We start from the raw sequence: 56778 nt of genomic DNA on the forward strand, positions 1-56778 counted from the left end.
TGAAGGTTACCATCGTCTCGCTGCCCGGGTCTGTCTGGGTGGCATGGGCGCCACCACCGGGCCCAGTCGCGGCATGGAAATCGACCGAGTGGACCATGAGGCTGTCGGCCGCATTCTTGAGCTTGACCTCGACGGTATCGCCGACCCGCACCCGCAGAAACGGCCCCGGCACCTTGCCGTTGAAGGTCCAGTAGACATAGCTGGTGCCATCGTCGAGCCGTCCCTTCAGCTCGATTGTCTCGAGTTCAACCTTGACGACCTGCGGAGTACGCTGCCCGATCGGCGCGGGCAGATCACCCGGATCGCGCACGATGTCGGCGCCTTCCGTCGCGGGCGCGGTGCGCTTTCCGGCGATCACCCGGACAAGTCCCTCCATCCCCGCCTCCCGGTGTCCCGGGATCGTGCAGAAGTAGGCAAACTGACCCGGGCTGGTGGCAGTAAAGAAGATCGTCGAAGAGGCATTGCGCCCCACCACCTTCGACGACCTTACATTGTAGTGATCGATAAAGATGTCGTGTTCGGCGCCTTCACCGTTGATCAGGTTGATCTGAACGAGTTCGCCTTCGTACAGGGTGAGTGTCGGATTGACCTGCTTGTCGATCTCCCCACCGACCCCGATGTAGACCATGCGGCCCTCGGCGATACCGGTCCGCAAGGTGAAAATAATGGGATTGTGATAACTGCTGGCCTCAGCCACCGACTGGGCGGGCGCACTTGGGGCCGGAGTGGTTTCCGCCTGGGCGGTCTGGGCGGCGGCGCCGTGATTATGGGTCTGGGCCAGCGCGGCGGTCGGCGCCAGGCACGTGATCCAGAATGCGAAGAGCGTGAATAGACCGACAAAGCCGAAGTGGAGGCGCAAAACGCGGCAAGAGGGAGTCGACCTCAAAATGCCGCCGCTTGACACAGCAAACATCGTTGTAGTCCCCGTTTGGTCGGTACCCCGCCCACCAGTCTTGATGGTACACCCGCCTGACACCCTGTGCCAGCATTAAGAGTATTAGGAGTGGTCGCGTTGGCGACAGGACCTGGTTCGTGGACGATGTGACGGCACGCTGCGCCTGGGGCGCGTCTGCACTGCGCCCTGTTCGGCAGTGAACCTAAAACGCCTCTGCAGCGTCGATCACGCGAAACTGTACGCGCCGGGTTCCCTGCCATTGGTCGGCTGAGACCGAACCCGCCACGTGGAGCGACTGGCCGCGCCGTTGCAGGCAGAACGCGCCAAGCGGCGTATCGGCAGCCCGGAAGGCCATGCCGTCGATCCGGCTGCGGTCCGGGCCTTCCAGCGTCAGTTTCAGATGGTTGACCCCGACCTGCCGAACGTCGGCGAGCCGGTGCGCTGCAAGCGCAAAAATCGGCTGCGGATGCCCCGAGCCGTAGGGGCCGGCCTGCTCGAGCTTGTCGGTCAGCGCCAGCGTGGCGCCGGAGGCGGACAGCGCCCCGTCGATCTTCAACACACGTGTCGCCGTCAGGTCCCTGACCGTCTTTTCCGCCCGCTCCTCGAAGAAGCTGCGCAGGCGGCCGAGATTGGCGCGCTCGACGGTCAGGCCCGCCGCCATGCCGTGCCCGCCACCCTTGACGAGAATGCCCTCGTCCACCGCCGCGCGCACCATCCGGCCGAGGTCGAAGCCGTGGATCGAGCGTCCCGACCCCGTGCCCTTGCCGGACGGGTCGAAGGCGATGGCAAAGGCCGGGCGATGAAAGCGGTCCTTCAGCCGCGAGGCCAGCAGGCCGACGACGCCGGGGTGCCAGCCCTCGCGCGCGGTGACGATCACGGCGGCATTCTCGCCGGTGCCGTACTCCGCAATCGCCTCGGCTTCCGCTTCCGCCAGCATCGCGACTTCCAGCGCCTGCCGCTCGCGGTTCAGGCCGTCCAGTTGCGCCGCGATCGCCTCGGCCTGCGTGGAATCCTCAAGCGTCAGGAGACGACTGCCGAGCGCGGCATCACCGATGCGTCCGCCGGCGTTGATGCGCGGGCCGACCAGAAAGCCGAGATGATAGGGCGTCACCGGTCCGCCGATGCCCGCCTGTTTCAATAGCGCCGCCAGGCCCGGATTGCCGAGATGGCGCGCCGCCACCAGCCCCTTGACCACATAGGCGCGGTTCAGGCCCTTCAGCGGCACCACGTCGCAGACGGTGGCGAGCGCCACAAGGTCGAGCATGGAGAGGAGATCGAGTGTTCCGGCGCGCGGATCGCGGCCCCGCAAGAGCCGCTGCAGCGCCACCAGCACGAGAAAGACGACACCGGCGGCACACAGATGTCCCTGCCCGGAAAGATCGTCCTCGCGGTTCGGGTTGACGAGTGCGGTGCAGGCCGGCAGGTCCTGGCCGACCTGGTGGTGATCGAGCACGACGACGTCGATGCCGCGTTCCCTGGCATGCGCCAGCGAATCGAAGCTGGTCGAGCCGCAGTCGACGGTGACGATCAGCCTGGCGCCACGCTCGATCAGCGTGTTCATCGCCTGCGGATTGGGACCGTAACCCTCAAAAATCCGGTCGGGAATGTAGATCTCGGCATCCGCGCCGAAATGGCTGAGGAAGCGATAGAGGATCGCCGAGGCACAGGCGCCGTCCACGTCGTAGTCGCCGAAGATGGCGACCCGCTCGCGCTTGGCGATCGCCGCAGCGATCCGCTCGGCCGCCGCCTCGCAATCGGTCATCTGGTAGGGATCGGGCATGAGGCGGCGCAAGGTCGGATCGAGGAACTCGAGCGCCTCGTCAAATCCGACGCCGCGACCGGCCAGGACGCGTGCGATCAGGTCGACGATGCCGTGGGTCTGGCTCATCGCCAGCGCCCGGTTCTCGCCCGCCTGGTCCAGCCGCGCGACCCATCGCTGCCCGGCGGCCGACCGCTCGACGCCGAGGAAGGCACGGTGAACGGGGTCAACCTCCTGGTTCATCGATATCCTCGCCGATAGCCGTCGTTCCTCTGGGGTGATGGGTGAAGGGGGACGGAACGCCCCCCGGTAGAATTCAGGCCGACTTCGGCCGCTCGATGCGGATCACCTGCGGCTCGCCGGCAAGGTATCCTTCCTTGCTGATCGACGCCACCGCGCGGCGTACGGCGTCCTCCATCGTCGCATGGGTGACGAGAATGATCGTCTTCGGCTCGGCGGCCTCCGTGAAATGCTTGGAATGCTGCACGATCGATTCCAGCGAGATGCTGTTCTCTGCCATATGCCCGGCGATGTTGGCGAACACCCCTGCCCGGTCCTCGACCGTCATGCGGATGAAGTAGCCGCCGTGGTGCTTGCGGATTTGCGCACGCTTGTAGGGCTCCAGAGTTGCCGCTGGCCGGCCGAAGGCTGGCACGCGCTGGGCTCCGGGTCGGCTCTTGGCGATGTCGGCGATGTCGCCGAGCACCGCAGACGCGGTCGCATTGCCCCCGGCGCCGGGGCCGACCATCAGCAATTCGCCGAGAATGTCGGATTCGATCGCGACCGCGTTGGTGACGCCGTCGACCTGCGCAATTTCCGATTCGATCGGCACCATGGTCGGATGAACGCGCTGCTCGATACCGGTGTCGGTCTTCTGCGCGACGCCGAGCAGTTTGATGCGGTAGCCCAGATCGGCGGCGGCGCGAATGTCCTCGATCGAGATGTTGCTGATGCCTTCCAGGTAGATGTCGTCGGCGGCAATCCTGTTGCCGAAGGCCAGCGTCGCCAGGATCGACAGCTTGTGCGCCGTGTCGTTGCCTTCGATGTCGAAGGCCGGGTCGGCTTCGGCATAGCCGAGCCGCTGCGCTTCCTTCAGGCATTCGGCGAAGCTCAGCCCCTCCTTCTCCATCTTCGTCAGGATGTAGTTGCAGGTGCCGTTCATGATGCCGTAGACGCGCGACACCGTGTTGCCGGTCAGAGATTCGCGCAGCGCCTTGATCACCGGAATACCGCCGGCGACCGCTGCTTCATAGTTGAGCAGGCTGCCCCGCTCCTCGGCAATCGTCGCCAGTTCGACGCCATGTGCAGCGAGTAGCGCCTTGTTCGCGGTTACGACATGGACACCGCGCGCCAGTGCGGTCTTGACGGCCGAGTAGGCCGGATCGCCGGCGCCGCCCATCAGTTCCACGAACACGTCGATCTGCGGATTGTCCGCAAGTGCGACCGGATCGTCGAACCAGGCGACATGCGAAAGATCGACGCCGCGGTCGCGGCTCTTGTCACGCGCGCAAACGGCAACAATCTCGATCGGCCGCCCGCAGGTCGTCGTCAGCATCTCCCGGCGTTCGAGAAGAATGCGTGCGAGCGAGGCCCCAACGGTCCCCAAGCCCGCTATGCCGATCTTAAGGGCATCAGCCATGATCAAAGTCCTATCGATTTGTGATTGTGCCCACCGGCGGACGCCGGCGGGCGAAAGGGATTAACGACGAGCATTGAGCGAGACGACGTTGTGCATCGTCTCGTCGGCAGAAGACAGGAAGCGCTTGATGTTGCGCGCCGCCTGGCGGATCCGGTGTTCGTTCTCGACAAGCGCGAGGCGAACATACTCATCGCCCTGCTCGCCAAAACCGATGCCGGGAGCGACAGCCACATCCGCCTTCTCAACCAACAGCTTGGAAAACTCCAGCGAGCCGAGATGGCGGAATTTTTCGGGAATTTTCGCCCAGGCGAACATTGTCGCCGCCGGCGGCGGCACTTCGAAGCCTGCCTTGCCGAAGGTATCCACCATCACGTCGCGGCGGCGCTTGTAGACGTTGCGCACTTCCGCGATGTCCGAGCCGTCGCCGTTCAGCGCGTGAGTCGCTGCCACCTGGATCGGCGTGAAGGCGCCGTAGTCGAGGTAGGATTTCACCCGCGTCAGCGCGGCGATCAGCCGCTCGTTGCCGACCGCAAAGCCCATGCGCCAGCCGGGCATGGAGAAGGTCTTTGACATCGAGGTGAATTCAACGGTGATGTCGATGGCGCCGGGCACTTCCAACACGGACGGCGGCGGCGTGTCGTCGAAGTAGATTTCCGAATAGGCGAGATCCGACAGCACGATGATGTCGTGCTTCTTCGCGAAGGCGATGACGTCCTTGTAGAAGTCGAGCGTCGCGACCTGCGCCGTCGGGTTCGACGGATAGTTCAGGATCAGCGCCAGCGGCTTCGGAATCGAATGGCGAACGGCGCGCTCGAGCGGCCCGAAGAAACTCTCATCCGGCTCGACCGTGATGGAGCGGATCACCCCGCCTGCCATCAGGAAGCCGAAGGCATGGATCGGATAGGTCGGGTTCGGGCAGAGCACGACGTCGCCGGGTGCGGTGATCGCTTGCGCCATGTTGGCGAAGCCTTCCTTCGAGCCCAGCGTCGCCACGACCTGGGTCTCCGGATTGAGCTTCACGCCGAAGCGGCGCGCGTAATAGGCAGCCTGGGCGCGGCGGAGGCCCGGGATGCCCTTGGAGGAGGAGTAACGGTGCGTGCGCGGGTCCTGGACCACCTCGCACAACTTGTCGACGATCGCCTGCGGCGTCGGCAGGTCCGGGTTGCCCATGCCGAGGTCGATGATGTCGGCCCCGCCCGCTCGCGCGCTTGCTTTCAAACGATTGACCTGTTCGAAAACATATGGCGGCAGGCGCCGGACCTTGTGAAATTCTTCCATCTTCGACCCCGTTGGGCGCGGCCCCGGAAGCGTCCTGCATTCGTGGCGCCTGGATCTCCGCGCAAATCAAGATATCCGGTTAGGCGGAAAAATGTCCGATTTCATGACATTCGGCTTCCGCCGACCGGAGGCCACTTGGACCGCCAATGGATTTGCGGCCATTCGCGGTCAAAGGCAAGCGCTAATTCTCGATGTCCTTGAGCGTGTCCGCACCATGGTTTGCGGCCAGCGACCGCAGTTCCAGCATCTCCCTGTTGTAATCCGCTTCCGAGATCGTCCCGGCGCGCTGTTGCGAGACAAGACCGCTCATGCGGGCACTGATCGAGGCCGCTTCCTCGTTGCTCATCTGGGCCGTCGCGGCATGGACCGGGGCGGTGATGTCGGGAAAGGCGGAAGACCGATCCGCCCCGACATTTACCCCGGATGCCACCTGCGGCGAGGTTGCCGCGCATCCGCAGAGAACCGCCACGCCACCGAGCACGATCGCCGCGCCAAACTGCCTGATATCAAATGCCATTCTGTCCTGCCCCGCAGAGTAACTTCGGCCCGTCGCATCGCCGGTCCGGCGCCCGCCGCTGAACGCGGCTACGGCAAAAGCTGTATGGCCCTTGTAATCTTTTTCCGGCAGGATGTAAAAACGGAAGTAACAAGAAAATCCGGAGGAAACGGGTTGAGCCAGGACCGACACGGCGACACGCGCGAGGCCACCGGATTTGCCGGTTTCGATCCCAAATCGGTCGAGCCCTACGTCGTGAAAAACCCCGAGGCGCTGGCGGTCAACCTGGCCCGCACGCTCGAACACCTCGGCAAGGCCGCATCCGCCTGGCTCGTCCCGCGCGAGCGAGGCGAAAAGGTCGACACGGTCGCCGAGCCGGTCGTCGACATGGTCAAGACGCTGTCGAAGGTTTCCGAGTACTGGCTCGCCGACCCGCGCCGCACGCTGGAAGCCCAGACCCTCCTGCTCGGCAGCTATTTCGGCATCTGGTCGAAAACCCTGCAGAAGCTTGGCGGCGAACCGGTCGAAGAGAGCGACGACAAGCACGGCAAGGACAAGCGATTCGCCGACGAGGACTGGGTGAAGAATCCCTTCTTCGACTTCCTGCGGCAGGCCTATTTCGTCACCTCCGACTGGGCCGACAAAATGGTCACGGAAGCCGAGGGGCTCGACGAGCATACCCGCCACAAGGCCGCCTTCTACGTCAAGCAGATCACCAGCGCGGTATCACCCACGAATTTCGTCACGACCAACCCGCAGCTTTACCGCGAGACCGTCGCGAGCAACGGCGAGAATCTCGTGCGCGGCATGCGCATGCTTGCCGAGGACATCGCCGCCGGAAAGGGCGACCTGAAGCTGCGGCAGACCGATACGAGCAAATTTGCCGTCGGCGAGAACCTGGCCATGTCCCCCGGCAAGGTGATCGCGCAAAGCGATGTCTGCCAGGTGATCCAGTATGACGCGACGACCGAGGAGGTGCTGAAACGTCCTCTCCTGATCTGCCCGCCCTGGATCAACAAGTTCTACGTCCTGGACCTCAATCCGCAGAAGTCCTTCATCAAGTGGGCTGTCGGCCAGGGGCACACCGTGTTCGTGATCTCCTGGGTCAATCCCGACGAACGCCACGCCCGCAAGGACTGGGAGGCCTATGCCCGGGAAGGGATCGGCTTCGCGCTCGACACGATCAAGCAGGCCTGCGGCGAAGACGAGGTCAACGCCATCGGCTATTGCGTCGGCGGCACGCTGCTGGCCGCCACCCTCGCCCTGCATGCGCGGGAGGGCGACAAGCGAATCCGCTCCGCCACGCTCTTCACCACCCAGGTGGATTTCACCCATGCCGGCGACCTGAAGGTGTTCGCCGACGAGGACCAGATCGCTTCCCTCGAGCAGGGCATGCAGACGGTGGGCTATCTCGAGGGCTCGAAGATGGCCACCGCCTTCAACATGCTGCGCGCCTCCGAACTGATCTGGCCCTATTTCGTCAACAACTACCTGAAGGGCCAGGAGCCGATGCCCTTTGACCTTCTCTACTGGAATTCAGATTCCACTCGAATGCCAGCCGCCAACCATTCATTTTACTTGCGCAATTGTTATTTGAATAACAGTCTCAGCCGTGGCGAGATGGTGCTGGCGGGCGAGAAAATCTCGCTCAAGGACGTCAAGATCCCGATCTACAATCTCGCCACGAAGGAAGACCACATCGCGCCCGCCAAGTCGGTATTCATCGGCAGCGGCGCCTTCGGCGGCAAGGTTACCTACGTGCTGTCCGGCTCCGGCCATATCGCCGGCGTCGTCAATCCGCCGGACAAGACCAAGTACCAGTTCTGGACCGGCGGCCCGCCGCGGGGCGACTACGACGATTGGGTGAGGAAGGCAAAAGAGCATCCGGGTTCCTGGTGGCCACACTGGCACGTCTGGGCCGAGGCGCAGGACAACCGCAAGGTTCCTGCCCGCAAGACCGGAGGACCGCTGAACTCGATCGAGGAAGCGCCCGGTTCTTATGTACGGGTACGGTCTTGAGCCAGGCGAAGGCCCTGCGAACAGGGACGCCACACGCACGTTTCAGCCGTCCGTTGGCATCGCCAGCCGTCTCACCCTATATCGCGCCTGCCTCACAGTTCGCGAACATCTCGACCGACACGTTCTGATCCATGCTTTTCGACCCGCCCCTGGTGCCCGCCACCCTCATCCGGCGCTACAAGCGCTTCCTGTTCGATGCGACACTTTCCGACGGGACGCCCATCACCGGCTCGTGCCCGAACACCGGGTCCATGCTCGGATTGACGGCCCCGGGCTCCAGGATATGGCTGTCCGAGCACGACGGTCCGCGCAAATATCGCCACCGGTTCGAACTCATCGAGGTCGACGGCACGATCGTCGGCGTCAACACCGGCCTGCCGAACCGCCTGGCCGAACAAGCGATCCGTGCCGGGATGATCAGCGATCTCGCGAGCTACCCGATAATCGAGCGCGAACGCAAATATGGCCGCAATTCGCGCATAGACCTGCTGTTGTCCGGCAACGGCCGGCCATCCGCCTATGTCGAGGTCAAGAACGTGCATTTCTGCCGGGAGCCCGGCATCGCGGAGTTTCCAGACACCGCGACAGTGCGCGGCGTGAAGCATTTGGATGAACTGGGCACTGTCGCGGAAGCCGGCTATCGTGCCATCATGCTCTACCTCGTGCAGCGCGGTGACTGCGACCGGTTGCGCGTGTGCCGCGACCTGGACCCGGTCTATGCGGCCGCCTTCGATCGAGCGCAAGGACGGGGTGTGGAAGCCTACGCGGTGAAATGCACCGTCTCGGCGCGCGAAATTCGACCCGACGCATTGATCCGCATGGACGAAACCGCCATAGCTGCACTATGAAAATTTGACCGAAGATCGAAAGTCCGACGATGGTAACCTATATCGAAGCCTCCTCCGCACCGATGAAGAACACGGGCGTGATCCGGCTTTACGGCAGCGATGCCTTTGAAGGCATGCGCAAGGCCAGCCAACTTACGGCGCGCGCGCTCGACGAAATCTATCCGCTGGTGCAGCCCGGTGTTGCGACCGACGTGCTCGACCGATTCGTGTTCGAGTTCGGCATGGACAACGGTGCCATTCCGGCGACGCTGAACTATCGCGGCTACACCAAATCCTGCTGCACCTCGATCAACCATGTCGTCTGCCACGGCATTCCCAATGACAAGCCGCTGCGCGAAGGCGATATCGTCAATATCGACGTCACGTACATTCTCGACGGCTGGCACGGCGATTCCAGCCGCATGTATCCGGTCGGCCAGATCAAGCGCGCCGCCGAGCGACTGCTGGAAGTGACGCACGAGTGCCTGATGCTCGGCGTCGCCGCGGTGAAGCCCGGCATGCGCACCGGCGCCATCGGCGAAGCGATCCAGAAGTATGCGGAAGCCGAACGCTGCTCGGTGGTGCGCGATTTCTGCGGCCACGGTCTCGGCCGGCTGTTCCACGACGCGCCGAACATTCTGCACTACGGCAGCGCCAACGAAGGCCCGGAGTTGAAGGAAGGCATGATCTTCACGATCGAGCCGATGATCAATCTCGGCCGGCCGCACGTGAAGGTGCTTTCGGACGGCTGGACGGCCGTCACGCGCGACCGCTCGCTGTCTGCGCAATACGAGCATGCCGTTGGCGTCACGGCCGATGGCTGCGAAATCTTTACGCTCTCGCCCGGCGGCCTGGACCGTCCCGGCCTTCCCGGATAGGACCCAATGGCCAAACGCCCTGCACCGACTGGCGAAAAAACGGCTGCCGACGAGGCGAGCCGGACGTTGGCGGGGCACGGCGGAACGCTGTTCGGCGATGGGGACGAACGCGGTCACTTCGGCGAACGCCTGACCGCAACGGCGGAGATCAAAAGCCGGGCGATCACGTCCAGGGATGGCGACGATGCCCACTACCACGGCCATCGCGAGCGGCTGCGCAGCCGGTTCCGCGACCATGGCGAGGCCGCGCTGGCCGACTATGAAATCCTCGAACTCCTGCTCTTTCGCCTCATTCCGCGCCGAGACACCAAGCCGGTCGCCAAGGCTCTTCTCGACCGCTTCGGCACGCTTGCCGGCGTGTTCGGCGCGCCTCCGGCCCTGCTGCAGGAGGTCAAGGGTATCGGCGAGGCCGTGGCGCTGGACCTGAAGCTGATCGCGGCCGTTTCGCAGCGCATGCTCAAGAGCGAGTTGCGCAACAAGCAGGTGCTCGGCTCCTGGTCGTCGGTCATCAACTATTGCCACGCCGCCATGGCGCATGAAGACCGCGAGCAGTTCCGCCTGCTCTTCCTCGACAAGCGCAACGTCCTGATCGCCGACGAGGTGCAGGGCCGCGGTACCGTCGACCACACGCCCGTCTATCCCCGCGAAGTGGTCAAGCGGGCGCTGGAACTGTCTGCGACGGCCATCATCCTCGTCCACAACCACCCGTCCGGCGACCCGACGCCTTCCCGCGCCGATATCGAGATGACCCGGACCATCATCGAAACCGCCAAGCCGCTTGGCATTACCGTCCACGATCACATCATCATCGGCCGCGATGGCCATGCCAGCCTCAAGGGCCTGCGGCTGATCTAGATTCGCCAACTGGTTCGATGACTTTGCTGACCCAATACATCAAGGGCGCAAAGCACCCTCAAAGCCATCTCGCCCGCCGGAAGAGCCGGTAGAGGACGGCGCAGATCGTCAGGATCGCCGCGAGCACGACGAAATAGCCGTAACGGAAACTCAGCTCCGGCATGTCGTGAAAGTTCATGCCGTAGATGCCGGCGATCGCAGTCGGAACGGCCAGGATCGCGGCCCACGAGGCAAGCTTGCGAGCGATGATCGTCTGCTCCGCCTGTCCGATCATCAGGCTCGCCTCGAAGGTGAAAGCAAGCACCTCCCGCAATGAATCGATGTCCTCCTGAACGCGGCGCACATGGTCTGTGACGTCGCGGAAAAGATTGTGGAGGGCATCGTCCATACCGGGCAGGTCGAGATGCTCATGTCGCCGGCATACGTCCACCAGCGGCACCACCGCATTGCGCAGGCGCAGCAGATTGCGACGCAGCAGATAGAGGCGCTCGATGTCCGCCTTGCCCAGTTGCTCGTGCAGCACGCGTTCCTCCAGCACCTCGATCTCGGCGTGGATGGCCTCGATCACCGGCATGTAGTTGTCGACGATGAAATCCAGGATCGAGTAGAGGACATAGTTTTCGCCGTGTGCCAGCGCCGCCGGCGACGCCTCGCAGCGCTGCCGGACGAGGTTGTAGGAAGACGAGGCGCCGTGGCGGACGGAAACGACATAACCCCGGCCGACGAAGAGATGGGTTTCGCCGAAGACGATCTCATCGTTCATCATGTGCGCCGTCCGGGCCACGACGAACATCGCATCGCCGTAGATTTCCAGCTTCGGCCGCTGATGCGCGTGCCGCGCATCCTCGATCGCAAGTTCATGGAGATCGAAGGCGTCCTGCACCTGCAACAGCAATTCGTCGTCCGGCTCGTGGAGACCGATCCAGATGACCGCCTCCTCCCGCTCGCGCCACGCCGCCGCCTCCTCGACGGCGATGTCGGCAATCCGGATTCCGCCCCTGTAGACGGCGGCGGCCACCACCCCCTGTCGCGGTTGCCCCGGCCGGCGCTCTCCGCCAGCCGGCTCGGCTTCACTCGTCGACACGCCGGGAACACCCTTGAGGTCCTGCAACGCCATAGCAAAACCCTCCGTCACATCACCACCATTATAGCATGGCGCAATCCCGCTAAATAATGACAGTGAAACGCGCGCGCGAAGGCTTTGTTAAGCGCTAGCAACGACGTTATAGCTCCTCGCGGCAAGTTTGCCGCACCGCAACAGACTCAGCGTTTCCGGAAGTGCTCGCATGCAACAATTTGATCTCGTCGTCGTCGGCAGTGGTCCAGCGGGGCGCAGGGGGGCGATTCAAGCGGCCAAGCTCGGCCACAAGGTGCTCGTCATCGAACAGGGAAAGCGCGTCGGCGGCGTCTCCGTGCACACCGGCACGATTCCGTCGAAGACGCTGCGCGAGACGGCGCTGAACCTGACCGGCTGGCGTGAGCGTGGCTTCTATGGCCGATCCTATCGGGTCAAGGAGGAGATCAGTGCGGACGACCTACGGCGCCGCCTGATCATCACGCTCGACCACGAGGTCGATGTGCTGGAGCACCAGTTCGCTCGAAATCGAGTCCAGCACATCCGCGGAAAGGCAAGCTTTCTTTCGCCCGATACGCTCCAGGTGGTCAAGGACGACGGCGAGATCCTGCATGTCAGCGGCACGAGCATCCTGCTCGCCGTCGGCACCAAACCCTATCGCCCAGCCAACATCCCCTTCGACGGCAAGACGATCCTCGACAGCGACGAACTGCTCGACATCGAGGAACTGCCGCGCTCGCTCGCGGTGATCGGCGCCGGCGTCATCGGCATCGAATACGCGACGATCTTCAGCGCGCTCGACGCCAAGGTTACCGTAATCGATCCGAAACCGACGATCCTGGATTTCATCGACCGCGAGATCGTCGAGGACTTCACCTATCAGCTGCGCGACCGCGGCATGAAGCTGATGCTCGGCGCCAAGGCGGAAAAGGTCGCCAAGCTCGACAACGGCAATTGTTCGATCACGCTGGACAATGGCCGCGTTGTGATTTGCGACATGGTCCTCTACGCCGCCGGCCGCATGGGCGCGACCGACACGTTGAACCTTGGCGCCGCCGGCCTCGAAGCCGATGAACGCGGACGCATGCGGGTCAATCCGGAGACCTTCCAGACGACCGTGCCGCACATCTACGCCGCCGGCGACGTGGTCGGTTTCCCGAGCCTCGCCTCGACCTCGATGGAACAGGGGCGCATCGCCGCCCGGGTCGCCGTCGGCGCCATCGCCAAGGAGCCGCAAAAATACTTCCCCTACGGGATTTATGCCGTTCCGGAGATCTCGACCTGCGGCCTGACTGAGGAAGAGGTGAAGGAGCGCGGCATCCCCTACGAATGCGGCATCGCCCGTTTCCGCGAGACCTCGCGCGGCCATATCATGGGGCTCGACTCCGGCCTGCTGAAGATGATCTTCTCGATGAAGACGCGGCGCCTTCTCGGTGTCCATATCGTCGGCGAAGGCGCCACCGAACTGGTGCACATCGGCCAGGCGGTGCTGAACCTGAAGGGCACCGTCGAATACTTCGTCGAAAACACCTTCAACTATCCGACCCTCGCCGAGGCCTACAAGATCGCCGGTCTGGACGCATGGAACCGCATGGGCGAAAGCCGCAACGCAGCGTCAAGGTGAACGTCATATCCCGGGTTTGAGCCCGCCTGAAGTTATCCTTGGCTGTAGCCTTGCGGGTATTTCGGCGCGCCGTCGTCGATCTCGTAGTAGTCGCCCTTGTCGGCGCAAAAGATGTGACAGGCAATCTTGAAGCCGGTCGGCTTGTCGAAGGCACCCGCCATGATGGAGGTGTAGCCGGCCCCGTCGCCCTTCCAGAACAGCGCCGAGCCGCAGGTCTTGCAGAAACCGCGGCTGGCGGTATCGCTCGCCCGGTACCAGCCGACGTTGTCGGCGCCGTCGAGCTCGAGTTCTTCATTCCTGACATTGGTTGCCGCATAGAAATGGCCGGTCTGCCGGCGACATTGGCTGCAGTGGCAGGCAATCACTTCGCGCAATTGCCCGGCCGTGCGGAAGCGCACCGTTCCGCAGAGGCAATGGCCCGTATGGATCTCGCTCATGTCTCCCCCTTTGTCACGGCGCAGCCCCGGCATCAAAAAACCGGGCCAGCTTCGCCAGCTGGCCCGGTTGTGTCAATTTCAGAAAATTCACCTGTGTTTTCAACGCCGCTGATGCACGGCGCCAAAACGTGAACGAATGGCGATCAGGCGTTCACAACCATGCGTTTTTCATCGCGGCCGCCCTTCATGCGCTCTGCCAGCAGGAACGCAAGTTCAAGCGCCTGATCGGCATTGAGGCGCGGATCGCAATGGGTGTGGTAGCGATCTGCGAGATCGTCGCCGGACAGTGCCCGGGCGCCGCCGGTGCACTCGGTGACGTCCTTGCCGGTCATCTCGACATGGATGCCGCCCGGATGCGTGCCTTCCGAGCGATGGATCTGGAAGAAGCTCTCCACTTCCGACAGAACGCGTTCGAAGGGACGCGTCTTGTAATTGTTGAGCGTGATCGTGTTGCCGTGCATCGGATCGCACGACCAGACGACCTTCTTGCCCTCGCGCTCGACGGCGCGGATCAGCCGCGGCAGGTTCTCCGCGACCTTGTCGTGACCGAACCGGCAGATCAGGGTCAGGCGGCCGGCTTCGTTTGCCGGGTTCAGGATGTCGATCAGTTCCAGCAGGCCATCCGCTGTCAGCGATGGGCCGCACTTCAGACCGATCGGGTTCTTGATGCCGCGGCAGTACTCGATATGGGCATGGTCGGGCTGGCGGGTCCGGTCGCCGATCCAGATCATGTGGCCGGACGTGGCGTACCAGTCGCCCGAGGTCGAGTCGACGCGCGTGAGCGCCTGCTCATAGCCGAGCAGCAGCGCCTCGTGGCTCGTGAAGAAGTCGGTTTCGCGCAGGCTCGAATTGTTTTCGGCCGAAATCCCGATCGCCTTCATGAAATCCATGGTCTCGGAGATGCGATGCGCAAGTTTGCGGTAGCGCTCGCCCTGGGGGCTGTCCTTGACGAAGCCGAGCATCCACTGGTGAACGTTCTCGAGGTTGGCGTAGCCGCCCATGGCAAAGGCGCGCAGCAGGTTCAGCGTCGCCGCCGACTGGCGGTAGGCCATGATCTGGCGCTCGGGATTGGGCACCCGCGCCTCTTCGGTGAACTCGATGCCGTTGATTATGTCGCCGCGGTAGGACGGCAGCGTCACCTCGCCCTGCTTTTCGACGTTCGACGAACGCGGCTTGGCAAACTGGCCGGCGATGCGACCGACCTTGACGACAGGCAGCTGGGCGCCGAAGGTCAGCACCACCGCCATCTGCAGGAAGGCGCGGAAGAAGTCACGAATGGTGTCGGCGCCATGCTCGGCGAAGCTCTCGGCACAGTCTCCGCCCTGCAGCAGGAAGCCCTTGCCTTCAGCCACATTGCCCAGCGCGCTCGTCAACCGTCGGGCTTCGCCGGCAAAGACGAGCGGCGGAAACGTGGCGAGTTGCTCCTCTGTCGCGACCAATGCCGCGGCGTCCGGATAGTCCGGCACCTGCTGGATCGGTTTTTGCCGCCAGCTGTTCGGGGTCCAATTCTGTGCCATTTAACTCACCTGTTTCACAGCGCCGACAACATGGTCGGCGGCCCGTTTCCGTTGGGATGCGGGCTTATAAACCGTAAAGCCCCGCTTGCATAGCCGAACACCGCCTCAGTCGCGCTTGCCGTTCCGGATCCGGTAGCTCGGCTGGTACATCGTCACCAGCTCCTCTGCGGCGGTCGGATGCACCGCCATCGTGCGGTCGAAGTCGTCCTTGGTGCATCCGGCTTTCAGCGAAATGCCGAGCAATTGCGCCATCTCACCCGCGTCGTGACCGAGCACATGCACGCCGACGACCTTACGGTCAGCGGCATTGACGAGGATCTTCATGATCATGCGTTCCTGCCGGCCCGAGAGCGTCGCCTTCATCGGCCGAAACTCGGCGCGATAGACCTCGATCTCGGAAAACGCCTTGGCCGCAGCCTCCTCGCTCATGCCGACCGTCCCGATCTCCGGCTGCGAGAAAACGGCCGTCGGAATCAGATCGTGATCCGGTGAAGTCGGTCGCCCGCGGAACTCCGTTTCGATGAAGCACATCGCCTCGTGGATCGCGACCGGCGTCAGTTGCACCCGGTCGGTGACGTCGCCGATCGCGAAGATGCCGGGCACGTTGGTACGCGAATACTCGTCCACGGCGATCGCGCCCCTGGCATCGGTCTTCACGCCGGCGATCTCGAGCCCGAGGTCGGTGGTGTTCGGTACGCGACCGAGCGCCAGCATCACCTGGTCGACAATAAGTGTCTCGCCCTTCAGCGTCCGGACGCGGCGGGCGCCGCCGGGCGCCTCGGCCACCTCCTCGATGATGTCCTCGCAAAGGATGCGGATACCCTTGTCGACCATCGCCTTGTGCAGGCCCTGCCGCATGTCCTGGTCGAAACGCGAGAGGATTTCCTTGCCGCGATAGATCAGCGTCGTCTCAACGCCCAGTCCATGGAAGATGTTGGCGAACTCGACAGCGATGTAACCGCCGCCGGCGATCAGGATCGATCTCGGCAGCTTCGGCAGGTCGAAGGCGTCGTTTGACGTGATGCAGAGCTCGCGTCCCGGCAGATCCTTATGCGGTGACGGATGACCGCCGGTGGCGATCAGAATGCGCTCGGCCGTCACCAACTGGTCCGTCGCGGTCAGTCGGATCGTGTTCGGTCCGACCAGAACGGCACGGGTGTTCAGGATCTCGGCGCCGGCATTGTCGAGCCCCTTGCGGTATAGCCCCTCGAGCCGGGTGATCTCCTGTTCCTTGGCCACGACCAGTGCGTTCCAGTCAAAGGTCGTCGCGCCGACCGTCCAGCCGAAGCCTGCCGCATCCTCGAAGTGCTCGCGGAACTGGGAGGCGTAGACATAGAGCTTCTTGGGCACGCAGCCGCGGATGACGCAGGTGCCGCCGTAACGAAATTCCTCGGCGATCGCCACCTTCTTGCCCATGGCCGAGGCGAGCCTGGCGCTGCGCACGCCACCGGAGCCGCCGCCGATTACAAAGAGGTCATAGTCGAAGGCTGGCATCGGGGCACTCCATGTCGCGTTTCAAAAGCTATCCGGAACAAGCAACCAAAGGGGCCGTCCAGATAAGGTGATATAGGGGGTGCCACCACAAAAAGAAAAGCCCGGATCGCTCCGGGCTTCATGATGGTCTTGGAAGGCGCCGATCAGTTCTTCGGTGCAGCTTCGCCTTCGGCCTTTTTCTGGGCGCCGATCTCGGCTTCAAGCTTCTTGTCGCTGTTGACGGCCAGGTCGCGCGAAATGCCCGCCGCCCAGATGTCGGCGGCCTTCATTACTTCGCGGGCAGCCAAGGGTCCGGATTGGAGCAGCTTCTTGCCCGCGCTGGAGCTGTAGAAATCAGAGATGGCCTTCAGCTCTTCCACGGAGAACGTCTTGGCGTAGATGTTGGCAACCTCGCGCTCCAGATCGGCGCGGCGCGATGCGAGGGCAAGCGCCTCGTCATCCACGGTTTTGTTGATCAGTTCACCGTAGTTCGGCGAGGACTGGATCAGCGTGCCTTTCAGCTTCTCCGCGATCTGCGGCAGGATGCCGTCGAACTGCGAGGTCGCGTTCAGCGCGTCCATCGCGGCCCGGGCCGCCTTGATCTGGTCTTCGGAAGCGTCCTGCGCCATCACGGAACCCGTGAATGCTGCGGTTGCGATGAGCGTTGCGGCAAGGGTACGGCCGAGGCCGGCAAAGATGGTCATGTGGTCATAGCTCCTGTCTAACTGTCCGCTGTCAGCGTCCGCGCACCTGCCGGCCCGGCAATGATCGCAATCGACGCCATGTTGATGAACAACCCGTGCTCGACGACGCCGGGAATCGCATTCAACGTGATCGCCAGCGCGTCTGCATCAGGAATACGGCCAAAAGATGCATCGAGAATGTAATGCCCGCCATCGGTCATGAAGTTGCCGTCGCCGGAACGGCGAACGTCGATGGCGCCGGAAAGCCCCAGGCGCGAGGCCACGCGCTCGATTGCGATGCGCGTCGACACCATGCCGAAGGGATTGACTTCGATCGGCAACTTGAAGGCGCCGAGCGTGTCCACCACCTTCGTCTCATCGGCGATCACGATCATGCGGCTCGACGCCGCGGCGACGATCTTCTCGCGCAACAGCGCGCCACCGCCGCCCTTGATGAGCCGCAGCCGCCCGTCAACCTCGTCGGCACCGTCAATCGTCAGATCGAGCTCGGGAAGCTCGTCGAGCGATTTCAGCGGCACGCCGAGTTCGAGGCAGAGTCTTGCGGTCCGTTCCGAAGTCGGAACACCGACGACCGAGAGGCCATCCGCCACGCGTTCGGCCAGCAACCGGACGAATTCTTCGGCCGTCGATCCGGTTCCGATCCCGAGCCGCATGCCGTCCTCGACATGGGACAACGCGGCTGCCGCCGCTTTGATCTTCATTTCGCGGGCGTCCATCCGCCTCTCGCTCCTCTAGATTCTATCGCCGCACCCGGCTGGTATTGGCTGTGACACTTACACGCCATGCGGCTCAAGCGAAAGCCAAATTCCGCCGCTGCGCCCGTTTTGGCCACGCTATCGGCTTGGCGCAAACGGGTGATCGCGATTGCAATCGGCGGCCCGGTCGCTTACCTGCAGGCGCACTACTTCCAGCAGAAGGACAGGCCGTGACCGCTCCACTCGTCGTCTTCGATCTAGACGGAACCCTGATCGACACCGCCCCGGATCTCGTTTCCAGCCTCAACCATACGATCGGTACGGCCGGGCTCGAGCCGGTGACCTATGACGACCTGACCTATCTCGTCGGCCACGGCGGACAGGTGATGATCCAGCGCGCCTTTGCACTGCGCGGCCAGGACCTTCGCCAGGATGACCTGCCTGCAATGCTGAAGATCTTCGTGGATCACTACGCCCAGGGCATGCCGGGCGAGTCACGCCCCTACCCCGGCCTGATTTCGGCCCTCGACCGCCTGGAAACGGCCGGCTTCCGACTTGCCGTCTGCACCAACAAGCTGGAGGGGTTGGCAAGACGCCTCATCGAGGGCCTCGGATTGACGAGCCGCTTTGCCGCGATCACCGGTGGCGACACCTTCGCCGTGCGCAAGCCCGAGGCCGCACACCTGCTGGAAACGGTTCGCCTTGCCGGCGGCGCCCCTGCCCGGACCGTCATGATCGGCGACAGCCTCAACGACGTGCTCGTCGCCCGCAATGCCGGCGTACCGTCGATTGGCGTGCCGTTTGGCTACTCGGACGTCGCAATCGCCTCGTTGGAACCCGACCACGTTATCGGCAGCTTCGACGAACTCCTTCCCGACCTTGTCGAATCGCTGATGGCCCGGATGGCTGCCTGAACGCCGCTACGCATCGCTTGCAATGCAAATGGCCCGCTCCGTCACCGGAGCGGGCCATTTCGTATCAGGATTTGCCACCCGTCGCGCCACCAGAGGCGCTCGCCGGATCAGCTTTGCGCCTGCCGCGCCGCGCGGGTCGCTTCCATCGCCTTGCGCATATAGGCGTCACGTCCATAGATGTCGTCGTAGAACTCCACCTTGCCGTCCTTGTTCGGCCAGGCGGTGAAGTAGGAGACGTAGACCGGGATCTTCTGCGGAACGCTCACCGCCTTGTTGCGCCCCTTCTTGATCTGGGCGGCAACGTCGTCGACGGTCGTGCCGAGGACAGCCGCCGCCATCAGACGCGGTTCGGCCAGTCGCACGCAACCATGACTGAGCGCACGCATGTCCTTCTTGAAATAACTCTTCGAAGGCGTGTCGTGCATGTAGATCGCATGGGCGTTCGGGAACAGGATCTTCAGGTCGCCCAACGCATTGTCGTCGCCCGGCGGCTGGCGCACCGCGACGCCCTTTGTCGAGCTCCAATTGATCTGGGTAGACGAGACCGGGCGTCCGTTGACTTCCACCTCATAACCCATCCGATCGAGATAGGACGGGTCGGAGCGCAGCTTCGGCAGCATCTCGTTGATGATGATCGACTGCGGCACGCCCCAGTAGGGATTGAACTCGACCGTCTGGATCTCATCCTGGAAGAAATAGGTCTGGTTCGCCTTCGAACCGATCACGACACGCATGGCAAACTGCTCGTCGTTCTTGTCGTGATAGTAGGCCATGTAGGCCGGCTGGTTGATGAAGACGTAGCGCGAACCGAGCTCCGCCGGCAGCCAGCGAGCCTGCTCCATCGCCACCTGGACCTTGAAGATCTTGTCGGCGACGTTGTCGCCGCCCGTCAGACGTCGGATCGTCGCCTGTCCGACAACGCCGTCCGGCTTCAGCCCGTGATCCTTCTGGAAGGCTTCCACAAGGGCCACCAGTTCCGGCGTGTATTCCGGCGTATCGCGATAGGCGGCGATCGTCGTCGCGTGCTCGGCCTTCAATGATTCCGAGCCGTGCTGCACAATGCCTTTCACGATGTTGGCAAGCTCTGGATTGCTTTCACCCGGCTTCATCACCGTGCCGGCGGCGATTACCACCGGGTCAGCGGCTTCGTTTTCGGCCCGCAGGGCCTTCAACTCTGCCGCCAGGGCCTGGAAGTGGCTGCCGGACGGCGCACGGCTCCGCAGAAAGGCCGCAACGTCGGGGCTCAGCGCGACGTTCTTGAGCGCGGCAGCAAGGTTGACCTCCTTGCGCACGAAGTCGTGGTAGCCGGAAATCCGGTTGGGATTGATGCGTCCGCGGACGGTATCGAGGATATAGGTCGCAACGGCAGCCGAGAGATCGACCTCGAACGCCGCCAGTTCCCGGTATCGCGCGACCATGTCGCTGCTGTCGAAAACGGCGGAGGGGACGTCCACCGCGTAGTCCTGCGCGTCGAGCCCGACGGACTCGGCATCGGTCAGCACCGAGAGCGCCGCACGAGCCCGGTCGCTGATCTGGCTGCCGCTCACCCAGATCAGGCCGGCATTCTGGCTGTAGTAATTTTCGACCGCCTTTCCGCTCTCGGCCGGCGCCAGTGCCGTGACGGAAGCGAACTCGTGCCGGATCTCTCCTTCGGGCGATCGGCGGACTGGCGGCGTCGCGTAGTCGTCGATCGAGCCCGTGACCACCGGATCGGCGAGTTTAAGCATCTCGACCGGCTTCAGCGCCTCGGCCTTGTATGTGTAATAGCTCGGCCCGGTCACGCGCGGCAGTGCGGCCGGTTTTGCCGCTCCCTTGACCATCGGCATCGCCTGAAAGCCGGCCTCCACCATTGGCACCGGGGCCGCCTCCTGCTTCTTGCGCTTGCCGAACAGCAATTGCAGCAGGTTCGGCGCTTCGGCGCGCGCCGGTGCGGCGTCGACCACTACGAAAGCGCAGGTTACCAGGAGCGCAGTGAGCGCCGCGGACTTTCTGAACGTCATATTTGCTTCATTCCCGATGTACCGCCGATTGTGGCGGGGAACTGGTATCTACCCGATCACGCGAGCCCGGAAACTATAGGACCGGATGGTGAATGAAAAGGAAACGCGCCACTCACTTGCACGGTTCCTCAACACCGCCATCGCTGCAGCCAATACGTGCAGACCGCGCCAAAAATTTGAAACGAAACGAAAATTTTTCGGACAAGCATGGAACTGGCGCATTGCGAGCCCCGGGACGAGCTCACGAATCTGTCGACCTGTCACCCCTCTGCAACAGCCGGATGTTTGCGCTTCCGCCGGATCCGAATTGTCCGCGAGCCGAGCTAATCGATTTTAACCTAAAGTCTGCCGGCAGGGCACCGCCTCGCCCCTTTACAACGGCCGGCCTTATGGGCCAGTAAGGCCCGGATTTCGAGCACGGCGAAGGCTTTATTGCCGCGCCGTCCGGCCGCGCCGCCCCCATGCGGTGGCCGTGGCCGCCTTGAGCACGCATGGGCACTAAGCGGGAAGCGATATGACATCTACGCGCACGGAAACCGACACCTTCGGCCCCATCGAGGTGGACAACAGCCGCTACTGGGGCGCGCAGGCCCAGCGCTCGCTCGGCAACTTCAAGATCGGCTGGGAAAAGCAGCCGCTTTCGATCGTGCGCGCGCTCGGCATCGTCAAGCAGGCGGCCGCCCGTGCCAACATGGCACTCAGCGGCCTCGACCCCAAGGTCGGCAACGCCATCGTCGAAGCCGCCCAGGAAGTGATCGACGGCAAGCTCGACGAGCACTTCCCGCTCGTCGTCTGGCAGACCGGCTCCGGCACCCAGTCGAACATGAACGCCAACGAGGTCATCTCCAACCGGGCGATCGAAATGCTCGGCGGCGTCATGGGCTCCAAGAAGCCGGTGCATCCGAACGACCACGTCAACATGAGCCAGTCGTCGAACGACACCTATCCGACGGCCATGCACATCGCCTGCGCCGAACGGATCGTTCGTGACCTGCTGCCGGCGCTCAAGCACCTGCACGCCGCTCTCGAAGCCAAGGTCAAGGCGTTCGACCACATCATCAAGATCGGCCGCACCCACACCCAGGACGCCACCCCGCTCACCCTCGGCCAGGAGTTCTCCGGCTACGCCGCCCAGGTCGCCTCCTCGATCAAGCGCATCGAGCTGACGCTGCCGGGCCTTTGCGAACTCGCCCAGGGCGGCACCGCCGTCGGCACCGGCCTCAATGCCCCGGTCGGCTTTGCCGAAAAGGTCGCCGAAGAGATCGCCAAGATCACCGGCATCGACTTCAAGACGGCGCCGAACAAGTTCGAGGCGCTGGCCGCCCACGATTCGATGGTGTTCTCGCATGGCGCGATCAATGCGGCCGCGGCCGCCCTCTTCAAGATCGCCAACGATATCCGCCTCCTCGGCTCCGGTCCCCGCTCCGGTCTCGGTGAACTGTCGCTGCCGGAAAACGAGCCCGGCTCGTCGATCATGCCCGGCAAGGTCAACCCGACCCAGTGCGAGGCGCTGACCCAGGTCTGCGTCCAGGTCTTCGGCAACCACACCTCGCTCACCTTCGCCGGCAGCCAGGGCCACTTCGAGCTGAACGTCTACAATCCGCTGATGGCCTATAACTTCCTCCAGTCGGTCCAGCTTCTTGCCGATGCCGTAATCTCGTTCACCGACAACTGCGTCGTCGGCATCGAGGCGCGCGAGGACAACATCAAGGCCGCCCTCGAACGGTCGCTGATGCTGGTGACCGCATTGGCACCGAAGATCGGCTACGACAACGCCGCCAAGATCGCCAAGACCGCACACAAGAACGGCACGACACTGCGCGAAGAGGCCGTCGGCGGCGGCTACGTGACGAACGAGGAGTTCGACGAGGTGGTGCGGCCGGAAAAGATGATCATGCCGGGCTGACCCAACCCGAAAATACGCACACGCGATGGCCCCGCAGCACACACCTGCGGGGCCATTTTTCTTGGCAAAGCACATTTGCACGCACAGGAACGTTAATCCTTCCCAAATCTTTTCTCCCTAATTTGATATATCCGCTGCAGGAACCATCACAGGAGCCGCCAATGAACACGCCCGTAGGGCAGAAGGTCCAGGTGCCGGATATCGCGGCGCAGGTGACCTATGCGATGCGCATCATGGGGGTGGCGCCGATCCCGCGGAACTATGAACTCTTCTACGAGGCTTACATCGGCTCGAGCCCGCAGCTCACGCGCGAAATCGCGGCGCTGGGCAACAGGGCTTCGCAGGAAGAACTCGACGCGATCGGAGCGAAGTACTTCAGCCACCATCACCGAGCCGAGGCGATCGACGGCGCACATGACAAGATGGTGTCCCAGCTCGAAGGTCTCCTGCATCTACTCACCCAGGAACAGAGTTCGCTTGAGAGCTACAATCGGTTGCTCGACGAAACCTATAGCCGGATCACCAACAAGAACTCCGCCAGCGTGGAGATCATCAAAAGCGCGATCACCGTGCTTTCGGCTGCGACCGGCGACACGATTTCCCAAGGCAAGGAGCGCGTCGAAAACGTGGTCCAGAAGTCGCGGGAAATGGATGTCGTTCGCCGCGAACTGGACGAGTACAAGCGGATCGCCAACACCGATTCCCTGACGCAGCTTTCCAACCGACGCGCCTTCGACGACAAGCTTGCGGCGATTTACAACAATATGATGCTGCACAACGTCACCGCCCTCGTCCTTGCAGACATCGACCACTTCAAGAAGGTCAACGACACCTACGGACACCCGGTCGGCGACAAGATCCTCGCCTCCGTCGGCAGCATCATCCGGGCAAGCGTGCGCAAGGACATCTTCATCGCCCGCACCGGCGGCGAGGAATTCGCCATGATCATCGAGGGCAACAATCAGGACGAGGTGATACTGATCGCCGAGCGCGTTCGCATGGCGCTCGAGCACACTCCCTTCAAGCACTCCAAGACCGGCGTGAACTACGGACCGATAACGATCTCGCTGGGCGTCTGCATGGCCAGCGACGCCGAAGGACCGGCGGAACTCTACAGCAAGGCCGACACGGCGCTCTATTGCGCGAAGAACAACGGCCGCAATCGCGTGATGGCGTTCGAGGACGGGATGAAGAAGGAATTTGCCAAGAGCTGGCTGATCTACCGGAAGTAGATCATCGACCAACCCTTCATCCTACCATCAAAATGTTCCAGTCGCGCGGCAGCGTCGCGGGGCATTGAACATCGCTTCGGCATGCAGAGACGTCCCCTCGCCCGATCAACCGGCCTTCATCGCCCGAAGGCCGGTTTTCCTGTCTGGACAGGAAAGAGAGCGAACGATAAAAGCCTTCAGTTTTCCAAGGTCCTGGAAGTGGCCAGCATCCCTGCGCCGCAGGACCGTGTCGCCGATCCGGCGGGCCGTCCGCGATCCCAGGACGGAAACGGCAGCGCTGCGCGACAAGGCGCGACCGAGTCTTCGTTGCGGCGGCAGGCGGTGTTCACGGTACAGGTCGGCGGCGAGGCATTGAGTGTGTTTGAAGGCGGGGCCGAGCCCGGTCGCCTGAAGGAATGAAGGACGCAAAATGAGCGGCGTGAATGATATCCGGTCGGCCTTTCTCGACTATTTCCGCAAGAACGGTCACGAGGTCGTGCCGTCCAGCCCGCTGGTGCCGCGCAACGACCCGACCCTGATGTTCACCAATGCCGGCATGGTGCAGTTCAAGAACGTCTTCACCGGCCTCGAGCAGCGCCCCTATTCGACGGCCACGACGGCGCAGAAGTGCGTTCGCGCCGGCGGCAAGCACAACGACCTCGACAATGTCGGCTATACCGCCCGCCATCACACCTTCTTCGAGATGCTCGGCAACTTCTCCTTCGGCGATTATTTCAAGGATCGCGCGATCGAGCTTGCCTGGAACCTGATCACCAAGGAATTCGGCATCGACAAGGATCGGCTTCTCGTCACCGTCTACCACACCGACGACCAGGCCTTCGACCTCTGGAAGAAGATCGCCGGCCTGCCCGACAGCCGCATCATCCGCATTCCGACCAGCGACAATTTCTGGGCGATGGGCGATACCGGCCCGTGCGGTCCCTGCTCGGAAATCTTTTATGACCACGGCGATCATATCTGGGGTGGCCCTCCCGGATCGCCGGAGGAAGACGGCGACCGCTTCATCGAGATCTGGAACCTCGTCTTCATGCAGTTCGAGCAGGTAACGAAGGAGGAGCGGATCGACTTGCCGCGTCCGTCGATCGACACCGGCATGGGCCTGGAACGCATCGCAGCGCTGCTGCAGGGCAAGCACGACAACTACGACATCGACCTCTTCCGCGCGCTGATCGAGGCCTCCGAGGAGGCGACCGGCGTCGCCGCCGACAATCCGGAGCATCGCGCCAGCCACCGCGTCATCGCCGACCACCTGCGCTCCTCGGCCTTCCTGATCGCCGACGGCGTGCTGCCGTCGAACGAGGGGCGCGGCTACGTGCTTCGCCGCATTATGCGCCGCGCCATGCGCCACGCGCAGTTGCTCGGCGCCCGCGAGCCGTTGATCTGGAAACTGCTGCCGGCACTCGTGCAGCAGATGGGCCGCGCTTATCCGGAACTGGTGCGCGCCGAGGCGTTGATCTCGGAAACGCTGAAGCTGGAAGAAACCCGCTTCCGCAAGACGCTGGAGCGCGGTCTGTCGCTGCTCTCCGATGCCTCTGCCAATCTCGACAAGGGCGATATCCTCGACGGCGAGACGGCCTTCAAGCTGTACGACACCTATGGCTTCCCGCTCGACCTGACGCAGGACGCGCTGCGCAACCGCGGCATCGGCGTTGACCTTTCCGCCTTCTCGGACGCGATGGAGCGGCAGAAGGCCGAGGCCCGCAAGAGCTGGGCCGGCTCCGGCGACACAGCGGCGGAGACGATCTGGTTCGAGCTGCGCGAAAAGCACGGCGCGACCGACTTCTTGGGCTACGACACCGAATCGGCCGAAGGTGTCGTGCAGGTGATCGTCCGCGACGGCGCCACGGTCGAGACGGCGTCGGCCGGCGACAAGGTGCAGATCGTCCTGAACCAGACGCCGTTCTACGGTGAATCCGGCGGCCAGATGGGCGATACCGGCGTCATCAGCACCGATCACGCCCGCCTCGCCGTCTCCGACACACAGAAGAAGGCCGATGGGCTGTTCGTCCACAGCGCCGTCGTCGAGCAGGGTTCGCTCAAGGTCGGCGACGCCGTCGCGCTGGACGTCGACCATGCCCGCCGCACGCGCCTGCGCTCCAACCATTCGGCCACGCACCTCCTTCATGAGGCGCTGCGCGAGGTGCTCGGCACCCATGTCACGCAGAAGGGATCGCTGGTCGCCCCCGAGCGCCTGCGCTTCGACGTCTCCCACCCGAAGCCGATGACGGCGGACGAGTTGAAGATCGTCGAGGAGATGGCGAACGAGATCATCGTCCAGAACACGCCGGTCACGACCCGTCTGATGAGCGTCGACGACGCCATCGCCGAGGGCGCGATGGCGCTGTTCGGTGAAAAGTACGGCGACGAGGTCCGCGTCGTCTCGATGGGTACGGGCATCCGTGGCGGCAAGGCCGGCAAGCCCTATTCGGTCGAACTGTGCGGCGGCACCCATGTCGGCGCCACCGGCGAGATCGGCCTTGTCCGCATCGTCGGCGAAAGTGCGGTCGCCGCCGGCGTGCGCCGCCTCGAGGCGCTGACCGGCGAGGCCGCCCGCGCCTATCTCTCCGAGCAGGACGAACGGGTGAAAGCGCTCGCCGCCAGCCTGAAGGTTCAGCCCGCCGAGCTTCAGTCCCGCGTGGAGGCGCTGCTCGATGAGCGCCGCAAGCTCGAGCGCGAATTGACGGAAGCGAAGAAAAAGCTCGCCCTGGCAGGTGACGGTGGCAATGGTGCGGAAGCCGTTCGCGAAATTGCCGGCGTGAAATTCCTCGGCAAGGTCGTCACCGGCGTCGAGCCGAAGGACCTGAAGGGCCTGGCGGACGAGGGCAAGAAGGGCCTGGGCTCGGGCGTTGTCGCCTTCGTCGGCGTCTCCGCCGACGACAAGGCAAGCGCCGTGGTCGCCGTGACCGACGACCTCACCACGCGCTTCAGCGCTGTCGATCTCGTCCGCATTGCCTCCGCCGCACTCGGCGGCAAGGGCGGCGGCGGCCGGCCGGACATGGCCCAGGCCGGTGGCCCGGACGGCCAGCGCGCCGGCGAGGCGATCGAATCCGTCGCTGCGGCGATCGCCGGATAGCGCGTCCCAAGCATCGAACCAAATTAGAACGGCGGGTTATCCCGCCGTTTTCATTTGCGAAATGTTCAACCTTCGGTGCTATTGCTCCGGCACCGAAGGAGAGTGATTCCTTGCTCGAAGTCCTCATCAGCATCCCGACCTTGATGGTCTGCACCTTCCTGTCGACGTTTGTCGTCGCCATTTTCCTGACGCAACATTGGCTCACGGAACGCGGCTCTGCCGCTGCGGGCTACTGGTGCATCGCCATGTGGGTCGGGTCGGCGGCGAGCCTTCTGCTGGGATTGCGGGGAATTGCGACGCCCGAGCTTGCGATCGGATTGGGCAACGCCCTTGCCGCCTTGGGCTATGCCTTGACGTGGGCGGGCTTTCGCGCCTTCGACCATCAGCGCGCGTCCCTTTTCGCTATTCTGGCCGGTGTGGTCGCCTGGACGGTTTCCTATCGGTTCTCGGATACGTTTGCCGCCGACATGAACCTGCGCATCATGTTGATGTCGGCGGTCGTGTCCATCTATTCGCTGGCAATGGCGCGCGACCTGCTGCGCGGAAGGCGGCGGGAGGCGCTGCCGTCGCGACGCCTCGTCGCCGTACTCCTCGCGACCCACGCCCTGATCTACGCTTTGCGCATTCCGTTTGCCTACTTCAACCCGGTCCCCGAGCATCTCACCCCGTCCGTTTCCCCGTGGTTTGCCATCTTTGCGCTGGAAATCTTCCTTCACACGCTGATTGTGTCGATGGGGATCCTGGTGCTGATCAAGGAACGCAGCGAATTTGTCTTCCGCCACGCCGCCCGTTCGGATGCGCTGACCGGCGTGTTCAATCGCGGGGCCCTGATCGACGAGGTCGCGGGTCTGCTTCGGCGGCGCCCGAACCAAGGCGTGCTGATGCTGTTCGACCTCGATCATTTCAAGTCGATCAACGACACGCACGGCCATCAGGCAGGTGACAAGGTGCTACAACGCTTCACGTCCGCGGTGTCCGCCAGGCTGGCCGACGAGATGGTGTTCGGCCGCTTCGGCGGGGAGGAATTTGCGCTGTTTACGCCCGAACTCGATCTGGACGAGGCACAGGCGTTCGCCGATTCTCTCAGGCAGGATGTGGCTTCGCTAGCCATTGGTCACTATGGCACGATCATATCCGCCACCGTCAGCGTGGGGCTGGCCTCGGCGGCGTTGAGCGGTGGCGACCTCGACAGGTTGCTCGCCGCCGCCGACAGCGCGCTGTATCGGGCCAAGGAAGAAGGCCGCAACCGCGTCGCCGTCGCTGGTGCTGCAGAAAGCCTGATGCAGGTGGCAGGCCGCATGCGCGAACCTGCGGCGAGTGGCGCGATCGCGGTTTCAGCCGCCGGCTGACCACCTCACAGCAATGCATGGCAACGGCGGATGCGATGGAAAGGCATTGTCGCGGCGCACCTGAAGGAAGACCGCGCCGGGAACTGACGGACGAAAGCGTCAGCGCGGCTTTTCAGAGCGGTCGCGCGTCATGCCCTTCTCGGCAAGCTCTTGTTCGTATGCAGCGAAAAGGTCCTCGCCTTTCTCGCCGAGCTCCCGCAGATAGCTCCAGGTGTAGATTCCGGTGTCGTGGAAATCGTCGAAACCGATCCGGACCGCATAGTTGCCGGTTGGCATGACCGAAATGATCGCCACGTTGCGCTTCCCCGGCACGGTGACGCGCTGCCCCGGACCATGTCCCTGCACTTCGGCCGACGGCGACAGCACCCGCAGCATCTCCGCCGACAGCTCGAAGCGCTGCCCGTCGTCAAACGCGACCGTCAGCCGCTGCCGGTCCTTGGACACCCGCAATTCCGTAGGCCACCGCTCGCTCATCGTCGTCCTCCACGCGCTTTCAGGCAGCACTATGCCGCACTGGTCGCATAGGCAAGCTGCAATTTCATGCCATAATGGCGCGATGACCTTGACGGCCGGATCGGCAGGACCGACATTCCGCTCAAGACGGAGGAAGACGTGAACAGTTCTGCAGGACCAACGGATAGGGCGACCGCACTTGCACCCTCATCCGCCCCGATGATCGACCCCTTTGGCCGCGCCGTCACCTACCTGCGCGTTTCCGTCACCGACCGTTGCGATTTCCGCTGCACCTACTGCATGGCGGAGAACATGACGTTCCTGCCGAAGAAGGACCTGCTGACGCTGGAGGAACTGAACCGGCTCTGTACCGCCTTCATCGACAAGGGCGTTCGCAAGATCCGCCTGACCGGCGGCGAGCCTCTGGTGCGCAAGAACATCATGCATCTCGTGCACGATCTCGGTCGCCAGGTCGAGGCCGGCCGGCTCGACGAATTGACCCTGACGACGAACGGCTCGCAGCTTTCCAGATACGCCGCCGAGCTCGCCGATTGCGGGGTGCGCCGCATCAACGTCTCGCTCGACACGCTCGATGCGGACAAATTCCGCGCGATCACCCGCTGGGGCGATCTCGGCAAGGTGATGGAAGGCATCGACGCGGCTCAGGCAGCGGGGCTGAAGATCAAGCTGAACGCAGTCGCGCTGAGAGATTTCAACGACCGCGAAATTCCCGACATGCTGCGCTGGGCACATGGCCGCGGCATGGACCTGACGCTGATCGAGACCATGCCGATGGGCGAGATCGATGAGGACCGTACCGAGCATTACTTGCCGCTGTCGGAGATGCGCGCGCACCTCTCGGAGCAGTTCACCCTCGCCGACATCGACTATCGCACCGGCGGGCCGGCGCGCTACGTCACCGTTGCCGAAACCGGCGGCCGGCTCGGCTTCATCACGCCGATGACGCACAATTTCTGCGAAAGCTGCAATCGCGTCCGCCTGACCTGCACCGGCACGCTCTACATGTGCCTCGGCCAGAACGACGCCGCCGACCTGCGCCTGCCGCTGCGCGCCGCCGACGATGACGCCCTGCTGTCACAGGCGATCGACGAGGCCATCGGCCGCAAGCCGAAGGGCCACGACTTCGTCATCGGCCGCAACAATCGCCCCGCCGTCGCCCGCCACATGAGTGTTACCGGCGGCTGACGGCCAACCCGAACCTCAAGACTGCCGCCCGGCGCTGGTGTCTTCGATAACGAAGTCATGGGTAATCGTCGCGCTCTTGGCAAGCATTGCCGAGGCCGAACAGTATTTGTCCAGCGACAACGCGATCGCGCGCTCGACCTTGTTCGCGGCCAGGCCCTGGCCCTTGACGACAAAGTGCATGTGGATGCGGGTAAACACCTTCGGATCCTGATCGGCACGGTCTGCATCGATCTCGATGACGCAATCCTCGACGTTATCGCGACCCTTCTCCAGGATGTGCACGACATCGTAGGCCGTACAGCCCCCGGTGCCGATCAGCACCAGCTCCATCGGGCTCGGTCCCGGCGTCCGCTCGTCCGCCCCGGCCGCCGATCCCAACACGACCGTGTGCCCGCTTCCGGACTGGCCGATGAAGGTTCGATCTTCTACCCACTTTACGCGCGCTTTCATGCAGATGCTCCCTGACTCGAAAGGTCCATCATAATCCGATTGCGGTCGATGTCCTCCGCCATTCGCTCATCGCGGCGCCGGCTCGGCCGCTTCGAGGCTTGGAGCGGTTTCCGGCACCGGATGTTTGCCTGTCGGCGATAGCCAGATCGGCCGATCGGGTCTACAGTCTCCCCATGGCGACGCGTCGCCATGAAGGCCACCAAGAGGCTTCGTCATGACCGGCGAGCGGGTTCAGCGCAGGCTTGCTGCCATCCTTGCGGCCGACGTCGTCGGCTATTCGCGCCTGATGGAAGCCGACGAGGCCGGGACGCTGGCGCGCCTCAAGGCGCTACGCCTCGGCGTGATCGACCCGGCCGTCGCGCGCCATTCCGGCCGCATGGTCAAGCTAATGGGCGACGGCGCACTGCTGGAGTTCGCCAGCGCCGTCGAGGCGGTGACCTGCGCCATGGAAATCCAGAAGCTGGTTGCAGAGCACGATCTCGACGTCCCCGTCGACGCGCGCATCCGCTTCCGGATCGGCATCAATGTCGGGGACGTCATCGTCGACGGCGACGACCTTTATGGCGACGGCGTCAATGTCGCCGCAAGGCTCGAAACGCTCGCGCAGCCGGGCGGGATCTACATTTCCCGCTCCGCTGCCGATCAGGTTCGCGACAAGATTCCCGTCGGCATCGAGAGCCGGGGATCGCAATCGGTAAAGAACATCGCCCGCCCCATCGAAGTCTTCTGTGTGGTCGGTGACAGCGCTGCCCGCAACACGGCTGCGCAAGCGCCCGCGGCCCGCCACCGGCCGCCGATGCGCGAAAAAACATCGATCGCAGTCCTCGCCTTCAACAACATGAGCGGCGATGCGGACCAGGAGTATTTCTCAGACGGTATCAGCGAGGACATCATCACGGACCTCGCCAAGCTGTCGGACTTGCATGTCATCGCCCGGAATTCCTCCTTTGCGTACAAGAAGAGCCCCGTTTCGCTGCCGGAGGTCGCCGCAGCGCTTGGTGTGCGCTATGTCCTGGAAGGGAGCGTGCGCAAGGCCGGAAGCAAGGTGCGCGTCACCGCGCAGCTGATCGACGCCACCACGGGCGGCCATGCCTGGGCCGAGCGGTTCGACCGGGAACTGACCGACGTCTTTGAAGTACAGGACGAACTGACCCAACAAATCGTCACTGCGCTCAAGGTGCGGTTGACGACTTCCGAAAGGGATCGCATCGCCGACAAGCCCGTTGCGGACGTCACCGCGCACGAGTGCTTCCTGCGGGGACGCGAGCAGGTCTGGCTCCATACGCGGGCCGGCAACGCCGACGCCCGCGCCTACATGGCCGAGGTCCTCCGGATCGATCCGAATTGTGCGGTGGCTTACGCCTTCACCTCATTCGCGCACGTCAACGACTACATCAACGGCTGGGCCGCCGAACCCGAACAGGCCCTTCTGACCGGGCTTGACCTGGCGCGCCGTGCCATCGCCCTCGATGAACAGCTGCCGGAAGGCCATTTCGTCTTGGGGGTCGCGCTTCTGTGGAACAGGCAGCCGGACGAGGCGCTTGAATCGGTGTCGCGCTGCATCGCGCTTGCGCCGAGTTCGGCCGAAGGCCACATCTTGAAGGCGCATATCGAGATGTTCAAGGGCAACCCAGCCAAGTCGATCGAGACGCTCGACACCTATATGAAGCTCGATCCCGTCTATCCGGAAATTGCCCTGCAGTTTCTCGCCGAGGCCCAGTTTCTGCTCGGCAGGTTTGAGCTGGCGGCCGACACACTAACGAAGCGGCTGGCCCGCAATCCGGACGCAACGACCGCCTACGCGCTGCTCGCGTCGAGCCTGGGTCACCTCGGGCAGATCGAAGCGGGGCGAGATGCCTGGGCGCAGGTGCTGCGGCTTGAACCGAATTTCTCAGTCGAACGCAGAAGGAAACTTTTACCGTTCAAGAACCCCGCCGATTTCGAGCTGCGCGTCGAGGGGCTCCGGCATCTGGGGCTTGCCCCCTGACAGAAAGCCCCGCGACAGTCTTCCTGCCGCGGGGCTTTTCTTTTTCTGCCTAAGCAACCGGACTTCAGGCCGCGTAGTGGTCACCGTAGCCGCGGTCACGATTATCGAGATCCCGCGTCTTGAAGTGATCTATCTTGCGATTGAGCACTTCGACACGGTTGCGCAGGCCGTGGATCTCGGCGGTGTTCTCCTCGACCATCGCGGCGTTCTGCTGCGTAATCAGTTCGACCTGGTGGACCGCCTGGTTCACTTCGCTCAGCCCCTCGTATTGGGCCGCCGCCGCCTGCTCGATGTTGCCGACCAGCTGATGGATGGAGGATATGTGTCCGTTGATCACTGTCAGCGCCTTGCCAGTCTCTTCGACCAGCGACACGCCGCTGCGCACCTGGGCGGAGCTGTCGGAAATCAGCCCCTTGATCTCGCGCGCAGCCCCGGCACAACGCTGGGCGAGTTCGCGCACCTCCTGGGCGACCACGGCAAACCCCCTGCCCGCCTCGCCGGCGCGTGCCGCCTCGACGCCCGCGTTCAGAGCCAGCAGGTTGGTCTGGAAGGCGATTTCGTCGATGACGCCGATAATCGTGCTGATCTTCTCGGACGAGCGGTTGATCTGCGCCATCGCCTCGACTGCCCTGGCGACGACTTCACCGGAACGAATTGCGTAGGTGTGGGTCTCGTCGACCGAAACCGCGGTCCGCTGGGCACTTTCGGCCGTCGACCGGACGATGTCGGTCAGCTGCCGGAGCGCGCGCGTGCTCTCCTCCAGTGCCGCCGCCTGCTGCTCGGTACGGCGCGCCAGGTCGTCGGCCGAGGAAGCCAGGTTGCCGGCACCGCCGCTGATCTCAACGGTGGTCGCGCGAACGTCCGCAAGCGTTGCCCGCAACGCCTCGACGGCGTTGTTGTAGGTGCGGGCCATGGCGACGTACTCGGCGGCCAACGCCTCGGTCATGCTCTCCTCCAGGTCGCCGGCGGCGAGCTTGCCGAGCACGTCCGACAGCGCGCTGAGCGCCTCCATCTGCTCCGCTTCGATCCGTGCCTGTTCGGCGGCGCGGCGGGCCTGTTCTTCGGCCGTCTGCGCGCGCTGGGCTTCCGCCTCCTGCTCCAATCGGACATTTTCCAGCGCCGCGTCGCGGAACACGGCGACGGAACGGACCATGTCGCCGATCTCGTCGCCACGATTGCGGCCGTCGATCGGCACGTCGAGTTCCCCGCTCGCAAGGCGCGACATGACCTCCGTGACGCGCTTCAACGGCCCGCGCAGCGTTTCCACCAGCATCAGGCCGCCGATGATGGCTAGCAGCGTGCCTGCGACCATGGCGACGATCGAGACGTTGGCCGAGCGCTGGCTGTCCTGCTTGCCTGCTTCCTGCGCGCTGCTGACAAAGGCTTCCAACGTCTGGCTGGCATCGGCAATGAGCGTGCGTGCGTCCGTGCGCGCCTGGCGCCAGCGATCGGCGACGGAAATGAGCTCCTGCGTGCCCTGACCGATTGCCCCCAGCAGGGGAGCGAGCTTGCGCGGCAAGTCGCGGAGGGTGGCGTTCTTGCCCCCAAGCCTTGCCAGGTCGGCCCCCTTCGACGCGATGCCCTGAATGTCCTTCAGCACGACGGCACGGCTTTGCTCGTCCGGCTGGCGATGCAATTCGCTGACATGGAGGCCAGCCCGGTCAATCTGTGTGAAGGTCTCACCGACCAGTTCCATCAGCCGCTTCATCAGCGTGATCTCGGCGCCCATGCTGACATAGCGTTTTGCCGCCGTGTCGGAGTTCTGTTGGGCCGCCTTGGCGAAATCCGCGTCGAATTTCGAGAGCTTCGACAGCACCGGCACGAGGCTGTGCTTTTTGCTTTCCGCGTCGCCGCTGCTGGCGAGGATCGCCTCGACAGCTTCGATCTCCTTCTTGAGCAAGGCGAACTGTTCCAACGCCGCCGGCGATGCGATGCTCTCCGAATCGCCGAGTTCCTTGACGAGCCGCGGCAGGTAGGTTTCGGCAGCCTTGATCGCGTCCTCCGGCTTCATCGCAAGCGCCACGGGCTTGCGGAACTTACCGATGCGCTCGGCCAGCCCCTGATAGGCAGCGGCATCGAAGAGCAGCGTCTTGGCGAACTTCTCCTTGGCGTCCGACTCACTGCGGATCACCGCGATCTGCTTCTGCGCGAACTGTCCCTGCGCCGTCATTTCGGCCAGCGCCGCCTTGAGCGCAGCGCTCGTCGCCTCCTGCTCGGTATGGATCGTCCAGAGCAGGTCCGCCTGGGTCCGCATCTTTTCCGCCAGGCCGACGACCGAGGCGATCTTTGCTTTTTCCGCGGGCTCGACCAGCAGGTCGTCCAGTGCATGGATTCCCCCGTCCTGGTCGTCGATTCGCGCAGCCAGAGTGTTTCGGCTCTCCTCGGTCGGATGATCGACGAAGTCCTGCAGCGCAGTCCTCAGGTTCTGGAAATCCGACAGGCTGTTGATGGTTTCGCGCGTCACGGTCATGTGGCCGTTCAAGGTGCGGGCGGTGAAGAAGCCGACCAGACCGATCCCGGCGATCAGGACGACCAGCGGGATGACGAACAGCAGCACCTTGGTAACAATGCGACGTCGCTGCAGAAGGCGATCGATAAAGGACATGGGGTTCCCCGGGTATTATTCTTGTGCGGACCTCATACCCTGCCGGTGGCAGACGTTTGTCTGTGGTGGCCATCTTCGGACTGCCGGGACCGTGCCGCCGACAACCAAGGCCACCACAACCTCCTCGAACGTGTGCATCCGTCGCTTCATGCGATGGTCTTGCGGGTAACGCGACGATAGTCACTGAAACTTAATGAAAAGCGAAGCCCAGCCCAAGCATTTTCAAGGTTTTGAAATCGAAGCGACAGAGACTATTTGCCAATTGCAGCCTTACACTCCTTGAACAACGGCCTCTTTACTAGCTTGTCTCCAACGGCGACTTTGATCGTCCCATCGCCAGCCAACAGCCACACGGCTGCGCGGCCGAGTGCGGGGAACGATACGATTTGCGTCGCAACAAGGCTTTGCAGCCCTCTCGCAGGAGCGGCGACGTGTTTACTCACCCAAAAGAATCAAGCAGCAGCGCCCGCGCAAGATCGACCCAACCACTATACTTCAGGTCGGTTTGCGCTAGGCTCTGTTCACTTCGGAGCGATGCCGCTGTCGCCCGCTCCGAAAATACCAGGCGCCCGCGCCCGCAGCGGAGAGAGACCGCGCTGTTCGCTGCAGGTAGTCCACCACCTGTTTTTGGAGGAGAGGCAACATGGACCGATTTGAGGGCGGCTGCCTGTGCGGCAACGTCCGAATCACCGCGTCGGGACGACCATACCGGGTCGGCCTGTGTCATTGTCTCGACTGCCGCAAGCATCATGGGGCTCTTTTTCACGCTTCCGCGGTATTCCCTCAGGATGCGGTGACGATCGATGGCGAAGCACGCGACTACGCCGGGCGGTTCTTCTGCCCCCGTTGCGGCTCGTCCGTTTTCAGCCGCACCGCAGATGAAATAGAAGTTAACCTGGGATCCCTGGATGCGCCTGACCAGCTGGTACCGACCTACGAGAGCTGGATCATCCGTCGCGAATCGTGGTTACCGCCATTTCCGCTGACAAGGCGATACGCCCGCGATCGTGACGCCACCAGTCGCCTTGAGGAGTAGGACTCAGGAACGGTGCGAGCTAACGAAGGCAAAATTCGCATCCATTGTCGCGCCCGCAGCAGGTTTCATCTTGGCCAGATCCGCCCACTTCGGCTAGACCCGGAACAACGACGGGGCGAGGTTAAATGCAAACAGAAGCGACCGTACAGTGCAGCAATGCGTTCCCCGGTGTGATCCTCGCCGGCGGGCGATCCAGCCGCATGGGCGAGAACAAGGCGAATGTCCGGCTCGGTGGCATGACGCTGGTCGACCGCGCCATCCGCCGGCTCGGGCCGCAGGTCTCGATGCTCTCGATCAGCGCCAACGAGCCGCTTTCTCTCGACAGCAAGTCACCCTTCCCGGTGTTCAGCGATCTTGACGACACGCGCTCCGGTCCGCTCGCGGGTATCCTGGCCGCGCTCTTGCACGTGCGGGCGCACCAACCCGGCGCGACCCACGTCGCAACGGTGCCGACGGACAGTCCGTTCTTCCCGCTCGATCTCGTCGCCTGCCTGGGCGCTGCCATCGACCACCCCGAGCGCACCGCCGTGGCCGCCTCCTCCGGCGGCGTGCATCCGGTTTTCGGGCTCTGGCCGGTTGCCCTCGCCGATGAACTGGACGCCTGGCTGCGTGGCGGTAAGTCCCTGCGCCTGCGGACCTGGCTCGATGGCCACAGCACGCGCCAGGTGCACTTTTCAGATCGGCAAACGCCGCGTGGCCCATTCGACCCTTTCTTCAATATCAACACGCCGGACGATCTCGCCGTCGCGGAAGGCTGGCTGGAGACGCTTGAACCATGACCGACAGACCCCGCATCTTTGGCATTTCCGGGTGGAAGAACTCCGGCAAGACCGGGCTGACCACGCGCCTTGTCGAGACGATTGTCGCGCGCGGCTATCGCATTTCGACCATCAAGCACGCGCACCATGATTTCGACATCGACAGGGCGGGCACCGACAGTTATCGCCACAGGCATGCCGGCGCCCACGAAGTGGCAATCGTATCCGGCACCCGCTACGCCATCATGCATGAGCTGCGCGGCGATCCCGAACCGGGCTTCGAGGATGTCCTTGCCCGTCTCGCCCCCTGCGACCTCGTTCTGATCGAGGGCTACAAGCGCGAACCGATCCCGAAGATCGAAGCCCGGCGGCTGGACGCGGCAAACCGCACGCCGCTCGCCCCGCAGGACCCGCACATCGTCGCCATCGCCGCCGACCATCCGGTGATGGATACCCTCCTGCCCGTCTTCGACCTCGATGACACCGATGGCATCGCCGATTTCATTCTGGCCAGCGTCGGTCTGCCGGTGGCGTCAAAGCGCTGATACTGCCGTTGAAGGATTGCCGCAGGACCGTCGCGACGAGCGCCGGGCCGGTTGATCGGAGGCAGGCAACGCGAAGCGCGTCTGCCCCGTCAGTCTGGGCCTTAGCCCTCGTCTTCGAGCGGTTTCCACCGACACCGGCTTGCCGGACTTTGATCCGGCATCCAGCGCGCTCAAGTCCTTGAGCGCAGAAGGCTCCGGTGCCGCCAGCAACGCAGCTGGACACTCCCCAAGCCAAAAAGGCGAAGCAGCGCTGCTTGCGAAGACTGACGCTTGCCGCAGAAAAAAGGCCGCCGGATCGCTCCGGCGGCCTCCTATATTCACTTGACCTCGCGCCTTACTGGGCGGATGCGACCGGCTTCACCAGCGGCGTCACGCGGCGGATCGTCACACGCCGGTTGAGCTGCTCGGGTCCGTCGGTCAGGATCTTCAGGTAGCGTTCGCCATAGCCCTGGGTCGACAGGTTCTCCGGCGGAATGTCGTAGACATCCGTCAGCAGGTCAGCGACCGATTCGGCGCGCTCGTCGGAGAGGATGAGGTTCGATTCGTCAGAACCGACCGCATCGGTATGGCCCTCGATCAGGAACGTCTCGCCGGGGTTTTCGTCCAGGAGATTGTTGATCGCATCGGCCACCTGTCGCAGCGTCGAGGCCTGTTCCATCGAGATCTCGGCGCTGCCGGTCGCAAACGTGATCGTGTCGAGGTCGATGCGGCGCACCTTGTCGCGGATACGGGCCGAGTACTTCACCTCGTCGAGCGTGTAGACGCGCTCGACTGCCTCGACCGGCGGGGCTGCGAGGAAGGCGCGATAGTCGCGATCATAGTCGCTCGACGTGTCGATGATGTAGTCCTCGACCGGCACCGTCAGGCGCATCGGCGGCAGGTAAAGGCCCGGATCCCGGAAGGGAACGCGGTCTTCCACGTAGTAGTCGGTCTCAGGAACGTAGTAGAGAACGTATTCGCGGTCACCGACGAAACGCGAGCGCTGGATGACATCGCCGTAGCCGTCGCGAATGGTCACGACGCGGACGCCGCCCGGACGCTCGATCGTCTCGCGCACGCGGCCGCCGCTGAGGTTCTCGTAGTAGGTATCCTGTGCGCGGCGCGACAGCCGGTTGCCGTCGTAGTTGCGGACGATCGTGCGATTGTCGATGTTGTAGATCACCCGATTGTCGACACGACGGTCGACGCGGACGTTATCCGGATCCCGATAACCGGGGCGTCGGTCGGAGCGCTCGCCGCGCTCGCGCTCGATCGATTCGTATCGCACCGGCCGGCGACGATTGCCGTCCCGGTCGACCTGTGCATCCGCGTCCGTGGTCGGCACGAACTGCCGTTCATTCTGACGCTCTTCGGCACGACGCTGTTCGGCGCGGCGCTTGCGGCGCTCTTCGCGCGATCCGTCGCGGCGATTGTCCGCGTCCTTGTCGCTGTCGAGCACGGCGGCTCCGCCCACCACCGGAAGATCGATCGTTTCCGTCGTCTTCGAGGGATCGCGCGCGACGCGTTCCCGCTCTGGATCCCGTTCGCGCCGCGGGCGCTGACGGTTTTCCTGCGCCGCATCCTGCTCGCGCTGTGCTTCCAGCTTCTTGCGGCGTTCCTCGCGGGCCTTCTGCTTGTCGGTCTGCGGCTGCTCCTCGGCGGCGCGGTTCTGCTCCTCCGCCTGCTGCTCCTGCTGCTTGCGGCGCTCCTCGCGGGCCTTCTGCTTGTCGGTCTGCGGCTGCTCCTCGGCGGCGCGGTTCTGCTCYTCCGCCTGCTGCTCCTGCTGCTTGCGGCGCTCTTCGCGGGCCTTCTGCTTGTCGGTCTGCKGCTGCTCCTCGGCGGCGCGGTTCTGCTCTTCCGCCTGCTGCTCCTGCTGCTTGCGGCGCTCCTCGCGGGCCTTCTGCTTGTCGGWCTGCTGCTGCTCCTCGGCGGCGCGGTTCTGCTCTTCCGCCTTCTGCTCCTGCTGCTTCTTGCGGCGTTCCTCGCGGGCCTTCTGCTTGTCGGACTGCTGCTGCTCCTCGGCGGCGCGGTTCTGCTCTTCCGCCTTCTGCTCCTGCTGCTTCTTGCGGCGCTCTTCGCGGGCCTTCTGCTTGTCCGACTGCTGCTGCTCCTCGGCGGCGCGGTTCTGCTCTTCCGCCTTCTGCTCCTGCTGCTTCTTGCGGCGCTCTTCGCGAGCCTTCTGCTTGTCCGACTGCTGCTGCTCCTCGGCGGCGCCCTTCTGTTCTTCGGCCTGCTGCTGGCGCTGCTTGCGGCGCAGCTTGCGAAGCTCCTCCTCGGAAAGGCCGCTCTCGTCCGACTGAACCTGGATCACGCCCTGCGTGGTCCCGGCCGGCTGCATCGGGCGAATCGCCGCAGCATTGGCCGGTTGCCAGATGAGCGATGCCAACGGCAGTGCTACCGTGGCGAGCAGTTTGGTTCGGTTACCCATTACGTATTCCTTGTGTACCGCTGATTCCTTCGGCGAAGCGTGGACCAGCCATTCCGGGCGATTTTATGATCCGGTCCGCAAACCGAATCCTGCAGTGTGGATAGGCTATTGGCCCTGGTCTGAACTCTTGATGAACGGCCCGTTTCGGCTCCATTCACCCACCATACAACGCGCAAGCACGCCGCTCGGTTCATTCGCCTCCGAGGGACAACTCCGGCCGAACGAGCAAGCGAAGCAGTTCGTGGTTGATTTTTCCGGCGAAAGAAGTCGATTATCGCGCCAAGCGGGCCAGCGACGCCCGCCCCGGGAAACCGCCGAGAACACAATAACCGGCCGGTCTGAAACAGAGAGGATTAAAATGCGCATTTCCAAACGTCTCACCATGGCCGCGTCCGCAGCCGTTTTCACACTGCTGGCCGGTGCTGCGATGGCCGATGGTGAAAAGATTATCATTGGCACCGAGGGCGCCTATCCGCCGTTCAACAACCTTGAAGCCGACGGCACGCTGACAGGCTTCGACGTCGATATCGCCAAGGCGCTCTGCGAGGAGATGAAGGCCGAATGCACCTTCGTGACGCAGGACTGGGATGGCATCATCCCGGCGCTCGTCGCCAAGAAGTTCGACGCCATCGTCGCCTCGATGTCGATCACCGAAGAGCGCAAGCAGAAGGTCGACTTCTCGGCCAAGTACTACAACACGCCGCCGGCGATCGTCGTGCCGAAGGATTCCGAGATCACCGCTGCGACCGCGGAAGCGCTCGCCGGCAAGACGCTCGGCGCCCAGTCTTCGACCACCCATTCCAACTATGCCGAAGCGCACATGAAGGGCGCGGAGCTGAAGCTCTATCCGACCGCCGACGAGTACAAGCTCGACATCGCCAACGGTCGTGTTGACGCCGCTATCGACGACGTCGTCGTTCTCTCGGAGTGGCTCAAGACCGAGGATGGCGCTTGCTGCAAGCTGCTCGGCACGCTGCCGGTCGACCCGGTCATCAATGGCGCCGGCGCCGGCATTGCCGTCCGCAAGGGCGAGACCGATCTGGCTGACAAGCTCAGCAAGGCGATCCAGGGCATCCGCGCCAGCGGCAAGTACCAGGAAATCAACGCCAAGTACTTCCCCTTCGACGTCTACGGCGAAGAATAGTCGGCGGCCCCGCTTATGCGGGGATTTTATGACCCGATGCGGGTTTGTGTGGACGGGAGGGCTTGCCCTCCCGTCATTTTTGTTTGAGAACAACCTTAAACAGAAGGCGTGTTGAAGCGCCGCGCGATGAGCGCGCCAAGCGCGCCGGGGGTACATTTGGCATGAGCGGGTTCTTTTCCGCCATCGCGGAGGCGGTCTCCGCGTTTCTCAGAGTGATCGATCCATTGTGCGGCCCCGCCGGCGTATTCCGCTGGTTCGCGGGCGATACCCTTCTTGCTTGTGGCGACGCGGGCTGGGGCGACGAGATCGCGACCGGTTTCCTGATCACCGGCAGCCTCGCCCTGGCAACGCTGCCGGTAGGGCTGCTGTTCGGCTTCTTCATCGCGCTTGCCAAGCAGTCGGAGGAACGCTCGCTGCGGCTTGCCGCCGACATCTACACGACCATCTTCCGTGGCCTGCCGGAGCTGCTGACGCTCTTCATCGTCTATTATGGGCTGCAGATCCTCGTACAGAACCTGCTTTCGGCGCTCGGATACCAGCAGGCGGTCGAGATCAATGCCTTCTTCGCCGGCATGATTGCGCTCGGCGTCGTCTTTTCCGCCTACTGCTCCGAGGTCCTGCTGTCGGCATTCCGGGCGATCCCCCGCGGACAATACGAAGCCGGCGATTCACTCGGGCTGCATCGTGGCAATACCATGCGCCTCATTATCCTGCCCCAGCTTGTTCGCATTGCCCTGCCCGGACTTGGAAATCTCTGGATGATCCTGTTGAAGGATACGGCACTCGTCTCCATTGTCGGCCTTCCGGACATCCTGCGCCAGACCGGCATTGCCGCCCGCGTCACCAAGGAGGCATTCCTGTTCTACGGTATCGCCTGCATTCTCTTCCTCGTTCTCGCCCTCCTGTCTTCGATCGTGTTTTCGGCCATCGAGGCGCGCGTGAAGCGCTCGGAGGTCGCACGATGAGCGCCGTCACCTCTCTCATTCCACCCCAGGCTCCTCCTCCGGCGCCCCCGCAGCCCTACTCGCTGTCACGTTTTGTCGGCAGCGTCGCCCTCGGCATATGGCTGGCGGTCGCAGTCGGCATCTTTTTGACCGTCGTCGACGGCTGGGATCCGGAGAAGTTTGCCAAGTACGGTCCGAGCTACCTGTCCGGCCTCGGCGTGACGCTGCTCCTGGTGACGATCTCGATCACGCTCGGCGCGCTCGTTTCCTTGCCGGTCGCCTTCGCCAGGATGTCGAACAACAAGGTGCTGTCCTGGCTCGCCTACGGCTACATCTACTTCTTCCGCGGAACACCGCTGCTGACGCAGCTCTTCCTCGTCTACTACGGCCTCGGCAGCTTCTCGGCGGAACTGAAGGCGCTCGGCCTGTGGGGTTTCTTCCGTGACGCCTGGAACTGCGCGCTGCTCACCTTTACGCTCAACACTGCCGCTTACCAGGCCGAGATTCTGCGCGGCGCCATTGAGAGCGTGCCGCGCGGCCAGCATGAGGGCGCCGCCTCGCTCGGCCTGCCGAGTCGGATCACCTTCTTCAAGATCATCCTGCCGCAGGCGCTGATCGTGGCGCTTCGTCCCTATGGCAACGAGATCATCCTGATGATCAAAGGCTCGGCGATCGTCGCAATCGTCACCGTGTTCGACCTGATGGGCGAGACGCGGCGCGCCTTCTCGCGCACCTTCGACTATCAGACCTATCTCTGGGCCGCGCTGCTCTATCTGATGATCGTCGAGTTGATGCGCAACCTCTGGGCCTGGCTGGAAGCGCGGCTGACGCGCCACCTGAAGCGCTGAAAGATCCCAATGCTTGGCAGCACTCCACCAAAAGTGCTGCCAAGCCATTGTTTCAAATGAATTAATCCCCACCTTAAATGAAAATCAATGATTGATTAACCACTGCCGTGTCTCAATCATAGGGACCATCATTCACCTTGAAATGAGGTCCCGAATGACACAGGACTTGGAACTGCAACTGAAAGGCTACGGCCTGACGACGGCCCAGATCCTTTACCGAATGCCCGATCATCCGGCCCTGCTGCAGACATACGTCTGGCAGCACTACGATCTTGCTCCGGAATTTCCCGAGATGCGCCAGTTCCTGAAGTTCTGGCAGGAAAAGCTCGACGGGCCGCTGCATTCGGTACGCTATGTGCACCGCAAGCTGATCTCGGCGACCGAGTGGAGGGCATTGAAGGGCGAGTTCATCCTGCACTGACGCGCCGCCGATGCCCGGCGTCAGACATGCGCCTCGCCACGCACGCGTTCCCCTTCGGATCGCTCCTGGTGCAGGACGGCTACGAGAATGAGCAGGTAGAACACGGCGACAATGGCGAGCACGCCGCCGCCGGGGATCGGCCCGAGTGCGGCATTCTTCAGCACCTGATGGAAGGACAGCGCGACGTCGAAGGGGCCTGCCTCCGTCATCGTCGACGAGGAGATCTTCAGCGCCCAGGCCAACAGCAGGATCAGGTACATCCAGGAATAGTTTCGTCGCAGCCGGCGGCAGGCGGCCTCGCGATAGCCGATCTCGAATTGGGGCTTGCGCAGGCTCTTGGCGATCGCGGCCGCCCAGTCGGGCGACAGGTCGCCGCGCGGCTCGAGAAATTCAGCGAAGTATTTCTTCTCGATCTGCCGGACCCGCGACCGATAGACGTCGAAGAAGCGGTAGCGCCGTGCCTCGATCAGAAGCAGCAGCGAAATCAGCAGCATTGCGAACAACAAGACCCCGTGATGCGAGTTCGGCGTCGAAAGGGAGACGGAGAGCATCGCCGCCACCACCGTGATCGCCCAGTTCGTCGTCCGGTCGATGCGGTCACGCCAGCCGGCCATCCGGCCCAGTTCACCGCGATAGTAATGGACCATCAGGTTGATCGCCTCCATCGAGGTCACCGGCAGATGCGACGACGTCATCTCACCCTTGTCCGGTTGCGCGGAAAACGACGCCACTTCGCCCGCCATCGGCCTTCCTCCTTCTTCTTTTCCTTGAAGGAGATGATGCCCCTCTTTGATCCGATTGTGAAATGTCATTTTCGCCGTCAGCCGGGCGGTGGCCACCGGCCAGGATTGCCAAACGGCGCCGTCAGCCCTATGAGACGCCCCATGACAAAGATCGACGAAGAAGCGCTTGCGGAAGCCTACAACCGCGCCCTCGCCCTCGAGAAGTCCGGCGACTTCGACGCGGCGGCGAAAGCCTATGCGGAGGTCCTGGCCCTCGACCCCGAGGATCACGGCGGCGCGGCCGTGCGCCTGGCCTCCATGGGGCGGGGCGAGACGCCGGAAAAGGCCCCGGACGCCTACGTCACTACGCTGTTCGACCAGCACGCCGAGGTATTCGAGGACGTGCTCGTGGAGCAGCTCGGCTACGCCGTGCCGGTGCTGGTACGCCAACGCCTGCAGGCGCTTGGCCTCGGCCCCTTCAAGCGGATGCTCGATCTCGGTTGCGGCACCGGGCTCACCGGCGGCACGCTGCGCGACATGGCGGACGACGTCACCGGCGTCGATCTGTCGGAGAACATGGTCGAAGTCGCCCATGAGAAGGATCTGTACGAAACGCTTTACGTCGCCGAGGCCGTCGATTTCCTCGACGATAATGACGACGAGCCCTTCGACCTGATCACCGCGACCGACGTCCTGCCCTATCTGGGCGCGCTGGAGCCGCTGTTCTTCGGCGCTGCGGACAATCTTCTGCCCGGCGGTCTTTTTATCTTCTCGTCCGAAACGCTGCCGGACGAAGCCTTTGCCGGCCGCGCCTTCATGGTCGGCCCGCACCAGCGCTTCGCCCATGCCGAGACCTATGTCCGCGAGCGGCTGGCAGCGACCGGATTCGAGGTGGTCGAAGTCGGCGACATCACCGTGCGGACGGAAGAAGGCGAGCCGATTGCCGGCCATCTTGTGATCGCGAAGTACAACGGTGAAGCCTGATACCACAACCAGGAATTATCACAGGGTTCGTAGACTTACCCTTGGGCGCGCCATAGCCTTGCGCGGAGATCTTTTAGGGATCGCCACGCGATGCAAGCGGGAGTGGACGCCAAAAATCTCGAAATCTTCCTGGGGTACCTGCACGGGCTCGCGCTCTATATTTGGCTAAATACGAACTTCTGGGCATTGGCGTTTGCCGTCCTGACACCGGTGCTGATCATCTTCGGCCGCCAGGAAGTCCGCATCCGCCGGGTCCGGCAGATCTTCGATTTCGAACGCACCTTCGACCGCATCCGGCCCAAAAGCAACATCAGGACCAATCCCTCGTTCGAATTCGTCCGTTCCAAGTATCTTTCGGACATCGACACCGACGGCGCGTTCAATGGCATCAACGGCCCGGTACCGACCGGCCGACAATTGGAAGAGGTGCTCGCCCAGATCCGCTGGCAGGGGCGAAGACACGACGTTCGGCTGCTGATATCGTCTATCGCGCTGATGATCGTGATCTATTGCGGCATCGACGCGCTGATGGGCGCGATTGCGTGCGGTTTCCAGGGCGCGGTCTGTCCTTGCGCTCAGACGCTTTTCACGCAATGCACGCCCGGAGGCGGGCGCCGGTTCCTTCCCCGCTCTTCGCCAACCTGATCACCATCGGCGGTCTTGCATTCGCCGGGGCATACGTCGATTCGATGCGCACCTTTCTGCGTCACCTGGCGGTTTATGATCTGTCTTCCTACACGTTCCTCCGCCAGACTGCCGAAACGATCGCAGCCGTGGTCTTCACGATGATCGCCTATGCATTCGCCCCCGATCCGCTCGCGCCGTTCACACCGCCCGAAGGAGGCGCACAAATCTCGCGGGTCTGGATCGCTCTTGCGCCGATCCTGGGACTGATGCCGCGCTCGGCGACGCAGTTCGTCTTCACCAAGACGAAGAACCTCATTGCCTGGTTCAAGACCGAGGATGACAGGTTCCAGCAGGTAACCCGCATCACAACACCCGATGTCATCGACGGCGTCGATTTCCCGACGCGCTTCCGGCTGGAGATATGCGGCATCTACGACGTGCAGAACCTCGCGACCACCAATCCGATCATGCTGCACATCGAGTCGCCCTACGGCATCTATCAGTGCATCGACTGGGTGGCCCAGGCGCAATTGTGCCACATCCTCGGCATCGAGCGGTTTCTCATGATGCGCGAGGTGAACATCCGTTCGATCTTCGACCTTGAGAGGGCGATCGACAGCCGCCACGGTCCGGACGAGTGCGACGCGATCTATGCCGGCATCCTCTTTGCCACGACGGATAACCTCAGAAGTGTCGCGCAGATCGGCAAGAACTGGCCGATGATCGTCGAAGACGGCAACGTTAAGCCGGTTACCGTTGACGAATATTGTCAATGGGCGCGCAAGCTTGTCGGAACTGACCTCAAACAGTCGACGAGATGCATCGAGCATGTCATGCGCTGGATTGGAGACGATCTCCATGTCCGCCGGCTGCGGCTGGTCTGGAACGACATTTGCGGTGCGCTTGGACCAGACTCCGAGAGCCTCCTCGACAGCAAGTCTCGGGACAGGAACGGTTCGTTCGAGCGAGGCGCGGGGATCTGACCCACGTCCCTTCGGCGCACTCCTCAGCAGAGGCGTCGTCCATCGATTTGTCGCGGCGCATGCCACTGGCGTTGCGCGAGCCGGACTTGAACAAAGCCGGCAGGCGGATATGCTCACCGCATGGATACTGTCGAAGCATTTCAACGTCTTGGCGTCGCATTGGCCGTCGGGCTCCTCGTCGGCATCGAACGCGGCTGGCAGGAGCGCTCCGTCCGCGCCGGTGGCCGCACGGCGGGCATCCGCACCTTCGCCCTGATCGGCCTTCTCGGCGGCCTGACCGGTTATCTCCAGCCCTATCTTGGAACAGCCTTCGCGGTCGCCTTGCTGCTTCTGTTCGGCGCGATCTTCACCCTGTTCAAACGCCGGGAGGCGGAGGAGGAGGAAGATTACAGCGTCACGGGCGTCGTCGCTGCCATCCTGGTGTTCGTGCTCGGCGCAGCCGCGGTCGTCGCCGACCCGGGCGTGGCCGCGGCTGCGGGCGTCGTGACCGCGGGCTTTCTCGCCGCCCGAAACCGACTGCACGGTTTTCTCAAGCGGCTCACCTGGATCGAACTGCGTTCCGCCCTCGTTCTGCTCGCCATGACGGTGGTCGCCCTGCCGCTCCTGCCGGACCGCCCGATCGACCCTTGGGGAGGACTCAATCTCCGCACCATCTGGCTGATGACGGTGATGATCGCCGCGATTTCCTACGCCGGCTACATCGCCGTGCGGGTGGCGGGTTCCGAGCGCGGCATTCTGTTCGCCGGCGCCGCAGGCGGCCTCGCCTCCTCGACTGCGCTCACCGTGGCTTTCGCCAATTTTGCCCGGTCGGCACCGGAGAACGGCCGGCAACTCGCCGCGGGCGCGATCATAGCGGGCGCTCTCTCCCTCGCACGCGTTCTCGTCCTGAGCTTCATCATCGCGCCTTCCCTTTCCCTTCGGCTCGCCGCATCGCTCGTGCCGGCGTTGCTCGCCATGCTCGCCGTGGTCGCCTGGACGGTCTGGCACGACGCGGGCGGACGCAATGCACCGGAGCTGAAAATGGACAACCCGTTCGAACTTCGGGTCGTTCTGCAGTTCGGCTCACTTCTCGGCGCGATCACGTGGGTCTCCAAGGTGCTCGTAGACTATTCGGGGTCAGCCCTGCTCTACGTCGTGGCCGCCATCTCAGGCACCATGGATATCGATGCGATCACGCTTTCGACCGCACGGCTGACCGGCGGATCGCTTGGGTTGGACACGGCAGTAACAGCCATCCTGATCGCCGTCATCGTCAACCTCTTTACCAAGGTCGGGCTTGCTGCATCCGGTGCCGGTGCAAGCCCCTTTACCGTCCGTCTTGCCGGAGCAACGCTGTTCTGTATCGGCTGCGGACTGGCCGGTTACGTGCTGCTCATGCCGCTCGTTCCCGCACCCGCGCCCACTTGAGTTACGGCAGCGACAGCAATGGCCGCAGCCGCACTTTCGCCGATGGCCGCTTTCCGATACATCACCGATACGTAAAGAGGAGAACTAAAGCATGGCTAATGTCGCGTTCATCGGCCTTGGCGTCATGGGCTACCCCATGGCCGGCCATCTCAAGGTCAAGGGCGGCCACGACGTCACCGTCTACAACCGCACCTTCGCCAAGGCCGAGAAGTGGGCGGCACAGTTCGGCGGAAAGGCCGTCCCAACGCCGGCGCAGGCAGCGGACGGCGCTGACTTCGTCTTCGTCTGCGTCGGCAACGACGACGACCTGCGTTCCGTCACCACCGGCAAGGACGGCGCGCTGCACGGGATGAAGGCCGGAGCGATCCTGATCGACAACACGACGGCCTCCGCCGAGGTCGCGCGCGAACTCTACGAGGCGGCGACGGCGCGCGGCTGCGGCTTTGTCGACGCCCCCGTCTCCGGCGGCCAGGCGGGCGCCGAAAACGGTGTGCTCACGGTCATGTGCGGCGGCGACCAGGCCATCTTCGACAAGGCGAGGCCGGTCATCGATGCCTATGCCCGCATGGTCGGCCTGATGGGTCCGGCCGGCGCCGGCCAACTGACCAAGATGATCAACCAGATCTGCATCGCCGGCCTCGTCCAGGGCCTTGCCGAAGGCATCCACTTCGGCAAGTGCGCCGGCCTCGACATCGAAAAGGTGGTCGAGGTGATCTCCAAGGGGGCGGCCGGCTCCTGGCAGATGGAAAACCGCCACAAGACGATGAACGAGGGCAAGTACGACTTCGGCTTCGCCATCGACTGGATGCGCAAGGACCTCGGTATCGTGCTAACCGAAGCCCGGCGCAATGGCGCCAAGCTGCCGGTCACGGCCCTGGTCGACCAGTTCTACGGCGACGTGCAGGAGATGGGGGGCAAGCGCTGGGACACGTCCTCGCTGCTCGCCCGGCTCGAGCGCAAGTGATCAAGCCGCCCATGGGCGGCGAAAGTCGCCCGTGGGCACTCCCCTTCTTTCGCATGTCTTTGACCCGAAACCGGTTCCCACTTTCGGGAGACATGCTGTAGGCCGTCGACCTCTTCAGTCGTCTGCCGACTTGTTGTCCACGGTCATGTAGTCGAGCGGTAGCTCGGTCGTGTACTTGATCTGCTCCATTGCGAAGCTCGAGGACACGTCGCGGATCTCGATGCGGGCAATCAACCGCTTGTAGAAGGCGTCGTAGGCGCCAATATCCGGCACGACCACCCGCAGCAGATAGTCGACGTCGCCGCTCATCCGGTAGAACTCGACCACTTCGGGAAAATCGACGACAACCTCCGAGAAGCGCTTCAGCCATTCCGTCGAGTGCACATTGGTCCGGATCGACACGAACACCGTGACCTTCGTGTTCACCTTGACGGGATCGAGCAGGGCCACGCGACGGCGAATGACGCCGTCCTCTTCCATCTTCTGGATGCGGCGCCAGCAGGGTGTCGTGGAGAGGCCGACCTTCTTCGCCAGATCCGCCACGGCAAGTGTGGAATCCTCCTGCAGCAGGCGTAGAATCTTGCGGTCGAGACGGTCCATGAATACATCCCCCTTGAAACGAATTTTCTATTAAGACGACTCTCGTGGCGAAATAAAGAACGATATTTCACTGAATTAGGGTTTTCACCCGCTTTCGCAGTTCCGGCAGCAATTCCTCCGCAAACCATGGGTTGCGCTTTAACCAGCCCGTGTTGCGCCAGCTCGGATGCGGCAGCGGCAGCACCGCGGGCCCCTTATTGGGGGCGAGGTAACGCCGCCAGGCCATCACCGTCGCGGTCATCGACTTCTCCCGCAATGCGCCCAGGTGCCAGGCCTGCGCATACTGGCCGACCGCCAGGACAAGTTCGACCTGCGGCATCGCTGCCATCACCCTCGCCCGCCAATGTGGCGCACACTCCCGCCGCGGCGGCAGGTCGCTGCCGGTGGCGTCATAGCCGGGAAAGCAGAAGCCCATCGGGACGATGGCGAAGAGCGCCGGATCGTAGAATTGCTCGCGGCTGACCTGCAACCAGTCGCGCAGGCGATCGCCCGACGCGTCGTTGAACGGCAGGCCGGTCTCATGAACGCGCAGGCCGGGCGCCTGTCCGGCGATCAGGATCCGCGCTGTGGCGGAAAGGACGACGACCGGGCGTGGTTCGTGCGGAAGGCGCAGTTGCGCTTCCCCGAGCGGCTGGTCGCGGCAGATGCGACAGGCTGCAATCGATGCCTGCAATGCCGCGATCTCCGCCGAATACCCTTTCCGGCCCGTCTGTCCGGCCATCCCACGCGCTCCCGCTACTCTAAACCGATCAGCCGCAACACTATCGAAAGGTATCCGGCAGCCGACTCATGCGGCTCCTCCGGTGGCCGGCCGTGCTGGAGGCGCCAGTCCTGGGGTCGATCGAACGTGCCGCTCCACAGCCCCTTGCGTTCTGCCCGCGCCATCGCTTCGACATCCTCGTAGTCACCGTAGGAAACTGCAAGGCCATCGCGCACCATGCGCGCGCCGAGATCGTCATCGCCGACCCGGCAGCGCGCCAATGTCCGTTCATATCGGTCGGTACCGATCGGGCTGCAGGTGATCGCGCCGCGGCGAAGCAGTTCGGCCAGATGCGCGCGCGCCGCCGCCCCGCAATACCACTCCTTGCCGTCACGTTTGCAGGGTTGCGTCAGTTCCGGGGCATCCATCCCGGAAAGCCTGATGCGCCGTCCGCCCATCGTCAGTGTGTCGCCGTCGGCGGCGCGGGCGGTGCTGCTGAACAGGTCACTCCCGGAGGGGCTGTCCAGCCGCACGGCGATCAATGCCATCAACGCCAATATGGCGAGCGCAACGACAACATCGCGCCATTTCATGCGCTTACGCACCAGAACCGCCCTCAACATCGCGTGAACCCGAGACCTGTCCGGGCCGGCCTACATGCCGTATTTAGTCGTATCAGCCGCAACCCTCGGCAGGTCCGGCGCACGATCGCCCATAACGGCGAAATGGTTCGCAAATTGCTAATGTCCGGCAGTATCTTTTTAAGAATTCCCCCCTAGACTTCAACCGTGATCACAATCTTTGCGTAGCTCATGGGTCCCGCCGCCAGCACCACGACCGACAAGATCATTGTCGACCGATCGCGCAGCCACAGAAACAGGGCTGTATCGCGAGCCGTTCGCGTGACGCGTGAGCGACTGCAGACAAGCAGCGGCACCTCGCCGGCATTCGAGCGCGAGATGCTCGTGCTCTACATCGAGACCGTGCTGAACGGTGCATTGATGATGCCGCTGCTGATCTTTTTCGTTACCGGCATCGGTCTGCATCTGACCCGCAATCCCACCTATCTCGTCTGGGCGATCCTGGCGCTGAGCCTGCATGCGATCGGCGTCCTGCTTGCCAGGCACGTGCATCGAAAGGGTCTCGTCACCGACGAAGTCCGGCGCTGGCAGCGATATTTCCTGCTGGCCCAAATTCTGATGGGGTTCGCCTGGGCCGTGTTTGCTGTGCAGGACTGCGATTCCTGCGGCGGAAACGCATTCGATTTCTACCAGGGCACCGCCCTGCTCGTCGCGCTCTGCATGACCACCATGAGCGCGCTGATGTTGCGCAACGCCCTCCTCTACGCGTTCTCGCCATCCATCGCGGCACTCGCCTTCTCCGCCATCGCAAATCCCGATCCGATCGCCGTCGGCATGGCGGCGATCGTCTCGGTCGCGCTAGTCTTTCTCGCCTTCATCACGCAGCGGATGCGCCGCGCCAGCACGCAATTGCTGTCGTTCCAGTCCGAGAAGGACGACCTGATCGCCGCATTGGAGGTGGCAAAGTCAATGTCGGACGAAGCGCGCCGCCGGGCTGAGGAGGCCAACCTCGCGAAGTCGCGCTTTCTCGCCTCGATGTCCCACGAGTTGCGCACCCCGCTCAACGCCATCCTCGGCTTCTCCGAGGTCATGTCCACCGAGGTCCTCGGCCCGCTGAACAATCCGACCTACAAGGAATACACTGCCGACATCCACACGTCCGGCAAGCACCTGCTCAATCTCATCAACGAAATCCTCGACCTCTCTCGGATCGAGGCGGGCAAGTACGACCTGACCGAGGAGGCGATCCAGCTCGTGGACGTCTGCGACGACTGCATCGGCATGGTGCAGCTCCGTGCCCGGACCAAGAAGATCTCCATCACCCATCAGTTCGAGAACGACATGCCCGATGTCTGGGCGGACGAAAAGGCCATTCGCCAGGTGGTGCTGAACCTGCTCTCCAATGCGGTGAAGTTCACGGCGCAAGGCGGCGAGATCAGGGTCAAGGTCGGCTGGACGGCCGGCGGCGGCCAGTACATTTCCATCCGCGACAACGGCCCGGGCATTCCCGAGGAGGAAATCCCGATCGTGCTTTCCGCCTTTGGCCAGGGCGCGATCGCCATCAAGAGCGCCGAACAGGGCACCGGCCTGGGCCTTCCGATCGTTCAGGCAATCCTCGCCAAGCACAACGGCGAGTTCATCCTGAAATCGAAGTTGCGTGAGGGCACCGAGGCCATCGCCATCCTGCCCGCCAAGCGCGTGCTGCAGAGCCTGCCGCCCGTCGAAGAGATCAGGACCGTCGCCCCGCGCCGCAGAAGCTTCGCCTGAGCGGCGCGCAGCGGACCGTTCGTCAGGCCATCAGCGAGACGATCAGCACATAGGCCGCATAGACCGCGTTCGCGACTATGAGGCAGAAGACGGCGAACGAGCCGAGGTCCTTGGCGTGTTTGCCCATTTCGGAGATTTCCGGCGACACCCGGTCGACGATCTCCTCGATCGCCGTGTTGATCGCCTCGAAGGCCATCATCAGCAAGAACAGGATCGCCATCGCCACGAATTGGAAGAAGGTCGCCCCGACGACGACGAAGACGCCCATCACCACGGCAAAGGCAATCAGCTCATGCCGGAAGGCCGCCTCGCCGAGCAAGCGCCGTGCCCCGCCGAGCGAGTAGCTGGCGGCGGCGAAGAGATGACGCAATCCCGTCTCCTTCTTCACCGGGCTCGTGTCGATCCTGCCTTCAGCCATGGTCATCGTTCTTCTCTCGCTCGCGCGGATACGGCGCGCACGCCGACGTTGTAACATCATGCCAGCAAAGCGAAAAGAAAGCATTGCGGACGGGAAGGATGGGCCCTTATTGACGCTCGGTGGCGGAAACATGGCCGTGGCGTATCGACAAACGAAAGGCCCGCGGTGTCATCGCGGGCCGTCCTCTGTCTTCGAACCACAGACCTCTCGAACGGGCAATCAGTCTCCCCGGTTGCTGACACCGGCCTGAGCGAACGTCGCCATGCCGGAGTGGCAGGCAGCGGCCGCCTTGACGATGCCGGCGGCAAGTGCCGCACCCGTGCCTTCGCCGAGCCGCATGCCGAGCGCGAGAAGCGGCGTCTTGCCCAGCTTCTCGATCGCCAGCATGTGTCCGGGTTCGGCCGAAACGTGGCCGATCAGGCAATGATCGAGCGCGGACGGGTTGGCCGCCTTGAGAATCGCACCGGCGCAGGTCGAGACATAGCCGTCGAGGATCACCGGGATCTTCTGCATGCGCGCCGCCAAAATCGCGCCCGCCATCGCGGCGATCTCGCGGCCACCGAGCCGGCGCAGCACTTCCAGTGGATCGGACAGGTGATCCCGGTGCAGGGTGACCGCCTTCTCCACCGCGGCGATCTTGCGCTGGAGCACCTCGCCTGCCGAGCCGGTGCCGGGGCCGACCCAGTCGGCGGCGGTGCCGCCATAGAGCGCAAGGTTGATCGCGGCGGCGATCGTGGTGTTGCCGATGCCCATTTCACCGATGCACAGAAGGTCCGTGCCGCCGGCCACCGCCTCCATGCCGAAGGCCATGGTAGCCGCGCAATCGCGCTCGGACAGGGCCGCTTCTTCGGTGATGTCGCCCGTCGGATAATCGAGCGCGAGGTCGAAGACCTTCAAACCGAGGTCGTGGGTGATGCAGATCTGGTTGATCGCGGCGCCGCCGGCGGCGAAATTCTCCACCATCTGCGCCGTCACGGAAGACGGGTACGGCGTGATGCCGTTCTTCGTCACGCCGTGGTTGCCGGCAAAGACCGCCACGAGCGGCCGCGTTACAGCCGGCGGCCGGCCCGTCCAGGCGGCCAGCCAGTAGGCGATCTCTTCGAGCCGGCCCAGCGCCCCGGCGGGCTTGGTCAGCTGCGCATCGCGGTCGCGTGCCGCCGCCAGCGTCGCCGAATCCGGTCCCGGCAGATTGCGTAGCAATTCACGGAAGTCATCGAACGGCAGACCACTGGCACTCATCTTGGAGGATTCCTTGTTTTCAGCTTCCAAAGCATGGTTGGATGCGCCTTCTATTAGAGATCGCAAACGAGTCCGACAACCGCATTTGCGCCCGTTCATGTCGCCCCAGGCTTGATGGGGCTGGCAAGTGGCGCATTAGTATTGCACAACGGCACGGCCGGTCTCCTCTCTGCCCCGATTTGCGAGGAAGCGGGGCCTCCCGTACGCCGGCGCTTGGAGGGCCGCAGGTGGATATTGGCGACTACATCGATGACGTGGCCCGCTCCGTGGCCTTTCTGTCCCGCATTCGCGTGCCGCAACGCCATTTCGACGGCCACGACGGCCGCCTGGGCCGCGCGGTCCGGGCGTTTCCTGTCGCCGGGCTGCTGATCGTCCTGCCCGCAGCCGTCCTGCTTTCTATCCTCGAGGCCCTCGGCGCCGCATCGCTGCTCTCGGCCCTCCTGGTTCTTTCGGTGCAGACGCTTTTGACGGGCGCGCTGCACGAAGACGGCCTATCGGATGCCGCCGACGGCCTCGGCGGCGGGCGCGACCGCGACAGCGCGCTGACCATCATGAGGGACAGCAGGGTCGGCTCCTACGGCGTGGTGGCGCTCATTCTCTCCTTCGGGCTGCGAGCGGCCGCGCTCGCAGCAATCATTCCGGTTCTGTCGCCGCTCGGCGCGGCCATGATGCTGCTCGCCGTCGCCGCCGCGAGCCGGGCTGCCATGGTCTGGCACTGGTCGGCACTGCCGCCGGCCCGCAAGGACGGCGTCGCCGCATCGGTCGGACAACCGGAAACGGACCCCGCCCGGGCGGCCCTCGTTTCCGGTGCGGCGATTGCGGTGCTGCTGCTTCTGCCGAACGCCCCTTTCCTTGCGATCGCCTCTGCCGCGCTGGCACTTTCTGCGGCCGTATTCGCGTTCACCGATGTCGTCCGCGACAAGATCGGCGGCCACACCGGTGATACGATCGGAGCGACCGAGCAGGTCGCCGAGATCGCGGCACTCGCTGCCCTTGCACTGGCGCTGTGAGCGGCCGATATAGACAGAAGCTGACACTTGGAGACCCGATGGAATCGCCCTGCATCCTCGTCTGTTCGATCGACGACATCACCGGCTACTGCTTCGGCTGCGGCCGCACCCGCGATGAAATCGGCGCCTGGACCCTTTACAGTTCCGATGAGCGACGCTCGATCATGGCTGATCTTCCTGCCCGGCTCGCAACGGTAGAGCGCAAGCCGCGTCGGGAAACCCGCCGCTCACGGATGGCGCGGGAGCGCGGCGACGCATGAGATTTTGGATTCTCATCGCCATCCTTGGCTTCGGCCTGGCGATGCTTCTCCTGAACCACGGGACCGGGCGCACCTTCGGCCTTGGCAACGACGAGTTCGGCCACCTCGTCCAGCTCGCCGCTGTCGGCGCACTCATCGCCACCGGCATACTCGCAAGCAGGCGCCGCTTCGGCGAGAACCTGCGCAACGCCGCGCTCTGGCTGTTGATCGCCCTCCTCTTCGTCGCCGGCTACATCTACCGCGACGACCTGCAATCCGTCGCCGGCCGGATGACCGCCGGCCTCGTTCCCGGACGCGCGGTCGTCACCACCGATGCCTCCGGCGAACAGATCCTCGTTCTGCACAAGATGGACAACGGCCATTTCCAGGTCCAGGCGGAGATCGACGGACGCCGCACCAGCATGCTCGTGGACACCGGCGCCAGTTCGGTCGTCCTCTCCTACGCCGACGCCGAACAGCTGGGGCTGGAGCCGGAAACGCTCGACTTCAACATGATGGTGTCGACCGCGAACGGCATGAGCGTCGCCGCGCCCATTCGCCTGGAAAGTCTGGCGATCGGCCCGATCGAGCGGCGCAACGTCCGCGCCATGGTCGCCGGCCCCGGCAAGCTCGACCAGAGCCTTCTCGGCATGACCTTCCTCGGCAGCCTCGGCTCCGTCGAGATCCGCGGCAACGAGCTGCGCCTGCGCGACTAAACATGCTCGAAAGTGTGCAGCGGTCTTGGCGCGCACTTTCGGCCCTCGCCCCTCACCCTAGCCCTCTCCCCGCATGCGGGGAGAGGGAACGTGGCTGGTTCTGAACGTCGCTAAAGGGATGGCCACGGAGCGGCTCGTGTCCTTCTCCCCGCCTGCGGGGCGAAGGTGCCCGGCAGGGCGGATGAGGGGCGGAATTGGCCTGTAATCCGACGCCGCGCCGGCACGCGTTGCCGTGCCGATCTGCTCAGTTCTTCAGCTTGTACCCCGTCCGGAAGATCCAGGCCGTGACCCACAGGCAGGCCGCCAGGAAGCCGACCACGACGGCAAGGCTCAGCGCCGGATTGACGTCGGCGATCTCGAAAAAGCTCCAGC

Annotated in this window: 51 protein-coding genes (2 of these 51 cut by a window edge); 28 read left to right on the forward strand and 23 right to left on the reverse strand. The window is 63.7% G+C overall.

What is annotated here, in order from left to right:
* The 5 genes from nirK to AC1DDS_RS17575 form a co-directional block, all read right to left on the reverse strand.
* Nucleotides 1–913, reverse strand: the 5' portion of a protein-coding gene (gene nirK, locus AC1DDS_RS17555; RefSeq protein ID WP_477480059.1) for a copper-containing nitrite reductase. 611 nt of this gene lie to the left of the window's left edge; the window shows 913 of its 1524 coding nt (coding positions 1–913); the start codon lies at nucleotides 911–913; its stop codon lies off the left edge, out of view.
* 184 nt (nucleotides 914–1097) lie between these two features.
* Nucleotides 1098–2897, reverse strand: a complete 1800-nt coding sequence (recJ, locus tag AC1DDS_RS17560) for a single-stranded-DNA-specific exonuclease RecJ (RefSeq protein ID WP_477480060.1) — start codon at nucleotides 2895–2897, stop codon at nucleotides 1098–1100.
* A 73-nt stretch (nucleotides 2898–2970) separates the two neighbouring features.
* Nucleotides 2971–4293, reverse strand: coding sequence for a homoserine dehydrogenase (locus AC1DDS_RS17565; RefSeq protein WP_477480061.1), 1323 nt, complete (start codon nucleotides 4291–4293; stop codon nucleotides 2971–2973).
* A 60-nt stretch (nucleotides 4294–4353) separates the two neighbouring features.
* Nucleotides 4354–5571 (reverse strand): LL-diaminopimelate aminotransferase, encoded by a 1218-nt coding sequence (locus AC1DDS_RS17570; RefSeq protein WP_477480062.1) that lies wholly within the window; start codon nucleotides 5569–5571, stop codon nucleotides 4354–4356.
* 181 nt (nucleotides 5572–5752) lie between these two features.
* Complete coding sequence (locus AC1DDS_RS17575) at nucleotides 5753–6088, reverse strand: SHOCT domain-containing protein (RefSeq protein WP_477480063.1); 336 nt, start codon at nucleotides 6086–6088, stop codon at nucleotides 5753–5755.
* Nucleotides 6089–6172: 84 nt separating this feature from the next.
* Here AC1DDS_RS17575 and phaC point away from each other — a divergent pair, with 84 nt between their 5' ends.
* The 4 genes from phaC (at nucleotide 6173) to radC (ending at nucleotide 10646) form a co-directional block, all read left to right on the forward strand.
* Nucleotides 6173–8086 carry a poly(3-hydroxyalkanoate) polymerase subunit PhaC gene (gene phaC, locus AC1DDS_RS17580; RefSeq protein WP_477480064.1) on the forward strand — a complete coding sequence of 638 codons (1914 nt, stop codon included), beginning with the start codon at nucleotides 6173–6175 and terminating at the stop codon, nucleotides 8084–8086.
* Nucleotides 8087–8217: 131 nt separating this feature from the next.
* A complete protein-coding gene (gene sfsA / locus AC1DDS_RS17585) occupies nucleotides 8218–8934 on the forward strand; it encodes a DNA/RNA nuclease SfsA (protein ID WP_477480065.1) in 717 nt (238 codons plus the stop codon).
* A 29-nt stretch (nucleotides 8935–8963) separates the two neighbouring features.
* The gene (gene map, locus AC1DDS_RS17590; protein WP_477480066.1) at nucleotides 8964–9791 is read left to right on the forward strand and encodes a type I methionyl aminopeptidase; all 828 of its coding nucleotides are present in this window, start codon (nucleotides 8964–8966) and stop codon (nucleotides 9789–9791) included.
* Between the two features lie 6 nt (nucleotides 9792–9797).
* On the forward strand, nucleotides 9798–10646 hold the full coding sequence (gene radC, locus AC1DDS_RS17595) for a RadC family protein (protein WP_477480067.1): 849 nt from the start codon (nucleotides 9798–9800) through the stop codon (nucleotides 10644–10646).
* Between the two features lie 58 nt (nucleotides 10647–10704).
* On the opposite strand, the gene AC1DDS_RS17600 is transcribed toward radC, so the two are convergent.
* Nucleotides 10705–11763, reverse strand: a complete 1059-nt coding sequence (locus AC1DDS_RS17600; RefSeq protein WP_477480068.1) for a magnesium and cobalt transport protein CorA — start codon at nucleotides 11761–11763, stop codon at nucleotides 10705–10707.
* Between the two features lie 169 nt (nucleotides 11764–11932).
* Between AC1DDS_RS17600 and sthA the strand changes: the two genes are divergently transcribed.
* Entirely contained in the window at nucleotides 11933–13345 is a 1413-nt protein-coding gene (gene sthA, locus AC1DDS_RS17605; protein WP_477480069.1) for a Si-specific NAD(P)(+) transhydrogenase, read from the forward strand.
* Between the two features lie 32 nt (nucleotides 13346–13377).
* Here sthA and AC1DDS_RS17610 read toward each other — a convergent pair whose 3' ends face one another.
* The 5 genes from AC1DDS_RS17610 to rpiA all read right to left on the reverse strand — a co-directional run bounded on the left by AC1DDS_RS17610 (nucleotide 13378) and on the right by rpiA (nucleotide 18192).
* On the reverse strand, nucleotides 13378–13782 hold the full coding sequence (locus tag AC1DDS_RS17610) for a GFA family protein (protein WP_477480070.1): 405 nt from the start codon (nucleotides 13780–13782) through the stop codon (nucleotides 13378–13380).
* Nucleotides 13783–13925: 143 nt separating this feature from the next.
* Nucleotides 13926–15299, reverse strand: a complete 1374-nt coding sequence (locus AC1DDS_RS17615) for a class II 3-deoxy-7-phosphoheptulonate synthase (RefSeq protein ID WP_477480071.1) — start codon at nucleotides 15297–15299, stop codon at nucleotides 13926–13928.
* Nucleotides 15300–15404: 105 nt separating this feature from the next.
* Complete coding sequence (gene gor / locus AC1DDS_RS17620) at nucleotides 15405–16793, reverse strand: glutathione-disulfide reductase (RefSeq protein ID WP_477480072.1); 1389 nt, start codon at nucleotides 16791–16793, stop codon at nucleotides 15405–15407.
* 143 nt (nucleotides 16794–16936) lie between these two features.
* Nucleotides 16937–17476 (reverse strand): DUF2059 domain-containing protein, encoded by a 540-nt coding sequence (locus AC1DDS_RS17625; RefSeq protein WP_310421059.1) that lies wholly within the window; start codon nucleotides 17474–17476, stop codon nucleotides 16937–16939.
* A 17-nt stretch (nucleotides 17477–17493) separates the two neighbouring features.
* Nucleotides 17494–18192 carry a ribose-5-phosphate isomerase RpiA gene (rpiA, locus tag AC1DDS_RS17630; RefSeq protein ID WP_477480073.1) on the reverse strand — a complete coding sequence of 233 codons (699 nt, stop codon included), beginning with the start codon at nucleotides 18190–18192 and terminating at the stop codon, nucleotides 17494–17496.
* A gap of 209 nt (nucleotides 18193–18401) precedes the next feature.
* On the opposite strand from rpiA, the gene AC1DDS_RS17635 reads away from it, so the two are divergent.
* Entirely contained in the window at nucleotides 18402–19085 is a 684-nt protein-coding gene (locus AC1DDS_RS17635) for an HAD family hydrolase (RefSeq protein ID WP_477480074.1), read from the forward strand.
* 107 nt (nucleotides 19086–19192) lie between these two features.
* On the opposite strand, the gene AC1DDS_RS17640 is transcribed toward AC1DDS_RS17635, so the two are convergent.
* Nucleotides 19193–21085 (reverse strand): L,D-transpeptidase family protein, encoded by a 1893-nt coding sequence (locus AC1DDS_RS17640; RefSeq protein ID WP_477480075.1) that lies wholly within the window; start codon nucleotides 21083–21085, stop codon nucleotides 19193–19195.
* Nucleotides 21086–21599: 514 nt separating this feature from the next.
* Here AC1DDS_RS17640 and fumC point away from each other — a divergent pair.
* The 4 genes from fumC to AC1DDS_RS17660 all read left to right on the forward strand — a co-directional run bounded on the left by fumC (nucleotide 21600) and on the right by AC1DDS_RS17660 (nucleotide 28645).
* Nucleotides 21600–22991, forward strand: a complete 1392-nt coding sequence (fumC, locus tag AC1DDS_RS17645) for a class II fumarate hydratase (RefSeq protein ID WP_477480076.1) — start codon at nucleotides 21600–21602, stop codon at nucleotides 22989–22991.
* A gap of 161 nt (nucleotides 22992–23152) precedes the next feature.
* The gene (locus AC1DDS_RS17650; protein ID WP_310421068.1) at nucleotides 23153–24223 is read left to right on the forward strand and encodes a GGDEF domain-containing protein; all 1071 of its coding nucleotides are present in this window, start codon (nucleotides 23153–23155) and stop codon (nucleotides 24221–24223) included.
* 409 nt (nucleotides 24224–24632) lie between these two features.
* Nucleotides 24633–27296 (forward strand): alanine--tRNA ligase, encoded by a 2664-nt coding sequence (gene alaS / locus AC1DDS_RS17655; RefSeq protein WP_477480077.1) that lies wholly within the window; start codon nucleotides 24633–24635, stop codon nucleotides 27294–27296.
* 317 nt (nucleotides 27297–27613) lie between these two features.
* The gene (locus tag AC1DDS_RS17660) at nucleotides 27614–28645 is read left to right on the forward strand and encodes a GGDEF domain-containing protein (protein ID WP_477480078.1); all 1032 of its coding nucleotides are present in this window, start codon (nucleotides 27614–27616) and stop codon (nucleotides 28643–28645) included.
* A gap of 99 nt (nucleotides 28646–28744) precedes the next feature.
* Here the strand turns inward: AC1DDS_RS17660 and AC1DDS_RS17665 are convergent, their stop codons facing one another.
* On the reverse strand, nucleotides 28745–29119 hold the full coding sequence (locus AC1DDS_RS17665) for a gamma-butyrobetaine hydroxylase family protein (RefSeq protein WP_477480079.1): 375 nt from the start codon (nucleotides 29117–29119) through the stop codon (nucleotides 28745–28747).
* Between the two features lie 198 nt (nucleotides 29120–29317).
* Here AC1DDS_RS17665 and moaA point away from each other — a divergent pair, with 198 nt between their 5' ends.
* A complete protein-coding gene (gene moaA / locus AC1DDS_RS17670) occupies nucleotides 29318–30304 on the forward strand; it encodes a GTP 3',8-cyclase MoaA (RefSeq protein WP_477480171.1) in 987 nt (328 codons plus the stop codon).
* Nucleotides 30305–30319: 15 nt separating this feature from the next.
* Here the strand turns inward: moaA and AC1DDS_RS17675 are convergent, their stop codons facing one another.
* Nucleotides 30320–30754, reverse strand: coding sequence for an OsmC family protein (locus AC1DDS_RS17675; RefSeq protein ID WP_477480080.1), 435 nt, complete (start codon nucleotides 30752–30754; stop codon nucleotides 30320–30322).
* A 214-nt stretch (nucleotides 30755–30968) separates the two neighbouring features.
* Here AC1DDS_RS17675 and AC1DDS_RS17680 point away from each other — a divergent pair, with 214 nt between their 5' ends.
* Nucleotides 30969–32741, forward strand: a complete 1773-nt coding sequence (locus AC1DDS_RS17680; RefSeq protein ID WP_477480081.1) for an adenylate/guanylate cyclase domain-containing protein — start codon at nucleotides 30969–30971, stop codon at nucleotides 32739–32741.
* Nucleotides 32742–32805: 64 nt separating this feature from the next.
* Here AC1DDS_RS17680 and AC1DDS_RS17685 read toward each other — a convergent pair whose 3' ends face one another.
* Nucleotides 32806–35346, reverse strand: coding sequence for a methyl-accepting chemotaxis protein (locus tag AC1DDS_RS17685; protein WP_477480082.1), 2541 nt, complete (start codon nucleotides 35344–35346; stop codon nucleotides 32806–32808).
* 643 nt (nucleotides 35347–35989) lie between these two features.
* On the opposite strand from AC1DDS_RS17685, the gene AC1DDS_RS17690 reads away from it, so the two are divergent.
* The 3 genes from AC1DDS_RS17690 to mobB all read left to right on the forward strand — a co-directional run bounded on the left by AC1DDS_RS17690 (nucleotide 35990) and on the right by mobB (nucleotide 37685).
* Complete coding sequence (locus AC1DDS_RS17690; protein ID WP_477480083.1) at nucleotides 35990–36382, forward strand: GFA family protein; 393 nt, start codon at nucleotides 35990–35992, stop codon at nucleotides 36380–36382.
* A gap of 125 nt (nucleotides 36383–36507) precedes the next feature.
* Complete coding sequence (gene mobA / locus AC1DDS_RS17695) at nucleotides 36508–37161, forward strand: molybdenum cofactor guanylyltransferase MobA (RefSeq protein WP_477480084.1); 654 nt, start codon at nucleotides 36508–36510, stop codon at nucleotides 37159–37161.
* Entirely contained in the window at nucleotides 37158–37685 is a 528-nt protein-coding gene (mobB, locus tag AC1DDS_RS17700; RefSeq protein WP_477480085.1) for a molybdopterin-guanine dinucleotide biosynthesis protein B, read from the forward strand. The genes mobA and mobB overlap by 4 nt, the downstream gene beginning before the upstream one ends.
* A 334-nt stretch (nucleotides 37686–38019) precedes the next feature.
* On the opposite strand, the gene AC1DDS_RS17705 is transcribed toward mobB, so the two are convergent.
* Nucleotides 38020–40092, reverse strand: a complete 2073-nt coding sequence (locus AC1DDS_RS17705) for an OmpA family protein (RefSeq protein WP_477480086.1) — start codon at nucleotides 40090–40092, stop codon at nucleotides 38020–38022.
* 358 nt (nucleotides 40093–40450) lie between these two features.
* Between AC1DDS_RS17705 and AC1DDS_RS17710 the strand changes: the two genes are divergently transcribed.
* The 4 genes from AC1DDS_RS17710 (at nucleotide 40451) to AC1DDS_RS17725 (ending at nucleotide 43449) form a co-directional block, all read left to right on the forward strand.
* The gene (locus AC1DDS_RS17710) at nucleotides 40451–41236 is read left to right on the forward strand and encodes an ABC transporter substrate-binding protein (RefSeq protein WP_310421089.1); all 786 of its coding nucleotides are present in this window, start codon (nucleotides 40451–40453) and stop codon (nucleotides 41234–41236) included.
* Nucleotides 41237–41397: 161 nt separating this feature from the next.
* Complete coding sequence (locus AC1DDS_RS17715; RefSeq protein ID WP_310421091.1) at nucleotides 41398–42201, forward strand: ABC transporter permease; 804 nt, start codon at nucleotides 41398–41400, stop codon at nucleotides 42199–42201.
* Nucleotides 42198–43028, forward strand: a complete 831-nt coding sequence (locus AC1DDS_RS17720; RefSeq protein ID WP_477480087.1) for an ABC transporter permease — start codon at nucleotides 42198–42200, stop codon at nucleotides 43026–43028. Before AC1DDS_RS17715 ends, AC1DDS_RS17720 begins: the two co-directional genes overlap by 4 nt.
* A gap of 154 nt (nucleotides 43029–43182) precedes the next feature.
* Entirely contained in the window at nucleotides 43183–43449 is a 267-nt protein-coding gene (locus tag AC1DDS_RS17725) for an usg protein (RefSeq protein WP_310421095.1), read from the forward strand.
* 20 nt (nucleotides 43450–43469) lie between these two features.
* On the opposite strand, the gene AC1DDS_RS17730 is transcribed toward AC1DDS_RS17725, so the two are convergent.
* Nucleotides 43470–44192, reverse strand: a complete 723-nt coding sequence (locus AC1DDS_RS17730; protein ID WP_310421097.1) for a DUF2270 domain-containing protein — start codon at nucleotides 44190–44192, stop codon at nucleotides 43470–43472.
* Between the two features lie 141 nt (nucleotides 44193–44333).
* Here AC1DDS_RS17730 and AC1DDS_RS17735 point away from each other — a divergent pair, with 141 nt between their 5' ends.
* The 5 genes from AC1DDS_RS17735 (at nucleotide 44334) to AC1DDS_RS17755 (ending at nucleotide 49136) form a co-directional block, all read left to right on the forward strand.
* Entirely contained in the window at nucleotides 44334–45155 is an 822-nt protein-coding gene (locus AC1DDS_RS17735) for a class I SAM-dependent methyltransferase (RefSeq protein WP_477480088.1), read from the forward strand.
* Nucleotides 45156–45257: 102 nt separating this feature from the next.
* Entirely contained in the window at nucleotides 45258–45800 is a 543-nt protein-coding gene (locus tag AC1DDS_RS17740) for a hypothetical protein (RefSeq protein WP_477480089.1), read from the forward strand.
* 44 nt (nucleotides 45801–45844) lie between these two features.
* Nucleotides 45845–46765, forward strand: a complete 921-nt coding sequence (locus AC1DDS_RS17745) for a hypothetical protein (protein WP_477480090.1) — start codon at nucleotides 45845–45847, stop codon at nucleotides 46763–46765.
* Between the two features lie 120 nt (nucleotides 46766–46885).
* Nucleotides 46886–48172, forward strand: coding sequence for an MgtC/SapB family protein (locus tag AC1DDS_RS17750; protein WP_477480091.1), 1287 nt, complete (start codon nucleotides 46886–46888; stop codon nucleotides 48170–48172).
* 91 nt (nucleotides 48173–48263) lie between these two features.
* Nucleotides 48264–49136, forward strand: coding sequence for an NAD(P)-dependent oxidoreductase (locus AC1DDS_RS17755; RefSeq protein ID WP_477480092.1), 873 nt, complete (start codon nucleotides 48264–48266; stop codon nucleotides 49134–49136).
* A 114-nt stretch (nucleotides 49137–49250) separates the two neighbouring features.
* Here AC1DDS_RS17755 and AC1DDS_RS17760 read toward each other — a convergent pair whose 3' ends face one another.
* The 3 genes from AC1DDS_RS17760 to AC1DDS_RS17770 form a co-directional block, all read right to left on the reverse strand.
* Nucleotides 49251–49736 (reverse strand): Lrp/AsnC family transcriptional regulator, encoded by a 486-nt coding sequence (locus tag AC1DDS_RS17760; protein ID WP_477480093.1) that lies wholly within the window; start codon nucleotides 49734–49736, stop codon nucleotides 49251–49253.
* A gap of 67 nt (nucleotides 49737–49803) precedes the next feature.
* Nucleotides 49804–50457 carry a uracil-DNA glycosylase family protein gene (locus tag AC1DDS_RS17765; RefSeq protein ID WP_477480094.1) on the reverse strand — a complete coding sequence of 218 codons (654 nt, stop codon included), beginning with the start codon at nucleotides 50455–50457 and terminating at the stop codon, nucleotides 49804–49806.
* Between the two features lie 14 nt (nucleotides 50458–50471).
* The gene (locus tag AC1DDS_RS17770) at nucleotides 50472–51029 is read right to left on the reverse strand and encodes a thermonuclease family protein (protein WP_477480095.1); all 558 of its coding nucleotides are present in this window, start codon (nucleotides 51027–51029) and stop codon (nucleotides 50472–50474) included.
* A 219-nt stretch (nucleotides 51030–51248) separates the two neighbouring features.
* Between AC1DDS_RS17770 and AC1DDS_RS17775 the strand changes: the two genes are divergently transcribed.
* The gene (locus AC1DDS_RS17775) at nucleotides 51249–52784 is read left to right on the forward strand and encodes a sensor histidine kinase (RefSeq protein ID WP_477480096.1); all 1536 of its coding nucleotides are present in this window, start codon (nucleotides 51249–51251) and stop codon (nucleotides 52782–52784) included.
* A 22-nt stretch (nucleotides 52785–52806) separates the two neighbouring features.
* Here AC1DDS_RS17775 and AC1DDS_RS17780 read toward each other — a convergent pair whose 3' ends face one another.
* Nucleotides 52807–53208, reverse strand: coding sequence for a diacylglycerol kinase (locus tag AC1DDS_RS17780; RefSeq protein ID WP_310421114.1), 402 nt, complete (start codon nucleotides 53206–53208; stop codon nucleotides 52807–52809).
* A 213-nt stretch (nucleotides 53209–53421) separates the two neighbouring features.
* Nucleotides 53422–54441, reverse strand: coding sequence for a nicotinate-nucleotide--dimethylbenzimidazole phosphoribosyltransferase (gene cobT, locus AC1DDS_RS17785; RefSeq protein WP_477480097.1), 1020 nt, complete (start codon nucleotides 54439–54441; stop codon nucleotides 53422–53424).
* Nucleotides 54442–54668: 227 nt separating this feature from the next.
* Between cobT and AC1DDS_RS17790 the strand changes: the two genes are divergently transcribed.
* The 3 genes from AC1DDS_RS17790 to AC1DDS_RS17800 are packed head-to-tail and all read left to right on the forward strand — an operon-like array spanning nucleotide 54669 to nucleotide 56406.
* A complete protein-coding gene (locus AC1DDS_RS17790; protein WP_477480098.1) occupies nucleotides 54669–55451 on the forward strand; it encodes an adenosylcobinamide-GDP ribazoletransferase in 783 nt (260 codons plus the stop codon).
* A 38-nt stretch (nucleotides 55452–55489) separates the two neighbouring features.
* Entirely contained in the window at nucleotides 55490–55711 is a 222-nt protein-coding gene (locus tag AC1DDS_RS17795) for a DUF1289 domain-containing protein (RefSeq protein ID WP_477480099.1), read from the forward strand.
* Nucleotides 55708–56406: a retropepsin-like aspartic protease family protein gene (locus AC1DDS_RS17800; protein WP_477480100.1), complete on the forward strand. Its 699-nt coding sequence runs from the start codon at nucleotides 55708–55710 to the stop codon at nucleotides 56404–56406. Before AC1DDS_RS17795 ends, AC1DDS_RS17800 begins: the two co-directional genes overlap by 4 nt.
* Before the next feature lie 244 nt (nucleotides 56407–56650).
* Here the strand turns inward: AC1DDS_RS17800 and AC1DDS_RS17805 are convergent, their stop codons facing one another.
* Nucleotides 56651–56778: the 3' portion of an ABC transporter permease gene (locus AC1DDS_RS17805; RefSeq protein WP_477480101.1), read on the reverse strand. Its footprint extends 634 nt past the window's final position; 128 of the gene's 762 nt are visible here — the last part of the coding sequence; its start codon lies beyond the right edge, outside the window; the stop codon is at nucleotides 56651–56653.

It is taken from the genome of Mycoplana sp. 10N416, assembly GCF_056394765.1.

Bases quoted from the DNA above. Each gene is read 5' to 3' on its own strand.
- recJ (WP_477480060.1), bottom strand. From the start codon at position 2,897: ATGAACCAGGAGGTTGACCCCGTTCACCGTGCCTTCCTCGGCGTCGAG.
- AC1DDS_RS17565 (WP_477480061.1), bottom strand. From the start codon at position 4,293: ATGGCTGATGCCCTTAAGATCGGCATAGCGGGCTTGGGGACCGTTGGG.
- AC1DDS_RS17570 (WP_477480062.1), bottom strand. From the start codon at position 5,571: ATGGAAGAATTTCACAAGGTCCGGCGCCTGCCGCCATATGTTTTCGAA.
- AC1DDS_RS17575 (WP_477480063.1), bottom strand. From the start codon at position 6,088: ATGGCATTTGATATCAGGCAGTTTGGCGCGGCGATCGTGCTCGGTGGC.
- phaC (WP_477480064.1), top strand. From the start codon at position 6,173: ATGGCCCTTGTAATCTTTTTCCGGCAGGATGTAAAAACGGAAGTAACA.
- sfsA (WP_477480065.1), top strand. From the start codon at position 8,218: ATGCTTTTCGACCCGCCCCTGGTGCCCGCCACCCTCATCCGGCGCTAC.
- map (WP_477480066.1), top strand. From the start codon at position 8,964: ATGGTAACCTATATCGAAGCCTCCTCCGCACCGATGAAGAACACGGGC.
- radC (WP_477480067.1), top strand. From the start codon at position 9,798: ATGGCCAAACGCCCTGCACCGACTGGCGAAAAAACGGCTGCCGACGAG.
- AC1DDS_RS17600 (WP_477480068.1), bottom strand. From the start codon at position 11,763: ATGGCGTTGCAGGACCTCAAGGGTGTTCCCGGCGTGTCGACGAGTGAA.
- sthA (WP_477480069.1), top strand. From the start codon at position 11,933: ATGCAACAATTTGATCTCGTCGTCGTCGGCAGTGGTCCAGCGGGGCGC.
- AC1DDS_RS17610 (WP_477480070.1), bottom strand. From the start codon at position 13,782: ATGAGCGAGATCCATACGGGCCATTGCCTCTGCGGAACGGTGCGCTTC.
- AC1DDS_RS17615 (WP_477480071.1), bottom strand. From the start codon at position 15,299: ATGGCACAGAATTGGACCCCGAACAGCTGGCGGCAAAAACCGATCCAG.
- gor (WP_477480072.1), bottom strand. From the start codon at position 16,793: ATGCCAGCCTTCGACTATGACCTCTTTGTAATCGGCGGCGGCTCCGGT.
- AC1DDS_RS17625 (WP_310421059.1), bottom strand. From the start codon at position 17,476: ATGACCATCTTTGCCGGCCTCGGCCGTACCCTTGCCGCAACGCTCATC.
- rpiA (WP_477480073.1), bottom strand. From the start codon at position 18,192: ATGGACGCCCGCGAAATGAAGATCAAAGCGGCGGCAGCCGCGTTGTCC.
- AC1DDS_RS17640 (WP_477480075.1), bottom strand. From the start codon at position 21,085: ATGACGTTCAGAAAGTCCGCGGCGCTCACTGCGCTCCTGGTAACCTGC.
- fumC (WP_477480076.1), top strand. From the start codon at position 21,600: ATGACATCTACGCGCACGGAAACCGACACCTTCGGCCCCATCGAGGTG.
- AC1DDS_RS17650 (WP_310421068.1), top strand. From the start codon at position 23,153: ATGAACACGCCCGTAGGGCAGAAGGTCCAGGTGCCGGATATCGCGGCG.
- alaS (WP_477480077.1), top strand. From the start codon at position 24,633: ATGAGCGGCGTGAATGATATCCGGTCGGCCTTTCTCGACTATTTCCGC.
- AC1DDS_RS17665 (WP_477480079.1), bottom strand. From the start codon at position 29,119: ATGAGCGAGCGGTGGCCTACGGAATTGCGGGTGTCCAAGGACCGGCAG.
- moaA (WP_477480171.1), top strand. From the start codon at position 29,318: ATGATCGACCCCTTTGGCCGCGCCGTCACCTACCTGCGCGTTTCCGTC.
- AC1DDS_RS17675 (WP_477480080.1), bottom strand. From the start codon at position 30,754: ATGAAAGCGCGCGTAAAGTGGGTAGAAGATCGAACCTTCATCGGCCAG.
- AC1DDS_RS17680 (WP_477480081.1), top strand. From the start codon at position 30,969: ATGACCGGCGAGCGGGTTCAGCGCAGGCTTGCTGCCATCCTTGCGGCC.
- AC1DDS_RS17685 (WP_477480082.1), bottom strand. From the start codon at position 35,346: ATGTCCTTTATCGATCGCCTTCTGCAGCGACGTCGCATTGTTACCAAG.
- AC1DDS_RS17690 (WP_477480083.1), top strand. From the start codon at position 35,990: ATGGACCGATTTGAGGGCGGCTGCCTGTGCGGCAACGTCCGAATCACC.
- mobA (WP_477480084.1), top strand. From the start codon at position 36,508: ATGCAAACAGAAGCGACCGTACAGTGCAGCAATGCGTTCCCCGGTGTG.
- mobB (WP_477480085.1), top strand. From the start codon at position 37,158: ATGACCGACAGACCCCGCATCTTTGGCATTTCCGGGTGGAAGAACTCC.
- AC1DDS_RS17710 (WP_310421089.1), top strand. From the start codon at position 40,451: ATGCGCATTTCCAAACGTCTCACCATGGCCGCGTCCGCAGCCGTTTTC.
- AC1DDS_RS17715 (WP_310421091.1), top strand. From the start codon at position 41,398: ATGAGCGGGTTCTTTTCCGCCATCGCGGAGGCGGTCTCCGCGTTTCTC.
- AC1DDS_RS17720 (WP_477480087.1), top strand. From the start codon at position 42,198: ATGAGCGCCGTCACCTCTCTCATTCCACCCCAGGCTCCTCCTCCGGCG.
- AC1DDS_RS17725 (WP_310421095.1), top strand. From the start codon at position 43,183: ATGACACAGGACTTGGAACTGCAACTGAAAGGCTACGGCCTGACGACG.
- AC1DDS_RS17730 (WP_310421097.1), bottom strand. From the start codon at position 44,192: ATGGCGGGCGAAGTGGCGTCGTTTTCCGCGCAACCGGACAAGGGTGAG.
- AC1DDS_RS17735 (WP_477480088.1), top strand. From the start codon at position 44,334: ATGACAAAGATCGACGAAGAAGCGCTTGCGGAAGCCTACAACCGCGCC.
- AC1DDS_RS17745 (WP_477480090.1), top strand. From the start codon at position 45,845: ATGCGCACCTTTCTGCGTCACCTGGCGGTTTATGATCTGTCTTCCTAC.
- AC1DDS_RS17750 (WP_477480091.1), top strand. From the start codon at position 46,886: ATGGATACTGTCGAAGCATTTCAACGTCTTGGCGTCGCATTGGCCGTC.
- AC1DDS_RS17755 (WP_477480092.1), top strand. From the start codon at position 48,264: ATGGCTAATGTCGCGTTCATCGGCCTTGGCGTCATGGGCTACCCCATG.
- AC1DDS_RS17760 (WP_477480093.1), bottom strand. From the start codon at position 49,736: ATGGACCGTCTCGACCGCAAGATTCTACGCCTGCTGCAGGAGGATTCC.
- AC1DDS_RS17765 (WP_477480094.1), bottom strand. From the start codon at position 50,457: ATGGCCGGACAGACGGGCCGGAAAGGGTATTCGGCGGAGATCGCGGCA.
- AC1DDS_RS17770 (WP_477480095.1), bottom strand. From the start codon at position 51,029: ATGAAATGGCGCGATGTTGTCGTTGCGCTCGCCATATTGGCGTTGATG.
- AC1DDS_RS17775 (WP_477480096.1), top strand. From the start codon at position 51,249: ATGGGTCCCGCCGCCAGCACCACGACCGACAAGATCATTGTCGACCGA.
- AC1DDS_RS17780 (WP_310421114.1), bottom strand. From the start codon at position 53,208: ATGACCATGGCTGAAGGCAGGATCGACACGAGCCCGGTGAAGAAGGAG.
- cobT (WP_477480097.1), bottom strand. From the start codon at position 54,441: ATGAGTGCCAGTGGTCTGCCGTTCGATGACTTCCGTGAATTGCTACGC.
- AC1DDS_RS17795 (WP_477480099.1), top strand. From the start codon at position 55,490: ATGGAATCGCCCTGCATCCTCGTCTGTTCGATCGACGACATCACCGGC.
- AC1DDS_RS17800 (WP_477480100.1), top strand. From the start codon at position 55,708: ATGAGATTTTGGATTCTCATCGCCATCCTTGGCTTCGGCCTGGCGATG.